Annotated in this window: 56 protein-coding genes and 5 pseudogenes; 39 read left to right on the top strand and 22 right to left on the bottom strand. The window is 65.5% G+C overall.

Annotated elements, in window-relative coordinates; all coding sequences use genetic code 11:
- Positions 1-134: 134 nt before the first annotated feature.
- On the top strand, positions 135-425 hold the full coding sequence (locus DEU38_RS14250; RefSeq protein WP_114722068.1) for a hypothetical protein: 291 nt from the start codon (positions 135-137) through the stop codon (positions 423-425).
- A 31-nt stretch (positions 426-456) separates the two neighbouring features.
- Here DEU38_RS14250 and DEU38_RS14245 read toward each other — a convergent pair whose 3' ends face one another.
- The gene (locus tag DEU38_RS14245; protein WP_114722067.1) at positions 457-702 is read right to left on the bottom strand and encodes a hypothetical protein; all 246 of its coding nucleotides are present in this window, start codon (positions 700-702) and stop codon (positions 457-459) included.
- 156 nt (positions 703-858) lie between these two features.
- On the opposite strand from DEU38_RS14245, the gene DEU38_RS14240 reads away from it, so the two are divergent.
- Positions 859-1,263 carry a VOC family protein gene (locus tag DEU38_RS14240; protein WP_114722066.1) on the top strand — a complete coding sequence of 135 codons (405 nt, stop codon included), beginning with the start codon at positions 859-861 and terminating at the stop codon, positions 1,261-1,263.
- Positions 1,264-1,266: 3 nt separating this feature from the next.
- On the opposite strand, the gene DEU38_RS14235 is transcribed toward DEU38_RS14240, so the two are convergent.
- Entirely contained in the window at positions 1,267-2,256 is a 990-nt protein-coding gene (locus DEU38_RS14235; protein WP_114722065.1) for a sigma-70 family RNA polymerase sigma factor, read from the bottom strand.
- A 156-nt stretch (positions 2,257-2,412) separates the two neighbouring features.
- Between DEU38_RS14235 and shbA the strand changes: the two genes are divergently transcribed.
- Complete coding sequence (gene shbA / locus DEU38_RS14230) at positions 2,413-3,030, top strand: RNA polymerase sigma factor ShbA (protein ID WP_114722064.1); 618 nt, start codon at positions 2,413-2,415, stop codon at positions 3,028-3,030.
- Positions 3,031-3,035: 5 nt separating this feature from the next.
- Here the strand turns inward: shbA and DEU38_RS14225 are convergent, their stop codons facing one another.
- Entirely contained in the window at positions 3,036-3,656 is a 621-nt protein-coding gene (locus DEU38_RS14225) for an FHA domain-containing protein (RefSeq protein ID WP_114722158.1), read from the bottom strand.
- A 92-nt stretch (positions 3,657-3,748) separates the two neighbouring features.
- On the opposite strand from DEU38_RS14225, the gene DEU38_RS14220 reads away from it, so the two are divergent.
- The 4 genes from DEU38_RS14220 (at position 3,749) to DEU38_RS14205 (ending at position 7,327) form a co-directional block, all read left to right on the top strand.
- Complete coding sequence (locus DEU38_RS14220; RefSeq protein ID WP_114722063.1) at positions 3,749-4,591, top strand: alpha/beta hydrolase; 843 nt, start codon at positions 3,749-3,751, stop codon at positions 4,589-4,591.
- 9 nt (positions 4,592-4,600) lie between these two features.
- Positions 4,601-5,578, top strand: coding sequence for an alpha/beta fold hydrolase (locus tag DEU38_RS14215; RefSeq protein ID WP_114722062.1), 978 nt, complete (start codon positions 4,601-4,603; stop codon positions 5,576-5,578).
- 114 nt (positions 5,579-5,692) lie between these two features.
- Complete coding sequence (locus DEU38_RS14210; RefSeq protein WP_114722061.1) at positions 5,693-6,040, top strand: YciI family protein; 348 nt, start codon at positions 5,693-5,695, stop codon at positions 6,038-6,040.
- Between the two features lie 6 nt (positions 6,041-6,046).
- The gene (locus DEU38_RS14205; RefSeq protein WP_114722060.1) at positions 6,047-7,327 is read left to right on the top strand and encodes an RNA polymerase sigma factor; all 1,281 of its coding nucleotides are present in this window, start codon (positions 6,047-6,049) and stop codon (positions 7,325-7,327) included.
- 16 nt (positions 7,328-7,343) lie between these two features.
- On the opposite strand, the pseudogene DEU38_RS14200 reads toward DEU38_RS14205, so the two are convergent.
- Both DEU38_RS14200 and DEU38_RS14195 read right to left on the bottom strand, forming a co-directional pair.
- Positions 7,344-7,925, bottom strand: a pseudogene (locus DEU38_RS14200) (HNH endonuclease); the annotation flags it as partial.
- A 1,280-nt stretch (positions 7,926-9,205) separates the two neighbouring features.
- Positions 9,206-10,360, bottom strand: a pseudogene (locus DEU38_RS14195) (IS3 family transposase).
- A 69-nt stretch (positions 10,361-10,429) separates the two neighbouring features.
- Between DEU38_RS14195 and DEU38_RS14190 the strand changes: the two are divergent.
- From DEU38_RS14190 to DEU38_RS28475, 3 genes and pseudogenes are all read left to right on the top strand, one after another.
- Positions 10,430-10,768: pseudogene (locus DEU38_RS14190) on the top strand (transposase); the annotation flags it as partial.
- Positions 10,769-11,481: 713 nt separating this feature from the next.
- Positions 11,482-11,928, top strand: coding sequence for a hypothetical protein (locus DEU38_RS14185; protein WP_181818780.1), 447 nt, complete (start codon positions 11,482-11,484; stop codon positions 11,926-11,928).
- 509 nt (positions 11,929-12,437) lie between these two features.
- Positions 12,438-12,584, top strand: a complete 147-nt coding sequence (locus DEU38_RS28475; RefSeq protein WP_174913513.1) for a hypothetical protein — start codon at positions 12,438-12,440, stop codon at positions 12,582-12,584.
- 479 nt (positions 12,585-13,063) lie between these two features.
- Here DEU38_RS28475 and DEU38_RS14180 read toward each other — a convergent pair whose 3' ends face one another.
- Complete coding sequence (locus DEU38_RS14180; RefSeq protein WP_114722059.1) at positions 13,064-14,281, bottom strand: erythromycin esterase family protein; 1,218 nt, start codon at positions 14,279-14,281, stop codon at positions 13,064-13,066.
- 112 nt (positions 14,282-14,393) lie between these two features.
- Between DEU38_RS14180 and DEU38_RS14175 the strand changes: the two genes are divergently transcribed.
- Positions 14,394-15,101, top strand: coding sequence for a MerR family transcriptional regulator (locus DEU38_RS14175; RefSeq protein WP_114722058.1), 708 nt, complete (start codon positions 14,394-14,396; stop codon positions 15,099-15,101).
- Between the two features lie 137 nt (positions 15,102-15,238).
- On the top strand, positions 15,239-16,441 hold the full coding sequence (locus tag DEU38_RS14170; RefSeq protein ID WP_114722156.1) for a CdaR family transcriptional regulator: 1,203 nt from the start codon (positions 15,239-15,241) through the stop codon (positions 16,439-16,441).
- Here the strand turns inward: DEU38_RS14170 and DEU38_RS14165 are convergent.
- Together DEU38_RS14165 and DEU38_RS14160 are read right to left on the bottom strand one after the other, a co-directional pair.
- Entirely contained in the window at positions 16,438-16,836 is a 399-nt protein-coding gene (locus tag DEU38_RS14165) for a DUF5313 family protein (RefSeq protein ID WP_114722057.1), read from the bottom strand. The genes DEU38_RS14170 and DEU38_RS14165 overlap by 4 nt on opposite strands.
- Before the next feature lie 35 nt (positions 16,837-16,871).
- Entirely contained in the window at positions 16,872-17,354 is a 483-nt protein-coding gene (locus tag DEU38_RS14160) for a MarR family winged helix-turn-helix transcriptional regulator (RefSeq protein ID WP_114722056.1), read from the bottom strand.
- 164 nt (positions 17,355-17,518) lie between these two features.
- On the opposite strand from DEU38_RS14160, the gene DEU38_RS14155 reads away from it, so the two are divergent.
- From DEU38_RS14155 to DEU38_RS14120, 8 genes are all read left to right on the top strand, one after another.
- Complete coding sequence (locus DEU38_RS14155; protein WP_114722055.1) at positions 17,519-18,763, top strand: acyl-CoA dehydrogenase family protein; 1,245 nt, start codon at positions 17,519-17,521, stop codon at positions 18,761-18,763.
- 718 nt (positions 18,764-19,481) lie between these two features.
- Positions 19,482-20,909: an aromatic ring-hydroxylating dioxygenase subunit alpha gene (locus DEU38_RS14145; protein ID WP_114722053.1), complete on the top strand. Its 1,428-nt coding sequence runs from the start codon at positions 19,482-19,484 to the stop codon at positions 20,907-20,909.
- A 2-nt stretch (positions 20,910-20,911) separates the two neighbouring features.
- A complete protein-coding gene (locus DEU38_RS14140) occupies positions 20,912-21,499 on the top strand; it encodes a 3-phenylpropionate/cinnamic acid dioxygenase subunit beta (protein WP_114722052.1) in 588 nt (195 codons plus the stop codon).
- Positions 21,496-21,807 carry a hypothetical protein gene (locus tag DEU38_RS14135; protein WP_114722051.1) on the top strand — a complete coding sequence of 104 codons (312 nt, stop codon included), beginning with the start codon at positions 21,496-21,498 and terminating at the stop codon, positions 21,805-21,807. Before DEU38_RS14140 ends, DEU38_RS14135 begins: the two co-directional genes overlap by 4 nt.
- Positions 21,804-22,586 carry a 3-(cis-5,6-dihydroxycyclohexa-1,3-dien-1-yl)propanoate dehydrogenase gene (hcaB, locus tag DEU38_RS14130; protein WP_031940480.1) on the top strand — a complete coding sequence of 261 codons (783 nt, stop codon included), beginning with the start codon at positions 21,804-21,806 and terminating at the stop codon, positions 22,584-22,586. The genes DEU38_RS14135 and hcaB overlap by 4 nt, the downstream gene beginning before the upstream one ends.
- Before the next feature lie 41 nt (positions 22,587-22,627).
- Complete coding sequence (locus DEU38_RS28470) at positions 22,628-22,825, top strand: ferredoxin (RefSeq protein WP_031940479.1); 198 nt, start codon at positions 22,628-22,630, stop codon at positions 22,823-22,825.
- Entirely contained in the window at positions 22,822-24,024 is a 1,203-nt protein-coding gene (locus DEU38_RS14125) for an NAD(P)/FAD-dependent oxidoreductase (protein ID WP_181818779.1), read from the top strand. The genes DEU38_RS28470 and DEU38_RS14125 overlap by 4 nt, the downstream gene beginning before the upstream one ends.
- Entirely contained in the window at positions 24,021-24,746 is a 726-nt protein-coding gene (locus tag DEU38_RS14120) for a class II aldolase/adducin family protein (RefSeq protein WP_114722049.1), read from the top strand. Before DEU38_RS14125 ends, DEU38_RS14120 begins: the two co-directional genes overlap by 4 nt.
- A 510-nt stretch (positions 24,747-25,256) precedes the next feature.
- Here the strand turns inward: DEU38_RS14120 and mihF are convergent.
- From mihF to DEU38_RS14100, 4 genes are all read right to left on the bottom strand, one after another.
- Positions 25,257-25,568: an integration host factor, actinobacterial type gene (mihF, locus tag DEU38_RS14110; protein ID WP_114722047.1), complete on the bottom strand. Its 312-nt coding sequence runs from the start codon at positions 25,566-25,568 to the stop codon at positions 25,257-25,259.
- 146 nt (positions 25,569-25,714) lie between these two features.
- Entirely contained in the window at positions 25,715-25,903 is a 189-nt protein-coding gene (locus tag DEU38_RS28065) for a hypothetical protein (RefSeq protein ID WP_147283511.1), read from the bottom strand.
- Complete coding sequence (locus tag DEU38_RS14105; RefSeq protein WP_147283510.1) at positions 25,881-26,228, bottom strand: hypothetical protein; 348 nt, start codon at positions 26,226-26,228, stop codon at positions 25,881-25,883. The genes DEU38_RS28065 and DEU38_RS14105 overlap by 23 nt, the downstream gene beginning before the upstream one ends.
- A 280-nt stretch (positions 26,229-26,508) precedes the next feature.
- Positions 26,509-28,116 carry an ABC transporter substrate-binding protein gene (locus DEU38_RS14100; RefSeq protein WP_114722045.1) on the bottom strand — a complete coding sequence of 536 codons (1,608 nt, stop codon included), beginning with the start codon at positions 28,114-28,116 and terminating at the stop codon, positions 26,509-26,511.
- A gap of 183 nt (positions 28,117-28,299) precedes the next feature.
- On the opposite strand from DEU38_RS14100, the gene DEU38_RS29810 reads away from it, so the two are divergent.
- Positions 28,300-28,692, top strand: coding sequence for a transposase (locus tag DEU38_RS29810; protein ID WP_181818778.1), 393 nt, complete (start codon positions 28,300-28,302; stop codon positions 28,690-28,692).
- On the opposite strand, the gene DEU38_RS14090 is transcribed toward DEU38_RS29810, so the two are convergent.
- Complete coding sequence (locus DEU38_RS14090; protein WP_114722044.1) at positions 28,689-29,141, bottom strand: hypothetical protein; 453 nt, start codon at positions 29,139-29,141, stop codon at positions 28,689-28,691. The two genes, DEU38_RS29810 and DEU38_RS14090, sit on opposite strands and share 4 nt — an antisense overlap.
- Positions 29,142-29,968: 827 nt before the next feature.
- On the opposite strand from DEU38_RS14090, the gene DEU38_RS14085 reads away from it, so the two are divergent.
- The 10 genes from DEU38_RS14085 to DEU38_RS14040 all read left to right on the top strand — a co-directional run bounded on the left by DEU38_RS14085 (position 29,969) and on the right by DEU38_RS14040 (position 40,940).
- The gene (locus DEU38_RS14085) at positions 29,969-31,345 is read left to right on the top strand and encodes an ABC transporter substrate-binding protein (protein ID WP_147283509.1); all 1,377 of its coding nucleotides are present in this window, start codon (positions 29,969-29,971) and stop codon (positions 31,343-31,345) included.
- A gap of 588 nt (positions 31,346-31,933) precedes the next feature.
- Positions 31,934-33,142 carry an ABC transporter substrate-binding protein gene (locus DEU38_RS14080; RefSeq protein WP_181818777.1) on the top strand — a complete coding sequence of 403 codons (1,209 nt, stop codon included), beginning with the start codon at positions 31,934-31,936 and terminating at the stop codon, positions 33,140-33,142.
- Between the two features lie 122 nt (positions 33,143-33,264).
- A complete protein-coding gene (locus DEU38_RS14075) occupies positions 33,265-34,146 on the top strand; it encodes a branched-chain amino acid ABC transporter permease (RefSeq protein ID WP_114722041.1) in 882 nt (293 codons plus the stop codon).
- Between the two features lie 3 nt (positions 34,147-34,149).
- Positions 34,150-35,274 carry a branched-chain amino acid ABC transporter permease gene (locus DEU38_RS14070; RefSeq protein ID WP_114722040.1) on the top strand — a complete coding sequence of 375 codons (1,125 nt, stop codon included), beginning with the start codon at positions 34,150-34,152 and terminating at the stop codon, positions 35,272-35,274.
- Positions 35,271-36,080, top strand: a complete 810-nt coding sequence (locus tag DEU38_RS14065) for an ABC transporter ATP-binding protein (RefSeq protein ID WP_114722039.1) — start codon at positions 35,271-35,273, stop codon at positions 36,078-36,080. The genes DEU38_RS14070 and DEU38_RS14065 overlap by 4 nt, the downstream gene beginning before the upstream one ends.
- On the top strand, positions 36,073-36,849 hold the full coding sequence (locus DEU38_RS14060) for an ABC transporter ATP-binding protein (RefSeq protein ID WP_114722038.1): 777 nt from the start codon (positions 36,073-36,075) through the stop codon (positions 36,847-36,849). Before DEU38_RS14065 ends, DEU38_RS14060 begins: the two co-directional genes overlap by 8 nt.
- Positions 36,846-37,421 (top strand): NADPH-dependent FMN reductase, encoded by a 576-nt coding sequence (locus DEU38_RS14055; RefSeq protein WP_114722037.1) that lies wholly within the window; start codon positions 36,846-36,848, stop codon positions 37,419-37,421. The genes DEU38_RS14060 and DEU38_RS14055 overlap by 4 nt, the downstream gene beginning before the upstream one ends.
- A 2-nt stretch (positions 37,422-37,423) precedes the next feature.
- On the top strand, positions 37,424-38,572 hold the full coding sequence (locus DEU38_RS14050) for an alpha/beta hydrolase (protein ID WP_114722036.1): 1,149 nt from the start codon (positions 37,424-37,426) through the stop codon (positions 38,570-38,572).
- Between the two features lie 2 nt (positions 38,573-38,574).
- A complete protein-coding gene (locus DEU38_RS14045; RefSeq protein WP_258557891.1) occupies positions 38,575-40,161 on the top strand; it encodes a long-chain-fatty-acid--CoA ligase in 1,587 nt (528 codons plus the stop codon).
- Entirely contained in the window at positions 40,158-40,940 is a 783-nt protein-coding gene (locus DEU38_RS14040; protein ID WP_114722035.1) for an IclR family transcriptional regulator, read from the top strand. The genes DEU38_RS14045 and DEU38_RS14040 overlap by 4 nt, the downstream gene beginning before the upstream one ends.
- A gap of 103 nt (positions 40,941-41,043) precedes the next feature.
- Here the strand turns inward: DEU38_RS14040 and DEU38_RS14035 are convergent, their stop codons facing one another.
- From DEU38_RS14035 to DEU38_RS14025, 3 genes are all read right to left on the bottom strand, one after another.
- Positions 41,044-41,403: a nuclear transport factor 2 family protein gene (locus DEU38_RS14035; RefSeq protein WP_397484717.1), complete on the bottom strand. Its 360-nt coding sequence runs from the start codon at positions 41,401-41,403 to the stop codon at positions 41,044-41,046.
- A 5-nt stretch (positions 41,404-41,408) separates the two neighbouring features.
- A complete protein-coding gene (locus tag DEU38_RS14030; protein ID WP_114722033.1) occupies positions 41,409-41,981 on the bottom strand; it encodes a VOC family protein in 573 nt (190 codons plus the stop codon).
- A 152-nt stretch (positions 41,982-42,133) separates the two neighbouring features.
- Positions 42,134-42,502, bottom strand: a complete 369-nt coding sequence (locus DEU38_RS14025) for a nuclear transport factor 2 family protein (RefSeq protein WP_114722032.1) — start codon at positions 42,500-42,502, stop codon at positions 42,134-42,136.
- A 389-nt stretch (positions 42,503-42,891) separates the two neighbouring features.
- On the opposite strand from DEU38_RS14025, the gene DEU38_RS14020 reads away from it, so the two are divergent.
- From DEU38_RS14020 to DEU38_RS14000, 5 genes are all read left to right on the top strand, one after another.
- Positions 42,892-43,656, top strand: a complete 765-nt coding sequence (locus tag DEU38_RS14020) for an SDR family NAD(P)-dependent oxidoreductase (protein ID WP_114722031.1) — start codon at positions 42,892-42,894, stop codon at positions 43,654-43,656.
- A 29-nt stretch (positions 43,657-43,685) separates the two neighbouring features.
- Positions 43,686-44,537 (top strand): TetR family transcriptional regulator, encoded by an 852-nt coding sequence (locus DEU38_RS14015; protein ID WP_147283508.1) that lies wholly within the window; start codon positions 43,686-43,688, stop codon positions 44,535-44,537.
- 311 nt (positions 44,538-44,848) lie between these two features.
- Positions 44,849-46,507: a long-chain-fatty-acid--CoA ligase gene (locus DEU38_RS14010; RefSeq protein WP_114722029.1), complete on the top strand. Its 1,659-nt coding sequence runs from the start codon at positions 44,849-44,851 to the stop codon at positions 46,505-46,507.
- Between the two features lie 189 nt (positions 46,508-46,696).
- Complete coding sequence (locus DEU38_RS14005) at positions 46,697-47,554, top strand: aspartate/glutamate racemase family protein (protein ID WP_114722028.1); 858 nt, start codon at positions 46,697-46,699, stop codon at positions 47,552-47,554.
- Between the two features lie 15 nt (positions 47,555-47,569).
- Complete coding sequence (locus DEU38_RS14000) at positions 47,570-48,670, top strand: nuclear transport factor 2 family protein (RefSeq protein ID WP_114722027.1); 1,101 nt, start codon at positions 47,570-47,572, stop codon at positions 48,668-48,670.
- A gap of 153 nt (positions 48,671-48,823) precedes the next feature.
- On the opposite strand, the pseudogene DEU38_RS13995 reads toward DEU38_RS14000, so the two are convergent.
- A pseudogene (locus DEU38_RS13995) lies at positions 48,824-49,191 on the bottom strand (acyl-CoA dehydrogenase family protein); the annotation flags it as partial.
- A gap of 268 nt (positions 49,192-49,459) precedes the next feature.
- Between DEU38_RS13995 and trxB the strand changes: the two are divergent.
- The gene (gene trxB / locus DEU38_RS13990; protein ID WP_114722026.1) at positions 49,460-50,455 is read left to right on the top strand and encodes a thioredoxin-disulfide reductase; all 996 of its coding nucleotides are present in this window, start codon (positions 49,460-49,462) and stop codon (positions 50,453-50,455) included.
- A gap of 50 nt (positions 50,456-50,505) precedes the next feature.
- A complete protein-coding gene (gene trxA / locus DEU38_RS13985; RefSeq protein WP_114722025.1) occupies positions 50,506-50,829 on the top strand; it encodes a thioredoxin in 324 nt (107 codons plus the stop codon).
- 75 nt (positions 50,830-50,904) lie between these two features.
- On the opposite strand, the gene DEU38_RS13980 is transcribed toward trxA, so the two are convergent.
- Together DEU38_RS13980 and DEU38_RS13975 are read right to left on the bottom strand one after the other, a co-directional pair.
- Complete coding sequence (locus tag DEU38_RS13980; protein WP_181818776.1) at positions 50,905-51,501, bottom strand: TetR/AcrR family transcriptional regulator; 597 nt, start codon at positions 51,499-51,501, stop codon at positions 50,905-50,907.
- Between the two features lie 97 nt (positions 51,502-51,598).
- On the bottom strand, positions 51,599-52,600 hold the full coding sequence (locus DEU38_RS13975; RefSeq protein ID WP_114722023.1) for an LLM class flavin-dependent oxidoreductase: 1,002 nt from the start codon (positions 52,598-52,600) through the stop codon (positions 51,599-51,601).
- Between the two features lie 451 nt (positions 52,601-53,051).
- Between DEU38_RS13975 and DEU38_RS13970 the strand changes: the two genes are divergently transcribed.
- Entirely contained in the window at positions 53,052-53,360 is a 309-nt protein-coding gene (locus DEU38_RS13970) for a hypothetical protein (protein WP_114722022.1), read from the top strand.
- Positions 53,361-53,642: 282 nt separating this feature from the next.
- Here the strand turns inward: DEU38_RS13970 and DEU38_RS13960 are convergent, their stop codons facing one another.
- The 3 genes and pseudogenes from DEU38_RS13960 to DEU38_RS13950 all read right to left on the bottom strand — a co-directional run.
- Positions 53,643-54,800, bottom strand: coding sequence for an acyl-CoA dehydrogenase family protein (locus DEU38_RS13960; RefSeq protein ID WP_114722021.1), 1,158 nt, complete (start codon positions 54,798-54,800; stop codon positions 53,643-53,645).
- 20 nt (positions 54,801-54,820) lie between these two features.
- Positions 54,821-55,822, bottom strand: coding sequence for a nitronate monooxygenase family protein (locus DEU38_RS13955; RefSeq protein ID WP_114722020.1), 1,002 nt, complete (start codon positions 55,820-55,822; stop codon positions 54,821-54,823).
- A 250-nt stretch (positions 55,823-56,072) separates the two neighbouring features.
- Positions 56,073-56,165, bottom strand: a pseudogene (locus tag DEU38_RS13950) (3-hydroxyacyl-CoA dehydrogenase); the annotation flags it as partial.

Here is a 56,165-nt window from a genome sequence, read left to right as displayed (position 1 = left end):
CGAGGTGGCGGAGGCGGACACCTCGGGTGGGTTGTCGAACTGTCGGTAATCGTGCGCAGAGTTCCGGTGCAGGGGGACAATCACCACGAGTGCAGTACGAGAGCGCAAACGGAACATCGGACCGGGAGGCTTTTGTGAACTACTTCGAAGACGACCCGCGGAACTCCTCCGGCCGGGTGCACGAACATCCGGGCGAAGCGATCGAGGACACCCGCAACTGGCCCGGTTACGCGCTGGTCGGGATCGGGATCGTGACGCTCGGTATGGCGTTGGTCGCGGCAGGCTACGGGTTCCAGGGCTGGGCGTGGATCGCCGGGACGATCTGCGCGGTGAGCCTGGTGGTCGGGCCGGTACTGGTCCTGCGTGAGCACCGCCGGATCAAGAGACTCGACGATCTCGGACTGCCGGACGGCCTGGGGTACTGACTTGGGGGTACCGACTGCCGTGTCGCGGCCGTCAGGTCGGTTGTTTCTGCGCCCAGTCCGTCGCGATCTCCGGGTAGCCCGCGGCGATCTGGTCCACCCGCTCGGGGGTCGCGGATTCCAGCTCGGCGCGGTGGCGTTGTGCCTCGGCGAGCGATCCGGTGAAGCCGTTCGCGGTGGGCACCGGCGACGGCTCGTCCTCGGTCGGTGCGTTCAGCTCGAGCGTGTGGATGATGCCGTCGAGTCGGTTTGCTACGAAGTGGCGCTTGTCCTCACTCATGAATCCATGACACCACCGCGACGCCGGTGTGCATACCCCTTTCCCCGGTCCGTCCGGTGCGTGCGATGAGTTTTTCGCGCGGCACAGGTCTGTCCTGGTGTGAGCATCTCGCAGGCTCACCCCACCCGAACATCCCGTCGAGTCAGGAGACCCCCGATGTCCCGATTGATCTTCGTGAACCTGCCGGTCGAGAACGTCGCTGCCACCCGGAAGTTCTTCGGGGACCTCGGCTTCGAGTTCAACGAGCAGTTCTGCGACGAGAGCACCGCGTGCATGGCCGTCAATGACTCGGCGTGGATCATGCTGCTGCAGGAGAGCCGCTTCCGCGACTTCATCGCCGACGACATCTGCGACACCACGAAGAGCCGCGAGGTGCTCACGTGCATCTCCGCCGACAGCCGCGAGGGTGTGGACTCGCTGGTCGACGCCGCCATCGCGGCCGGCGGAACGAAGTGGATGGACCCGCAGGATCACGGGTTCATGTACGGGCGGTCCTTCCGCGACCTCGACAACCACGTCTGGGAGGTCATGTGGATGGATCCGGCCGCGACCGGGCAGTAGCCGTCAGGGGTGGGCGGGCAGGCCGAATCTGTCGAACAGTTCGGTGTCGAAGAAGCACGTGACGTGCGCGACCCCGTGCTCGGTGACGTCCAGGACATGCAGTTGGAACGGTCGGTGGATGCCGTCCTCGTCCCGCATGTACAGGCCGAGCGCGGGTTGCCCGTTCGCCGACGTCGGGAGCAGCCGCATGTCGCCGGCGCCCTGAGCGGGGCACTTCTCCTTGATGAGGCGCGCGATGTCGGCACCACCGACGTACCACCCGACGAATGGCGGCATCTCCCACACGGCGTCGCGGGTGAACATCTCCACCAGCCCGTCGATGTCGTACCGTTCGAATCCGTCGACGTACCGGCGCAGCAGTTCGCGGGTCTCGTCCGACTCGGGTTCGACCAGGGTGTCCGGGGTGGGCGTCGCCTCGGACAGTTGTGCTCGGGCCCGCTGCAACAGACTGTTCACCGCCGCCGTGGACGTGTCCAGGGCGGCGGCCACTTCGGCGGCCTTCCACTGCAGCACGTCCCGCAGCACCAGCACCGCGCGCTGACGGGCCGACAGGTGCTGCAGCGCCGCGACGAACGCCAGCCGCACCGATTCGCGTTCCGCCACGACGGTCGCGGGATCGTCCGCACCCCGGCCCGAATCGCCCCACACCATCGAATCCGGAATCGGCTCGAGCCACGGCACCTCGCCGCGCTCGATCAGGTCGTCGGACGGGTCGGAACTGGGCGCGCCCAGGCCGGTCGGCAGCGGGCGGCGGGCCCGGCCCTCGAGCGCCGTCAGGCACGTGTTGGTCGCGATCCGGTGCAGCCACGTGCGGATCGACGACCGGCCGTCGAAGTTGCCGTACCCCCGCCACGCTCGCACGAGCGTCTCTTGCAGCAGGTCCTCGGCGTCGTGGATCGACCCCATCATCCGGTAGCAGTGCGCCAGTAGTTCGCGTCGGTAAGGATCTGCGGCAGCGAGGAATTGGTCGTCGACGCTCTGCTCAACGGTCATGTCCCGAACCCTAGTGGCGCCCCCCGACAAGCGGAACAGCTCGACGTCGGCGGGGTGTGCGACTCCCACCCGAGGGTGTCTGTCGGGACGGCCGCGACGCGCCGAGGATCGAATGTATGGAGCGGTCGACCGTGCCGCCCGGCGAGGGAGAACGACATGTACGGGATCGTCTGCAACACGAAGCGGATCGGTGAGATCACCGCCGCTCGGGCCCGCGAGGTCCTGGAGGACTGGGTGCCCAGCGCCGTCGAAGGCGACGACGAAGCGCGTTCGGAAGTACTCGCCGTGGTCTACCCCCTGGTGCGCCGCTACTGCTACGCCAGGTTGGGGCGTGGGGCGCTGCGCGAGGTCGCCGAGGACGTCGCCCACGAGGTCTGCGTCGCCGTGTTGACGGCGCTGCCGCGGTACCGGGAGCAGGGCGCGTCGTTCCTGACCTACGTGTACGCGATCGCCGGGCACAAGGTGGTGGACGCACGCCGCGCCGCCGGACGGACCTGCGACCCGCTCGACGAGGCCACCGACCCCGTCTGCCCGGACGCCGGCCCCGCGGAGCGGGCAATCGCCTCCGAACGCGGTGCGCATGCCCGCGCGCTCGTCGACTCGCTGCCGGAGCGGTACCGCGAGGTCGTGGTGATGCGGGTGATGTGGGGGATGTCGGCGGCGGAGACCGCGGCGGCCCTCGGCACGACGGCGGGGGCGGTCCGGATCGCGCAGCACCGAGCACTCGGCCGACTCCGGGCGCAGTCACCCCGGGTCGTGGAACCGGCGGCCTGAGCCCCTCACAGATCGTGCTCGGTGATCACGCCGCTGTGCAGCGCCTTCTCGACCAGCCGGAGTCGCTTCTGGTTCTGCGGCAGCTTCTCGACGCCGAACTTGGCGAACAGGGCCCGCAGGTGTGTCTTGACCGCATCCACGCTGAGGAACACCTCGTCGGCGATCTGCTGATTGGACGCCGGGTTCGCGAACGCCGCGTTGTGCTTGTACGGCCGGCACAGGGCGACCAGGATGGTCCGTTGCGTCTGCGTCAGAGAACGGACGGTCGGAATGTCCACGGCGATGCGCGTCGGGTCCCCACCCTGCCCGGACAGGTCGCGGAACACGAACGCCGAGTTGCCGATCCGGATGCTGTCGCCGTTGCGTAGCCGTCGCCGGCCCGAGATGCGTTCACCGTTGACAAAGGTGCCGTTGCGGGACAGGCCGTCGTCGGCGATCGTCCAGTCGGTGCCGATCCATTCGATCGTCGCGTGCAGCCGCGACACCTCCGGATCCGACACCAGCGCCACGTCCGCTTCGGACGAGCGGCCCACCGTCACCCGCGGGGTATCCACGGACAGCGTCAACTCGCGCGGACACCCCGTCTGATCGGTGTACCGCAGGCAGGGCGCATCGATTGCACTCATCGCCACTCCTCGGGGACATTTTCATCGTGCCCGGCCGAACCGGCGACTGACAAGCGCCCCATGTCGGCGTCGACCGACCTACACTCGCATTCGTGCAGCACACAGAGTCGGAATTCACCGGGGTGCACGGCACCCGCATCGTGTACGACGTCTGGCGGCCGGACGGCCCGCCGACCGGCATCCTCCTGCTCGCGCACGGTCTGGGCGAGCACGCTCGCCGGTACGACCACGTGGTCGCGCGGCTCACCGGGCTGGGTCTGGTGGTGTACGCGCCCGACCATCGCGGCCACGGCCGGTCGGGTGGCAAGCCGATCGAGCTGCGCGAGTGGTCGGAGTTCACCGACGATCTCCACCGGTTGTCCGCGATCGCGATCACCGAGAATCCGGGCCTCGACCGATTCCTGCTGGGCCACAGCATGGGTGGCGCCATTTCGCTGTCGTATGCGCTCGACCACCAGGACGAGCTGGCGGGTCTGATCCTGTCGGCGCCGGCGGTCGACGTCGTCACGGGTAAGTCCAAGGTCGTGATCGAGATCGGGAAGCTCCTCGGACGCTTCGCCCCAGGTGTACCCGTCGAGACCCTCGATGCGAAGGCGGTCTCGCGCGACCCTGCCATGGTCGCGGCGTACGAGTCCGACCCGCTGGTTTATCATGGAAAGGTCAAGGCGGGCATCGCGCGCGGGATGATCATCGCCGCCGAGAGTTTCCCGGCCCGGTTGCCGTCTCTGACCCTGCCGATGCTCGTCATGCACGGCACCGAGGATCATCTCGCCGACATTTCCGGCAGTCGGATGATCGCCTCTCGCGCCGGATCGAAGGACTTGACGTTCAAGGCGTACGACGGTCTGTACCACGAGGTGTTCAACGAGCCCGAACAGGAGAAGGTGCTCGACGACGTCGTCGATTGGCTCCGCCCGCGCCTGCAGGTGACGTAACATCCCGAAATGACCGATCCTGTCAGCGCACTCAGCCACCGGAGCGTTCGCGTCGGCGACATCGACATGCACATCGCCGAGCAGGGGGAGGGCCCACCCGTCGTGCTGTGTCACGGCTTCCCGGGTCTCTGGTACAGCTGGCGGCACCAGTTGCCCGCGCTCGCCGCGGCGGGCTACCGGGTGATCGCCCCCGACATGCGCGGCTACGGCCGCACCGACGCGCCGTCGGATCCGCGTTCGTACGATCGCCGGCACACCGTCGATGACATGGTCGGGCTCCTCGACGCCCTCGGGATCGAGGACGCGGTCTTCGCGGGCCACGACTTCGGTGCGCAGCTGGTGTGGGACCTGCCCACGTGGGCGCCCGGCCGCGTGCGGGCGCTCATGCAGCTCAGCGTGCCGCGCATGCCGCGCCAGCCGATCCAGCCGACGATCGGGTTCCGGTACCTCGCCTCCCAGCACTTCGTGCACCTGCACTACTTCCAGGAGCACGGCCCGGCCGACCGCGAGCTCGGCGACAACCCGAAGGCGTTCCTCGCCAAGATCTTCCACGCGCTCAGCGGTGCCAACCGCTATCTCGACTGCTGGGACTTCCCGTCCGAGGGCAACGGGTACCTCGACGTGCTGCCCGAGCCGCCCGCACTGCCGTGGTCGTGGCTCAGTGAAGACGAGTTCGACTACTACGTACGGGAGTTCACGCGGACCGGTTTCACCGGCGGACTGAACTGGTATCGCGCCGACGACTACGTGTGGGAGCAGAACGAGGAGCTGCACGATCGTCCGATCACCGTCCCCGTCACGTTCGTGGCAGGCGCGAAGGACCCGGTGCTCGAGATGATGGGCCAGGATCCGTTCGAGACGATGAGCCGGATGGTCCCCGGCCTCGTGTCCACCCACGTGATCCCGGACGTCGGACATTTCGTGCAGATGGAGGCGCCGGAACGCGTCAACGCAGCGATGCTCGAATTCCTGGCGGGGCTCGACTGACCGACCGGAGGAGAAACTTCGGAAAATTTCGGAGGACCTGTCGATTCGGCCGCGGTCCGTTCGTCGTCACGGTGTACGGCATTCAACCCGCCTCGAAACGAAGGAGCCACAACCATGAAGTACCTGCTGCTGATCAACGCCGAATCCGCCGACGCCGGTGCCGCCGGCTGCACCCCCGAGGACTGGATGGTCTACGACAAGGAGGTCAAGGACGCCGGCATCTTCGTCTCGGGGGAGTCGTTGGCCGATCTCACCACCGCGACGAGCGTGCAGGTGGGGCGGGGCGGCGACCGCACGATCACCACCGACGGCCCGTTCGCGGAAACACGGGAGGTCCTGGGCGGCTTCTACGTGATCGACGTGCCGGACCTCGACGTCGCGCTCGACTGGGCGGCACGCTGCCCGGGCTCGCGCGGCGGCGGCCGGATCGTGGTGCGTCCGATCGCCGACTTCGGGAACTGACCGTCGATGGACGGGCAGGCAGGTGGCCGCGGGGCCGACCAGGAGGCCTCCGGCGCGGACGCGTCCGTCGAGGCGGTCTTCCGGGAGGAACGCGGCCGCCTGCTCGCCGCGCTGGTGAGCCGATTCGGTGATCTCGACCTGGCGGAGGAGGTCACTTCCGACGCGATCGAGTCGGCGCTGCGGCACTGGCCGGTGGACGGGGTGCCGTCCAAGCCCGGTGCCTGGCTGTTGACGACGGCGCGGCGCAAGGCCGTCGACCGGTTGCGGCGCGACCAGGCGCTCGCCGCCCGTGTCGCGGTCCTCCAGGTCGAGGCGGATCGCGCAGCTTCCACGCCACCGCCGGACGTCGGCAGCGAACTTCCCGACGACCGGCTGCAACTGTTCTTCACGTGCGCGCACCCGGCGCTGCCGGCCGAGGATCGGACGGCCCTGACCCTGCGGTGCCTCGCCGGGCTCACCACCGGTGAGGTTGCGCGGGCGTTCCTCGTCCCCACCGCCACCATGGCGCAGCGGATCGTTCGGGCCAAGAAGAAGATTCGGCAGGCACGGATCCCGTTCCGGGTTCCCGGCGCCGACGAGCTGCCGCAGCGCCTTCCGGGTGTCCTGCAGGTCCTGTACTCGATCTTCACCGAGGGCTACGCCGCCAGCGCCGGGGAGAACCTGCAGCGTGTCGACGTCGCAGACGAGGCGATCCGCCTGACGCGGATCCTGCACCGGCTGATGCCGGACCAGCGTGAGGTGTCCGGTCTCCTCGCGCTGATGCTGCTGACCCACGCCCGTCGCGACGCCCGCACGGGGCCCGGCGGTGCGCAGGTGCTGCTCGAAGATCAGGACCGTGACCGGTGGGATCGCGTGATGATCGAGGAAGGCAGCGCCCTGGTGTTGGTGTCTCTCACCGGGGGACGGCCCGGACCGTACGGCGTGCAGGCCGCGATCGCCGCGCTGCACGACGAGGCCGCTGATGTCGCGAGCACCGACTGGCCGCAGATCGTGGGGCTCTACGACGTGTTGCTCGCGCTCATTCCGTCTCCGGTCGTCGCGCTCAACCGGGCAGTGGCGGTCGCGATGCGGGACGGGCCGGAGGCGGGTCTCGCGCTGCTCGACGATCTGGCCGACGAACCGCGTCTGCGCGACCACCATCCGTACGCCGCGGCGCGCGCGGAACTGCTGGCCCGGGTCGGACGACGCGAGGAGGCCGCCGAGGCGTACCGCCGCGCCCTCGAACTGGCCGGGACCGAACCCGAGCGCGAGCACCTGCGGCGTCGGCTCGCGGACACAGAGGACTAGAACGTCTCTCCCGCTCCTACGCGGCGAGTGGTCCTGCGCGATTGTGCGCTGGTATCGGCTTCTTGTAGGGGTCGACCGAACTCGGTGGGGTGAACCACGGGTGGCGGTCGGTGCCGATCTCGACTTGCCAGTGCGAGTGGTGGAGCAGTCGGTGGTGGTAGCGGCACAGGAGTACGAGGTTGTCGAGGTCGGTGGGTCCGCCGTCGGCCCAGTGTTTGACGTGGTGGCCTTCGCAGTGGGCGGGTGGTTCTCCGCAGCCGGGGAAGGCGCAGCCGTTGTCGCGGGCGGCGAGGGCTCGGCGTTGTTTCTTCGACACGGTGCGGGTGGTGCGGCCGAGGTCGAGTGGTACCCCGTCCTTCATGACGATCGGGGTGAGGGTGCAGTCGCAGGCGATGCGGCGGGCGGTTGCGATGGTGAGCGGCCCCATCCACGGCATCCAGGCGACGTCCTTGTCTCCCAACATGTCCGCGTGATCGGCGGGCGTGCTGCTGCCTGTGTCGGCGTGGTCGTCAGTGTTCGGCTCGGTGCGGGCGAGGTCGCGGGCGTTCACGTGTAGTGACAGGTGCGGGCGTTCGCCGCCTTCGACGGGGGCGACCCCGATCGAAACAGGGGTAGCCCACGACCGATCACACGACAGCAGGCCAGCACTGATTCGAGTGCTGGCCCGCTTGTCATCCTTCGATCTCAGGGGCACCAACCACCCAGCCAGCACGGTGCGTTCTCCAAGACCCAGTTTCGAATCGGATCAGGCACAAAGCCGTAGGGCATGAGCCACCAGATCGGCGGGAAGTCCATTGTCGACCGTCTCCTTCTTGGGGCAGTGTCCGCCGAGGTCGCACGGGTTCACGGCCGCGATCCTGCTCTACCCAGGGAAGCAACTGCGCCGGAAATCGACCAGGCACGGATACGTCGCGGCCAGCCATCGCAGGGTCTCATCTGGAAACGGGAGGAACCAGAAGGTGTCGCCCATCGTCGTTCAACTCCGATCTTTCAGTGCGGTTGGGATGCCGAGCAGCCAGAGCGCGCTGGAACGACTGGCCCGCTGTCGTTCTGGTGTCATTCGACCGGCACGCCGAGTAACGAAAGAACGTAGGCGAGCGGTGCGAGGTTTCCCCAAAAGGCCCAAGCCGTTGCTCCCATCTCGATCACCTCCAATCAGGGGCAGTGTCCGCCGATGGCCCGCTGTTGTTCCGTGTCAGTTGATCTTCACACCGAGTAGGTAGAGCACGTAGACGACCTGGCCAGCAACTGGCCGGACAGTGTCCGCCGAGGTCACACAGGATCACGGCCCAGATCGTGCGCCGCCACTCCCACGGCAATGGGAGTCCCCACATCCAGCCACCAGGGATGTGCCTCCGGGTGTCCGTCGGTCCCGACCCTGTCATGCCAGGCTAGACCCCGGCCGAACGGAAGGTCCAAATAATTGGCCGAGCCGCCCGAATATTCGTCGCCGAATCCGGCCGTTGGGAACGGTTCGGAACCACCCAGTTAGCCCCTGTTTCGACAGGATCTTGACGAGGTTTTGAGCAAAACCGCAGATCAACCCCCTAACCGCGCAGGTCAACGCGATTTTCTGAAGCAGAGAGGGAAAGGGAGGGAGCGGGTCGCCTTGCCGATCGGCCGAATTGCCGAGGAATACCGCCCCGCCCCCATGGGGATATGGGTGTGGAATGCCTTTTCGCCCCGTGCGGGTCCACCAATTATTTGGCATACAGAATTGTGAATGAAATTGCATAAACAATTGCGTTGGGGCTTGTGGGTGTGTTCGGATCCCTGCCGCGAGCACACCTAATCGTGGGTGTCGTCGAGGGGGACTGCCCCCACTTCGGTTGACTCGTTGACCTGCCCCAAGGTTCGTTACCCCCGGCAGTGTGAAGATCAGGCGGGGATGGACGGGTTCTCGAAGCATAGTTCGTACTCGATCGGCGACACATAATCGAGCTGCGAGTGCCGCCGTTGTCGGTTGTAGAAGATCTCGATGGAGTCGAAGATCGCGTTCGCCAGATCGAGCCGAGTGCGCCATTTCTTCCGGTTGAAGGAGTTCGATCTGCATCGACGACCAGAACGATTCCATCATCGCGTTGTCGTATCCATCGCCGATGGTGCCGAACGAGGGCATCAGACCGGCGGAGCGGATCTTGTTTGTGAAAGCCCACGAGGTGAATTGGACCCCGTGGTCGGCGTGCACGATCCCGCCGGGTGGAGGTGTGCGGTTCTTGATGGCCATGCCGAGCGCATTGACGACCAGGGTGGAGTCCTGGCAGTTGTCGATCGACCAGCCGACGATCTTGCGGGAGAAGGTGTCCATCACCGCGCAGCAGTGCGCCTTGCTCTCGCGCGTGGGATGCTCAGTGATGTCGGTGACCCACAACTCATTTGGCGACAAGCGGTGGAACTTCCGATGCACGAGATCGTCAGCTGTCGCGACGCCCTTCAAGCGCTTGATCTTGGCCGGACCGGGTAGGCCGGCGATGCCGGTGAGCCTCATCAGCTCGGCGACCAGGTTTTCGCTGACCACGATGCCCATGCCACGGGTCAGTTCGGCGTGCACGCGCCGGGATCCGTAGGTCTGGCGCGAGGCGTCGTGTACCTCCTTGATCAAGCCGGTGAGCCACTGGCGGCGCATCCGCGTCGGTGACATCGGGCGGGTCTTGTACATGTAGTAACCGGGGCTGCTGACCCCGAGCAGACGGCAACAGACCTTGACCGGGTGTACGGCGTCGATGAGCGAATCGATCACCGGGTGAACCCTTTTGGGGTGGGGCGGTCCTCCCCGAGGAGCTTCGCTGCCTTACGGAGGATCTCGACCTCGGCCTCGAGTTGCCGGATGCGCTTGTTGGCTTTCGCCAGCTCTGCGCTCTCGTGGGTTGCGATCCCGGGGCGCTCGCCGCGGTCGATCTGGTCTTGGCGGACCCAGTTGTGCAACGCGCCGGCGCTGATGCCGAGCTCCGTGGCAGCGGTGGTGATCGGTTTGCCGGCGCGGACGAGTGCGACGGCCCGGAAGCGGAACTCCGGCGGATACGGTCGGGGCATGGATCGCAGCCTCTCAGCAGGGCTCGATCTTCACACCGAAATGGGTAAGAAACCCTGGGGCAGGTCAACGAGTTCGCCGGAAAATGGGGTCCGCGATATCCCGCGATCGTCAAGCTGTGGCGCAGCGCGTGGAGTGAGTTCGTGCCTTTCCTCGACTACGACCCCGAGATCAGGCGAGTCATATGTAGTACCAACGCGATCGAGAGCATCAACGCGAGATACCGGCGGGCGATCCGGGCTCGAGGGCACTTCCCCAACGAGCAAGCCGCGATCAAGTGCCTGTATCTGGCGACCCGGGCCCTGGACCCGACGGGGAAGGGAAGAGCACGATGGGCAGCGAGGTGGAAGCCGGCCCTGAACGCCTTCGCGATCACGTTCGAAGGCCGCATCACCCCGAGTGAGAACTAAACCGATGCGCCAGAACCGGATCCACCGGAAATCTGACACTCCCCGCCGAACGGCCCTACGCGTCCGGATCAATCCGGCGTTGTCGGGTGTGGCGGTCGTGTTGGAGCAGTGCCCATCCGGTCCGGAAGTGATCGACGCGGGATACGCGTCGGACGTGGGGTGCCTCCGAGGTCGGATGAGAGCTGATCCGTCCCGGTCGTCGTTGAGGACGTGTTCGTCGATCGTGCCGCGCACTGAAGCGAGTGCACGGATTTCGGGCTTGGGGGCCTTTTGATGCCCTGACCAGGTAACATGACACGCCCCACCAAGTATCTGCACGGGGCGGTCGTGATTGGTCTACTTCCAGATTTGTACTACTCGAATCCGATGGACTCGGGCTGGCCAGGGTTGTACGAGTGGAATCTCTTCGTTGGTTGGTGGAATCCGCTCTGAGGGGTGATCGCGCGGGCGGGACAACTGCTGCTTGAGACTGGAGGTGCTCGACGATGGACAACTGGTTCCTGTTCTGGCCAGTCCCTCCTGAGTGGCAACAGTGGCTTACACAGCACGCCCCATGCTGGTTGGGCGGGTACTGCCCCTGAGCGGGAGGTGAATTGAATGAACTTCGGAATGGATTTCGCTTTTTATGGCCCATTGATGCCGCTCGTCTTCCTGCTCTACAACCTCGGTCTGATCTGGCATGGGAACGACAGCGACTGTTCTTGGAGGTTGCCATGATCGACTTCGTTCGCCGATCGGTTGCGTGTGCTGCGATTGTGGCGGGTTCGGTCCTGGCGCCGGCGGCCGCCGCCTCCGCCGCGGTCACCGTTCCGTTCCAGATCAACCCGGCGCCGTTCGGGAACCCGAACGGCAGCTTCGACGCTCCCCGGGTCCGCTGTGAGGCCGTGGTCGGGGAGCAGCCTGGGACGGTGACGATCACCGGCCCGACGGAAGGCGGTCGCGAGGTGACCGGCGAGCCTGGGGCTGGTCACTGCCAAATCCTGGGCGACGTGCACTGGCTGAACCTGTCGAGCGGAGCTGCCGGCTCCGCCCGGATGTCGGTCGCCCAGTACGGCTACCCGGCGGCAATCCTGCCGACCGGGACCGGGCAGGTCGTCGTCACCGTGATACCCGCACCCGGCACGACCACACCGGGCTTCGCAACCGTCGACGTTCCGTAGGCGATGGCCCCGCCGGTTCGGGACGCCCTGGCGGGAGATTGCCGCTAGGTATCGAAGGGGATGATCGTGCTCAACCTGCAGTTGTGGTCGTGGACGATGGACTGGCCCCCCGGCGTGGCGGGAAAGGGCTACGCGCGGTCACGCCGTGCCAGCTCTGGGATCTCGCGACTTGTCTGGACGACTGGACCGTCTGATCCGAAACGAAAGGCATTGATCCCCTTGGATACATGGATCTGGTTCATACCTTTCCTGTCCGACGACACGCGCCTGTGGTTGATCAGCGTGCTGCCGTGCTCTCTCGGGGGCCGGTGCAATTGATCCTTCGCTCGACCAAGAGGTGAACCATGCTGGATCCCGGTTTCTGGGTCCGTTCGACCCGCTGCACTGGGCGGCCGTCTCCTGGCTCCTGTCCATCGGAGTGATCCGGTGACCGGCGTCGCCACAATGCCGCCCCGGCTGTATGACGCGCTCCACCAGCTCTGGCTGTGGGGCATCGCCACACTGACGAGGTGATCGACATGGGCGGAGATTGGCCGTGGTTCGTGTGGCTGATGCCAGCCATTCTGTTTTCCCCGGAGGTGCGTCAGTGGGCCGTGGAGAACGCCCTGCTGGCTGAGGGGCTGGCCCTGCACGTGAGGAGCTTCGACGATGGGTGACACCTTCTGGTTCTTGCCGTTGCCGTTCGAGACCCTGCGGTGGCTGGCCTCGACCTATCCGTGCCTAGTGGACTTTCGACTCGTTTGTGCGTGATCACGGTGCTCGACTGAAGCATGGTTCGGACCGACGGAATCGGACCGGGGCTCCGTTCGTGATGGCGAGTCTCGCCGGATTGTCGAGAATGGCTAGCTGGACGGAATCGTCTCCGCGAATCGGGCAGCGGCTTCCATGAGTGCAGGGCGGTGTCCTTGCATGAGCCCAATCTTCCACAGAGTGATGGTCACCGAGAGTTCAGTCGGGTCAAGTCGCCGACGGGATTTGGGAGCGAGCGCGCCGCGCTAACGGAAGCATGCGAGGGAGACTGCCAAATAGTTGACGCAAGACACCCGGCGTGAGGGCACGCGAATGCTCCTCCTTCCCGCCAGTAGTTCCATGCCGGCCGCTGTGCATCCGCTTCGGCATCGGTCATCGGTACTGGCTACCAGTACCGATGCTGTTTTCCGTCGGTGTCGGCGATGAAGATGACCGCATCGGCGCCGTCCGTGTCTGCCGGGCTGAGCGGGATGTGCCCGGGCACGATCGGTTCGCCGGTGTCGATCGCTGCCGGAAGCGTGGCGCGCAGGGCTGGTGCCGGGAAGAGGGCGCGCCGCGTGGTCGCCTCGGCCAGTGCGCCCTGCAGGGTTTCCGGATCGCTGTGGGGACTGCCGTCGGTCGCCAGGAACATGTAGCGTTCGCCGAGGGTGAGTGCTACGAGTGCTCCTGCGCTGCAAGAGTTCACGTTGTCTTCATCGACTGGCATGTCGGACTGCGCACGCTGCAGGAGCGCGTTGTGCGCGAACACCAGGCTCGGCCCGCGGTGCCGCTCCTGGGCGACGAGCGCGAGCAGGTTCTCGGCCATCATCTCCGCACGCAGGCTGAGCAGGATCGCGATGCGGTCGTCCGCGGGGCGAGCCATGGCCGCGTGATACCGCAGCAGGCCCTGGGCGGTGCGCGCGTGCGCGACGGTGTGGTCGTAGCCGGCCGGGTCGGCGCGACGCAGGCCGGGTGCCGCGCGGTGCAGCGCGCTGGCGACGTCGTCGGCGACGATGCGCAGCGCGCGAGCGCGGTCGGAATCGCCGATGGACGCTGCCGCGTCGAACATGGCCGCCGGATTGGTCCAATCCGTGTCCTCGCCGAGCAGGGCGTCGAGGTCACGGACCGATTCGGGCCGCAGTGCGCCCGGTAGGTACTCGACGGCCGAGGACAGTGCACGTCGCGGGCTCGGTGCGCCGGAGAACTCCAACGGCGCATCGAAGCCGTGGAAGCGAACCTGATCCTGCGGTGCGCGGCCGGCGTTGTGCTCGCGGAGCCATTCGACGAGTTCGCGGTTCCCCGGCACCGCGCCGAACCCGTGGCTGAACCCAGTCGCGAGCACCGTGTCCAGCTCTGCCGGGCCTCCGGTCACGTAGTCGTCGACAGCGGCCGCGGCAAAGAAATCGGTCTCCAACACGATCGACCGGTATCCCCGTTCGACGAGATGACGGAGGATTTCGTTGCGCAGCAACGGGAACGACTCGATCCCGTGTGTGGGCTCGCCGAGAGCGAGCAGGGTCGGCGGCTCGGCCCGCGAGGCGAGCAGTTCGTCGACGGCGCGGCCCAGGCTCTCCGCGTCGTCGACTTCGCGGCCGATGGCGAGGAGCGATGTGGCTGTGGACATGAATACTCCTTCCGGAAAGAACTACCCTCGACGCTATCGCTGAAGAATCGGGTGAAACTTTCCCAAGTTTTCCCTGGCACCGAGAGCTCAAAGCCTCAAACGGAGGTACACACTGCGACCCATCGATCTCGCCCGGGAACACGGGTTGTCCGCCCAGGCGATCCGCAACTACGACGACGCGGGCGTCCTCCCGCCGACCGAGCGCAGCGAGGCCGGGTATCGGCGCTACACGCCCCTGCATGCGCAGGCTCTACGCGCCTTCCTCGCGTTGCGCGGCGGCCACGGGCATCAGCAGGCGATGGGCATCATGCGCGCGACCAACCGTGGTGACACGGAGTCCGTCTACCGGCTCATCGACGCCGCGCACGGCGCGCTGCTTGCCGAACGCGATACCCGCACCGAGGTCGAGGCGGCGCTGGGCGGCCTGTCCGTCACGACGCCGGCCCCTGCCCACGGCTCACCGCTGACCGTGGGTGAACTCGCACGCCGGCTCGGCGTGCATCCGGCGACGCTGCGCACCTGGGAGACCCACGGCATCCTGCGCCCCGAACGCGACCGCGCAACGGGCTATCGCCACTACGGGCCGGACTGTGTGCGCGACGCCGAGATCGCACGACAGCTGCGCCGAGGCGGGTATCTGCTGCCTCAGGTCGCTCAGTTCATCGCGTCACTGCGCGAGGCCGGCGGTGCGGCCGCGTTGAGCGCCTTCCTCGACTCCTGGCAGGACCGGCTGACCGCGCGCAGTCGTAACCTTCTCACCGGCGCGGCCCAGCTCGACACCTACCTCGCCATGCTCGACCGGGCGCGGCATTCGCGGTAGCGATCAGGGCACTGAGGCACGTCTTCGAACGAGTTTCGGTGGCTGCGGCTGCCGGAGCGTCGGCCTTCAGGTGTGGCATCCGGACCGGCCCGTCCGATCTGCCGCGGTCGGCGCGGGTGCGGCGTATCGTTCCGGGCATGCCGTCCGAGGGCGAGCTGACGCGATATGCGCCCGACGCCGCGGTGATCGCGATCCTGGACAGATTGGACGTCAGGTTCGTTGCACTCGAACAGGGTGACCGACCCGTTGTTCCCGCTTCGCGACATCCGGAACTGTTGCAGCGCAGCACCCGTCGATTCTTCGCGCTGGCGGCCCGGGCAATCCGGGAGAACCGGATATTCACGGCGGACGAGCTACGGCCGGTCCGGGAGGGCGCGGTGCAGGCCGCGGCCGACGGCGCGTCGTTGTCCGCGGTGCTCCACAGCTGGCACCGCTTCGGCCGCATCCTGCTCGACGAGTGCCGTGTCGCTGCGGCGGGGGAGCGGGCCGCGGCGCTGGTCGACATCGCGGCCGCGGTGCTGCGCCTGCAGGAGGTCGTCACGCGGGCCGTCGTCGAGTCCTACGAGAGTGAGCGGATCGCACTGGAGGGGGACGAGCAGCCGTCGAAGGAATTGCTCGCGCGTCTGCTGCTGGCCGGGCAGGATGCCGACCCCACCGCCCGCTGGTGCGGGATCGAGTTGGCGGACGAGTATTCGGTCCTCGTGATCAGGCGTGGTGGCCCACCGCCGGATCCGCCCGGCCGATGGTCCGATCAGTCGCGGACCCGGCGCGTGATCGATGGCTGGGGGCCGCCGCCGATCCTCGCGATCCTCGAGGTGGACGGCGCGACGCTTCTGGTGCCTCGCAAGGCCGCCGCGGACGCCGACTGGTACCGCGTGGCCGTCGAACTGGCGGCGGCAGTGTCGAACACCGCTGCCGCCCCGGTGACGGCGGCGGTGACCGAGCCCGCCGGGCGCGGGGGCTTGGAAGCATCGGGGGGACTGGCCCGTGAACTCCTCGAGCTGGTGTCGCGTATGGGTCGTGGACCCGGCGTGTACCAGCTGAAGGATCTGGCGTTGCCGTTCCAGCTGTCCCGGCCCACCGCCGGGCAGCAGTACCTGGCGGACCGGCTGCTGCCGCTCGATCCGTACCCCGAGCTGTTGGAGACCCTGGACGCCTACCTTCACCACGATCTCGATCGGGCCCGGACCGCGCACGCCCTCGGGGTGCATCCCAACACCGTCAACAACCGGCTGGGCCGGATCCGGGACCTCGCCGGCATCGACCCCGGCTGCTACGAGGGCATCATGACGCTCGGCTCGGCCCTCGACGCCCGACGTGCGCGGGGAGGGAACGCCTAGAACGTGTGCGGGTGCGCCTTCTCGTACGCGGCCTTCTCGGCGTTGTAACGGGCGACCTTCCTCGGATTCTCCAGGTCGGCCGGCAGTCCGTGCTTCTCGAGGCGCCGACGACGGTTCTGCTCCATGTAGGCAGCCGCGAAGAACAGCGCCAGGAACACTCCGAGCAGCACCATCGAACCGCGCAGCCACAGCGGACCGGGGAACAGGAAGAACGCGGCGAAGATGGGGATGAACGGCACCATGCTGCGCACCATGTGCCGCGGCACCGCCCAGTCGCCGATCAGGTCGTTGCGGACCCAGTCCTGCATCGAGTCGGGGAGCCTGCGGCCGCACGCATACGCGACCCACTGGAACGGGTTGGGCCGCTTGACCTTCGAAGTGGTGTTGCTGGACATGTCCTGTGTACCTGTACCTGTCTGGAAGGGGCGGTTCACTCGTGCAGCGCGCCGGCGCGCAGGGCGGCGGCGTTGACGCGGGTGAGGACGGAGTGGAGTTCCTCGAGTTCGGCGAGGCTGACGCCCAGGCGCTGGACCACCGCGCCGGGAATCAGTTCGGCACGAGCGCGCAGGGCCTTGCCGGCGTCGGTGAGCTCGACGATGAGCTGTCGTTCGTCGGCGCTGCTGCGGGTGCGGGTGATCAGCCCGCTCGACTCGAGTCGCTTCAGTAGCGGCGAGAGCGTCGGTGAGTCGAGTTGCAGGGCCTGCCCGATCTCCTTGACGGACATCGGTGCGTCGCCCCACAGCGCGAGCATCACGAGGTACTGCGGGTGTGTCAGTCCCATGGGCTCGAGGAGGGGGCGGTAGACGGCGAGTACCGCACGGTTGGCCACCGCGAGCGCGAAGCACACCTGGCGGTCCAGGGCCAGCGGGTCCGTGTCGCCCCAGTCGATGTCCTGCTCGATGGTCGTCGTCATGACGATGAATAATACACGATTAAGTCGTGCACTAACTAAATCCCCGCACTGGGAGCGGGCGGCTCACGCAACGAGAACCTGTTCTATATTCGGGTGTGACGGCCGCCACGGGCGGTCCCACCTGCTGCTGCCCGGCTCTTCGATACGCACCGACTGGAGTTCACATGTACGAGTGGTCCGATACCGACCTGATGTTCCGCGACGCCCTGCGTGGCTTCATCGACAAGGAGGTCAAGCCACACGTCGACAAGCTCGAGAGCGGTGAGCTGCCCCCGTTCGACATCATTCGCAAGCTGTACTCCACCTTCGGGATGGACGAGATGGCGACCGAGGCGCTCGAGAAGTCCTTCGCGAAGGAGGAGGCGCGCGAGCGCGGCGAGACGCTGCCCGAGTCCGGTGAGAAGTCGGGCGGCTTCAGCGGCGCCGGCAGCATGGGCGTCATCCTCAACAGCGAGATCGCGGGTGTGAGCCTGGGTCTGGTCACGTCGCTGGGCGTGAGCGTCGGCCTCGCCGCCGGCACCCTCCGTAGCCGCGGCACTCTCGCGCAGAAGAAGCGCTGGCTGCCCGGCCTCGTCACGATGGAGAAGGTAGGCGCGTGGGCCATCACCGAGCCCGACTCGGGCTCGGACGCATTCGGTGGCATGAAGTCGTACGTCCGCCGCGACGGGGACGACTACATCCTCAACGGCCAGAAGACCTTCATTACCAATGGCCCCTACGCCGATGTCACGATCGTCTACGCCAAGCTCGACGAGGGCGACGCCTCCGTCGACCGCCGCGACCGCAAGGTCCTCGGCTTCGTCCTCGACAAGGGGATGGAGGGCTTCACGCAGAGCCCGCCGTTCAAGAAGATGGGCATGAACTCCTCGCCCACCGGCGAGTTGTTCTTCGACAACGTCCGCATCACCAAGGACCGCCTGCTCGGCGAGACCGAGACCCCGGCGAAGGGCGACGGCAAGGAGAGTGCGAAGGAGTCGTTCGCGGCCGAGCGCATCGGTATCGCGTCGATCGCGCTCGGCATCATCAACGAGTGCCAGCGGCTGTCCATCGACTACGCCAAGAACCGCAAGCTGTGGGGCAAGGAGATCGCGCAGTTCCAGCTCATCCAGCTCAAGCTGGCCGAGATGGAGGTCGCCCGCCTCAACGTGCAGAACATGGTGTTCAACGCGATCGAGCGCACCGCGGCCGGCAACAAGGTGACCCTCGCGGAGGCGTCGGCGATGAAGCTGTACTCGTCGCGCGCGGCCACCGAGGTTGCGATGGAGGCTGTGCAGCTGTTCGGTGGCAACGGCTACATGGCCGAGTACAAGGTGGAGCAGCTGGCGCGTGACGCCAAGTCGCTCATGATTTACGCCGGCAGCAACGAGATCCAGGTGACCCACATCGCGAAGGGCCTGCTGGCCAAGTGATCCCGTCCCCGGTCCGCGTGGCGCCCCGCGCGGACCGGGCCGGCGTTGCCCCTGTGAGTCGCCGTGGGCTTCGGCGATGGCAACAACCCGCTGCGGTAGTCGACGGCGGGAGATTGATCAACTAGTCGGGTCGGCAACCTGCAGGCGTCCTGCCCCCACGCGCCGCCATGCCCTGCGGTATGTCGAGTCCGGCCTCGCGGACGGCGTGTCCGTCGCCGCGCGGTGCACCTTGCGCCACGGTGAGGTTCTCCGGCAAGAATTCTGGCCCGCAATCTACGTGGCCATTGCGGTGGAGTCCGTGGTGTACCGGCAACGGCCCTCGATCGCTCCACTACTTCCGATGGCGGGTATGCGGTTCCCGCCGTTCGCGCACGTGCTGATGCTCGGGATCGAACTGTCCTGGGCGCGCGCTGTGGATGACGTTGAGTAAGCGTGGAACGCTGCCGCCATCCCTTCCCATCCCGCCGACCGGCCTGTCATTGACGGCTTCGGCCATGGCGTCCATCGAACACTGTTCTGATGCTGTCCTCCTTCTGAGCGCGGCCCCTCACGTGATCGGCACATCCGGGATCTCGCCGCCGTGCGGGGCTCGCAAGCTGCTCCGCATTGCGTGGATTCCGGGGCTCGCCGCTGGGAAGTGGTTGACTCAGCCGAGACCAGCATGCAGAATCTATTTCTGTAATACAGAAACATTGAACTCCTTTCGAAGTGAGGTCCCATGCGCGACGCGGCCGACGTCCTCGCCAACGTCCGGCGGGGCATGCTCCCCGCACACATCTACAACGACGCCGAGGTCTTCGAGGCGGAGAAGGAGCGCTTGTTCAGCCGGGCGTGGATGTTCGTCGCCCACGAGTCGGAGCTGCCGCAGATCGGCGACTACGTCGTGCGCCGGGTCATGGACAACTCGTTCATCGTCAGCCGTGACCAGTCCGGCGAGATCCACGCGATGTTCAACATGTGCCTGCACCGCGGCATGCAGGTGTGCCGCGCCGAGCAGGGCAACGCCTCGCACTTCCGCTGCCCGTACCACGGCTGGTCCTACAAGAACGACGGCCGCATCGTCGGCATGCCGTTCCACAAGGAGGCCTACGGCGGCGAGGAGGGCTTCGCGCGCAAGGGCCAGCGGCTGCTGCCCGCCCCCAGCCTGGGCATCTACAACGGCCTGATCTTCGTGTCCATGGACGCGGACGCCGAGCCGCTCGAGGACTTCCTCGGCGACTTCAAGTTCTACCTCGACTACTACACCAAGCAGAGCGCCAGTGGCGTCGAGGTCCGCGGGCCGCAGCGCTGGCGGGTCAAGGCCAACTGGAAGATCGGCGCCGAGAACTTCGCCGGCGACATGTACCACACGCCCCAGACCCACACGAGCGTCGTGGAGATCGGCCTGTTCCGTGAGCCGAAGGCCGAGAAGCGCAAGGACGGCAACACGTACTGGGCCGGCAAGGGCGGCGGTACCACGTACAAGCTGCCCCCCGGCACCTTCGAAGAGAAGATGAACTACGTCGGCTACCCCGACGAGATGGTCGAGCGGATGAAGGGGCAGTGGTCCCAGGAGCAGATCGACGTCATCGGACGCGACGGCTTCATGATCTCGGCTGCCTCGGTCTTCCCGAACATCAGCCTGGTCCACAACTGGCCGAAGGTCGCCGAGGGCGACGACGTCCTGCCCTTCATCTCGATCCGCCAGTGGCAGCCGATCAGCGCCGACGAGACCGAGGTCCTGTCCTGGTTCGTCGTCGACAAGGAGGCCCCGGAGGAGTTCAAGAAGCTTTCCTACAAGGCCTACCTGATGTGCTTCGGCAGCAGCGGCATGTTCGAGCAGGACGACGTCGAGAACTGGGTCTCGCTGACCAACACCGCCGGTGGGTCGATGGCCCGCCGACTGCTGCTCAACGGTCGTATGGGCATGCTGCACGACGACAGCCCGGTGGTGCAGCCCCTGACCGAGGACGAGTTCTGTGGTCCGGGCGTCGCGCACGTCGGCTACGGCGAGTACAACCAGCGGCACCTGCTCAACGAGTGGGCCGACTACCTCGAGAAGCCGGCGCCCGTGCCGGCCAACATTCACGTCGGTGCGCCGCAGGTCGACGGCGAGTGCAGCAGCGAGACGGCGGCACAGTGCAGCAGCGAGAAGGCGGAGGCGTAGCCATGAGCACCTACATCCCCATCGATTCCGCCAGCTCCCCGCTGGGCCAGGCTGCGTCGACGACGACGGCCGTGGGTGCCTCGCTGGCGTTCGACGACCAGCGGCACCTGACGGCGCATCGCTGGCTGGTGGAAGAGTCCTACCTCCTGGACCAGCAGGACTATGACGCCTGGCTGGACACCCTCGCCGAGGACATCCACTACTTCATGCCGATCCGCGTCACCACCGCGCTGGGCACCGGCTATGACACGGCCAAGGACATGGCGCACTTCGACGAGGACAAGTACTCGCTGAGCCGCCGCGTCGCGCGCTTCGACACCGGCCACGCCTGGGCAGAGGACCCCCCCTCGCGCCTGCGCCACCACTTGTCCAATGTCCGCACCTTCGCGACCGAGAACGAGAACGAGCTCGTCGTGGAGTCGGCCGTCCTGCTGTTCCGCAGCCGCGGCGACGTGCTGGAGCCCTCGCTGCTCTCGGTCGGCCGTGTCGACCTGCTGCGTCTCGAGGACGGCGTCTGGCGGCTCGCCCGCCGGCACATCGCCGCCGACGAGTCGGTGCTGCGCATGCAGAACCTGGCGGTGTTCCTGTGAAGCTCTCCTGGGAGGGTGAGGCGGAGGACGCCGCGGCGGCGGCCCGGGCCAACTCGCGGCTCGGTGTCCTGCAGAACCAGCGCGACGGCGAGACCATCGTCATCGCGAACGAGTTCTCGGACATGCGGATCTCGAAGGTGCACACCCGCAACGGCGCGCGGCTGCTCATCGAGTCGCCGAAGTCCGGTCAGTGGATCACCCTGGACGCGCTCGAGCTGGAGGCCCTGACCTGGCAGAACGAGACGACGCTCTCGGCCATGGTCGGCAAGCCGTTCCAGTCGCTCATCGCCACCGAGGACGCCTCGTGACCGGCTGGCTCGACGGCAAGCGCGCACTGATCGTCGGGGCCGGATCGGGCATCGGGCGCGGCGTGGTCGACGCCTTCCTCGCGGAGGGGGCCAGCGTCGGTGTGCTCGAACTCGACGCGGCCAAGTGCGAGGCCCTCGCGGCCGAGCACCCCGAGGTCGAGGTCGTGCAGGGCGACGCCACCAAGGCGGCGGCCAACAACGCCGCGGTGTCGGCGGTCGTGGACCGCTTCGGCGGGCTGGACGTCCTGGTCAACTGCGTGGGCATCTTCGACTTCTACCGCAAGCTCGAGAGCATCGACGCCGACATGCTGGACCAGGCGTTCGACGAGATGTTCGCCGTCAACGTCAAGTCGCACCTGCACAGCGTGAAGGCGGCGATACCCGCGCTGCGCGAGTCGGGCGGCTCCATCGTGCTCACCGAGTCGACCTCGGCGTACTACCCGGGCCGCGGCGGCACGCTCTATGTCTCGTCGAAGTTCGCGGTGCGCGGGCTGGTCACCACCCTTGCGTACGAGCTGGCGCCGGACATCCGCGTCAACGGCGTCGCCCCCGGCGGCACCCTGGGCACCGACCTGAGCGGGCTTGCGACGCTGGGCCTGACGGAAAACCGGCTCGACGGCCCGGACCGGGCGAAGGAACTCGCGGGCCGCAATCCGCTGGGCGTCGCGCTCGACGGCCTCGACCACGCCTGGAGCTACGTATTCCTCGCCTCCGAACGGTCGCGCGGCATCTCCGGCCGTGTCGTCCACTCGGACGGCGGTATGGGCATCAAAGTCTGAACGCCGTGGTCCGCGCGACCTACTGAAGGAAGGATCCCAAAATGGCAATTCTCAAGGCGAACCTCGAACTGTGCCAGGGCTACGCGAACTGCGTGGTCGCGGCGGACGACGTCTACGACATGGACGACGACGGCCTCGTGGTGCTGCTCAAGACCCGCGTGGACGAGTCCGACCGCCAGCGGGTCGAGACCGCGGCGAAGAGCTGCCCGGCCAACGCCCTCTGGCTGGAGGACGAGTGAGTGGCGGGGTTCTCATCGTCGGCGGCTCGGTCGGCGGTATCCGCACGGCCCGGGCGCTGCGCAATGAGGGCTACGCCGGCAAGGTGACGGTGGTCGAGGCCGAGTCGCATCTGCCGTACGACAAGCCGCCGCTGTCCAAGGCCCCGCTCGACGGCGACGCACACGTTCCGCTGCTCACCGCGGAGGAGGCGCGCGAGCTCGACATCGAGCTCGTATTGGGCAGGGCCGCAGTCGAGTTGCGTCCGCAGGACAGGCAGGTCGTGCTGGGCGACGGGGTTGTTCTCGACTACGAGGAGCTGGTCATCGCGACCGGCGCGGCCGCCCGGCCGGCGCCGTGGTCGGGCCCCGGCGTGCACGTGCTGCGCACCATCGCGGACGCCCGCGCGCTGCGGGAGAGCCTGCTGGGCGCGAGTCACCTGCTGGTCGTCGGCGCGGGTTTCATCGGCGCGGAGGTCGCCTCCCTCGCCCGCAAACAGGGCATCGAGGTCACGATCGTCGACCCGGCGCCCACCCCCATGGCGCGAGTGATGGGAGATGAACTGGGCCAGCGCTTCTCGCAGCTGCACCGTACGCACGGGGTGGACACGCGCTTCGGTGCCACGGTCGATACCCTCGAGCATGTGGAGGGCGGCATCAGGGCCGAGCTCTCCGACGGGGCGAGCGTCCTCGTGGACGCCGTCGTCGTCGGTATCGGCGCGGTACTGAACACACGCTGGCTGGAGTCCTCGGGCCTGGCGCTGGAGGATGGCGTGGAGTGCGACGAGTTCGGCCGTGTGGCCGGCGCCGAGCACATCTTCGCCGTCGGCGACATCGCCCGGTGGTACCAGCCGCGACAGGAGAAGGCGGCCCGCGTCGAGCACTGGACCAACGCGGTGGAGCAGGCGAACTGCGTGGCGCGCAACATCTTCGCGCCCGATGCCCCCGTCCCGCACGACCCGGTGGCCTACGTCTGGAGCGACCAGTACGACTGGAAGATCCAGCTGTTCGGCACCCGTGACATCACGGGCACCCCGGCCGTCGTGGAGCAGGCGGAGCCCTTCCGGCTTGCCGCGATCTGGCAGGACGCGGACGGGCGGGCCAGCGGCGGGTTGACCGTGAACTGGCCCAAGGCCTCGGTCCAGCTGCGGCGCACCATCGCGGCCGGCGGCCCGGCCGACCAGGTCCACGCGCAGCTCGCCGGCACGGCGGTGCAGGCATGAGGCCCGGGGAACTGGACGAGCTCCGGGAGCTGGTCGCCGAGGGCTGCCGCGTGCTCGCCGCCCGGCAGCTGGCCCCGGGGATCTTGGGGCACATCAGCTTCCGGATCGACGAGTCGCGGATGCTGATCCGCTGTCGGGGGCCGCAGGAGCGTGGGCTGCTGCACACCACCCCCGAGGACATCCGCCTGGTGGGGTTCACCGGTGAGCCGGGTGCTGCCGGCGAACTGGACGGCGGCTACACCGTGCCGTACGAGTTGCCGCTGCACAGCCGGATTCTCATGCGCCGTCCGGATGTCACCTCTGTGGTTCACGCGCACCCGCACAATGTCGTGGCCGCCGATCTCGCAGGGCTGCCCATCCTGCCCATCGTCGGGGCCTACGACATCCCGGGAGCAGTGCTCGCACACGGGGGAGTGCCCGTATTCCCCAGGGCCGCTTTGATTCACAACCCTGCCCTGGGCGACGATGTGGCCGATTCCCTGGGCGATCGGCCGGTGGTGCTCATGCGCGGCCATGGCCTCACGTCCACCGGCGCGTCGGTGCAGGAGGCGGTGCTTCGCGCTATCTCTGTCGACGTGATCGCCTCGCTGTCATTGTCCATCGTCTCGGCGGGCGGCACGCTGGTGCCGATCGGTGCCGCGGATCTGGCGGACCTGCCGAACCTGGGTGCTGGTCTCAATATCGGCGCCGCTTGGCGCCACGAGGTGTCCCGGCTCGACTAGGCGTACTGCCCAGTCAGGTTGGTTGAACGAGTGCGTCGACAGGCTGTAGCCGGTCGTTGAACGAGGAAGGTCTCCTGTCGCGGAAGTGGAGCTGTTTGGGCACCCACTGCACCGACAGGAGACCTTCGTGGTCCACGCTGACGCACCACTGACCCCACGCGGGCGACTGCTGCTCGCCCGCCGCATCGTTTGACGAGGGCTGGCCCATCAGCACGGCCGCGGAACACTTCAACGTGTCCTGGCCGATCGCCAAGCGATGGGCGGTCCTCTATCAGGAGATGGGCGGCCGGCATGGTCGACCGATCCAGCCGGCCGTAGCGGAGTCCGAACCGCACCCTCAATCACCTCCGAAAGCACTCCGCCATCGGCAGGAACGCTCCCTTTGACCAGCGTCCCTGGGCAGTACAACCGGTCGGCACTGATCCTGCGGTGCGGCACTGCCCCAGCCGGTGCGCGCCGATACCCGAAAGGCCTGCGAGACGATCGCTCGCAGGCCTTTCGGCCGTCGGATCAGCCGAGTCGTTCGAGGAGTTCAGCGCGCTGGTTCGATCCCAGGCCACCCATGCGGCGGGTCTCGGAGATACCGAGATTGGTGATGATCTCGAGGGCGGTGGCCTTCCCGATCTTCGGCAGCGACTCGAGGATGTAGAGCACCTTGGCGCGGCTGACGGTCTCGTCGGTGCCGGCGCGGCCGAGGATCTCAGCGAAGGTCGACTTCCCGGTCTTGAGTTCCTCGCGGAGCGCGGCCCGGGCGCGGCGTGAGGCGGCGGCCTTCTCGAGCGCCTGGGCGCGCTGTTCAGGGGTCAGGGTAGGCAGTGCCATGTATCGGTCCCTTCATGGGAATATCTCGGCTGGTCAGCGTCGGGTGCGACCGTAGTACGCACCCCCGACAGGACGGGGTTCCTCGGTTCGATGGACGTTCGCGACATCCTCGCGCCGACCAGCATCACCGAGATCGGAGTCATCACTCACTTGCCGATGTTCGTTTCGCCGAGAATCGCAGCCACCATCTCCTCGTGAGTGATGGCGCCCTGCAGGAGCTGCACGGTCAGCTCCTCGTCGCGCGGGTCGACAGTCGCACCGCCCATCTCGACAATCGGCACGAGGCGCGCGTATACCGCCCGTGCATCGGCTTCACTGAGCTCCCTGCTGGTCATGTTCCCGCCCTCTGATGATTTCCACTTGCGGCGGCCGCGCCGACCGCGAGCAATGTACGCCGACAAGGTTCATCCTTGAACGGACCGTCATGGGGGGATTGTTCTTCGCCATCGCCTCGATCTCGAACACCCGATCGTGGACTCGGCCGATGCGTTTGTCGTACGCATCACCGATGCTGCCGATTGGCGCGGCAATCCCTTCCAAGACAAGGGTTTCCGAGAAGAAGATCGAGGTGTACCGATTTCCGGCGTCGCGGGGGCGCCCCTTGCATGAAGTGCTTGGGGGCGGATTAGTCAATCCGCCGGTGCCAGGGCGACCGCTCACCCGAACTCATCAGGCAGCCTTCAGAGTCTCGTTGGTTTCCTCCGGATATCGAACCTCATGTTCGAGGTTCCTGATCCGCTTCTGTTCGTCGGTCGTGACGCCGAGGGAAGGGTTGGCCGGTGTCGATCTGGGCTTGCCGCACCCACTGGCGCTGTGACTAGGCCCCGACGCCCGGCTGGGGCGTCGGTCCCTCTGGCACTGCCTCATGCCGCCCCCAACGTGGACGCCGCGGGGGAGTGGTCAGGTTGTCGGGGGCGGCGCGAGGTCAGAAGGGCACTGCCTAGTCCGAGATCCAGATCTTGTCGAAGAGAACCAGCCCATCCATACCAGGCTTTGCGTCATGGATGTTTGGTGCCCAGGTGATGAAGTTTGCGCCCGATCCCAAAGGCACGATCGGCACATCCTCGTTGAGGATCGTCTGCATCTCCTCGAATCCAGTCCTGCGCTCCTCCTCGGTGGCGGCAGTCTGAATCTGAAAGATCACGTCATCCATCTTGGGATTGCTGTAGCCACTTACGTTTTGGCTGGATCCTGTCGTGAGCAAGCCTTGAAGCCGCAGGAGCGGGGCGGAGTCGGGCACCGCTGTGCCAGCAACACTCACGTCGAAGTCATGAGTGACATAAAATACTTTGGCAATATCGTTCTTAGTCGCATTAGGCTGGATTTCGACTTCGAAGCCGACATTCTGGAGCAGGGACTGCATCGCCAGCGCCAGATCGATCGACGCCGGATCTGTCAGCGATGCGAACGTCAATTTTCCGTTGTATCCATCTGCTTTGGCCTCATCGACGAGCTTGCGGGCGGCCTCGACGTCCTGAGTGGGACCGGGGATCGACCCGTGCATGTTGGACCACTCTTGGAACAGTTCGAGTCCAGGCGAGTTCAGTCCGTCCCTGGCGCGTTGATTGATGACGGCAGGGTCGATCGCCTTCACAATTGCCTGCCGGACTCGGATATCGTGGGCGGCACGGCCTTCCCGGATATTGATAACGCCGTTGTCTACCATGCTTACCGGCTCGTAGTATCCGGGGAACTCGGCCCGCATCGTCTCGATGGCCTCTCCCCCTCTGAGGTACGCCATCTGCACCTCGCCCGTCTTGAGCGCATCGACCATTGGCTGCTCGCCGCGAAGGTCTACGAACTTGAGTCCGCCAATCTTCGGCTTCCCGCCCCAGTAGTCGTCGCGTGGCGCGAGAACGAGTTCGACTCCGGGATTGACAGATTTGACGGTGAACGGGCCAGCGCCGATCGGTTCGACAAATTTCCCGTCCTTGAACGAGTCCGGATGAGTAATCATGCCGAACCCGGAGGTCAGGAGCGTGGGAAAGTCGTTCCACGGATTGTTCAGGTAGTAGGTCACGGTACGGGGGTCGGGCGTCTCCATAGATCGCACGTTCGTCCGGAACTGGTCGGTGTTCGTTGCATTGCCCTCGGTCATACGATTGGTGCTGGCAACAACGGCCGCCGCGTCCAGGGTGTCGCCATTGCTGAACTTGACCCCGTCACGAAGTTTGACGGTCCACGAGAGTCTGTCGGGAGCCTCTGTGATCGACTCGGCCATCTGAGGAACAATGCCTGCGGATTCTGGGTCCCACCGCACCAGGACGTCGTAAATTGCGGCCATTTCGGTGCCGCCGAGCCAGGCGGAGGTCCTGCCCTTGATCGGGTCGAGAGTATTGGTGAGCGCATGCGATGCATACGTCAGAGTTGCATTTTCCTTTGCGTTTCCCTCGGGCGACTGCTCGCCAATCAACTGAGCCCTAACGAGTTTCGGCGTGTCGCTGCCGTCAGATGAGCCGGCGGAGGACGCACATCCGGCGGCTATGAGCCCACAAGTCGAAATGAGGACCAAGGCGGAAAGTGCCCGCCGATGATTCGTTCGCTTCATTACCGTCCTTCGGGGGTGTGTTTTCGACCTGACCGCGCGTTCAGACTGAGACTGGGAGTTCGGTTGCTGTAGGTCTCCTGATCACCAAGAGAGACCTGCATCACGTAGAGCACGTTAGCAGAGGTAATTTCTTCCTGGAAGAGAAGATTGGTTGCGGAGTGCCATGCGGCGTGCTCCGCCTAGGTGTGTCTTCTAAATGTCGGTGATGGTTCGCGCGATGACTCTCGAGCGAGTCGCGAGTCTGTCTCGACGGATGTCCAGTGGGGCCGGATCCTGCTGCTGCCGTCGTCGGCAGGGTTGCGGGGCCACCCGTTCCGCGATTACCGTCGTGTCGTGGAGGGCATCGTCTGGCGCTATCGAGTGGGCGCTCCCTCGCGGGATGTGCCTCGATCGTTCGGCCCGTGGCAGACGTTGTGGAAGCGGCACAGCCGTTGCTCGGGCGATGGCACGTGGGGCAAGGACCAAACAATGGCGCGTGCTCGCCAGCCGCTGCGACAAACTCGCTCTCACATACCGCGGCGGAGCCGCCTCGGAGCCATCATGCTCTGGCTCACCGCAGTAGGAGATACGCCCTAGAGTCCCCTGAGCCCGAGCAGTCGGCTCGCGATGCGAGGTGGTCGATCCCCTCGCCCCCTCAGTCGATCTACGAGCTCAGGCGTGTGGGGTGGGAATGAGTCGAGGATCTCAGCGGGCCCGAACGCGATGGGTTCGCCTCGTTTCGCACGGTCTCGAGCATCCGTCCAACCCGTGATGAGGAGATACCAGCCCGCTTCCGCGACTACGGGCGAGTCTGCGGTCAATCTCGCTTCGATCTCCACGACGCCGTCGCTGAGCGAGGCGCCATCCTCGACCGTCCGAGATATCACCACGATCTTCGCCGATGGATCGCTGTTCCAGACCGTCGCGTTGGCCCACCGCTTGAAGAGCTCGGCCTCCTTGCGTTCTCGGGCATCTTGACGCCACCAGAATGTGAGGAGCCCTGCCACGATGAGCCCAGTGGAGCCCCAGAGAATGAACTCGAACATGCCCACATCATAGGAATCGATACGCCCGCCTTCCCGAGAAGCGGGCGTATCCGAGAAGAGCGTGCAGAGGCCGCGGCAAGCGCGTCAATGAGCACCCTCGACCACCTCGACAAGTAGCGGTCCTCCATTCCGCCTGCCAGGCCATCGGCCCGAAACTCGGCATCGGCCCCGAGTCGTGAGGAGTGGACCGAGCAACTCCAGATCGGCTCCCGTCAGGGAGATCCTGGATCTCAAGGGAGACAACGAGATCCTGGGTTCTGTCCTGCGGAATTACGCGTTGGATGGGCGATCGCTCCCGTGAAGCATCAAGTCCAGGCATTACGTTCAGGTGTCTCGGTCGCCGCATCATGGTCAGGTACCTTGACGACATCGGTGGATGTGGGTCACGCGTTGGCCGGCCAGCATCCGGCACGTCCGCTGTCGCCCGCAGTCAACCGGATGCCAGGGTCCGTATTCCCCAGGGCCGCTTTGATTCACAACCCTGCCCCGGGCAGCGATGTGGCCGATTCCCTGGGCGATCGGCCGGTGGTGCTCACGCGCGGCCGTGGCCTCACGTCCACCGGCGCGTCGGTGCAGGACGAGGTGGTTCGCGCTGTTCTCAATCTCGGCGCCGCCTGGCGCCACGAGGTGTCCCGGCTTGACCAGGCGCCTCGGGTGGCGTGCCCGTTGGCCCGTGCTCTATCACACCTGCGGTTCTCCCTCTCGGCACTGTCGTCGAGTTCGGTTCAGCCTCGTTGCTGAGGTGGTCTGCCTGCCCGTGCGTCCTGCACCGGTGTCATCGGCAGAAATTTCCTCTGCACACGAAAACTTGCGCGTATCAGTCCAGGTTGAGCGATTGCATTTGGGCTTATCGATCGCTAGTCAAGTCCTTGACTCGGCGGCCTGCATGCCTGTTCAATGCTCAAGACCGCCGGTTCGGTGTGGGTCAGATCACAACCCGAAGGGACGTACTGAAGATGTTGAGGAAGGCTGTTCCGGCCCTCGCAATCGCCTCGATGCTCACCTTGACTGCTTGCGGCGGGTCGGACGGTGAAGGCTCCGCAAGTGCGGACGGGGTCAAGACCGGGAAGGGTGTCAGCGACTCCGAGATCAATCTCGGAATTCTGACCGACTACTCCGGCCCGATCGCTCAGGCGGCAACTTCCGGCTCGATCGGCCTGGAGATCAAGCTGGATCAGGTCAATGCCGCTGGTGGCGTCTGCGGACGCCAGATCGTCCTGCACAAGATGGACACCAAGTTCGACCCCCAGATCACCACCCAGCAGTACCGCGCCATCTCGAACAAGGTTGTGATGATCCCGCAGGTGATGGGCACGGCCCAGCTGATGGCCATCAAGGACAGCATCGCCAAGGACGGCATCCTGACCTACTCAGCTTCGCTGAACTCGTCCGCGCTCAAGCTCGAGGATGTCTCCATCTACACCCCGCCCTTCGAGGTGGAACTGATCAACGGCCTCGTCTGGGCTGCGCAGAAGGCCGGCGCCAGCGCCGCCAACCCGCTCAAGGTCGGTGTCTTCGCGGCCGCGGACGAATACGGCACCGCGTACGCGGATGCGGTCAAGTTCGCCGCGAAGGAGATCCCCGGCGTGGAAGTCGTCTCCAGCCCGACGTACAGCCCCACCGACAACGACTTCACCGCCCAGGCCACCGAGCTGAAGAACTCCGGTGCCCAGGTCGTGTTGCTGGCGAACACTATGGCCCAGACCCCCGGCCTGATCGGCCAGTCTGCCCAGCTCGGTTTCAAGCCGATGTGGGTCGGTTACTCGGGCTCCTGGAACGCTGCGCTGGCCAAGCCGCTTGCGGGCTTGACCGACAACTACTTCATCTCCGCCAGCTACGGCGCACTGAACGATGACGTCCAGGGCATCAAGGATATGAATGCCGCTCTGGCGCAGTACGCGCCGAACGAGAAGCCGAGCAACTTCCAGGTCGCCGGCTGGTTGAGCGGCGTCGCCACCGTGGCGGTGCTGGAGAAGGCTTGCGAGAACAAGGATCTCACGCGCGAGGGCGTGCTGGCCGCAGTCAAGGATCTCGACATCGACTTCGGTGGCATCCTGCCTGCAGTCAACCTCGGCACCGGCGACTCGGTCGTCAGCTACCAGAGCCGGATGAACAGCATCAACGCCGAGGGCCTGCTGATCCCTACCACTGACTGGGCCGAGACCGATCAGGCTCGCGCCTGGGGCGAGACAAACGGTTTCTGACGGTCGGGGATCCCACGCCATCCGGTCGATCCGATTTGAGTTAATTCTTGGCAAACACCTTCGGAAGTGCGCGGCGGGGCGGTCGACGGCCGCCCTTCGCCGAGGGGCGGGACGTTGGCGCCCCGGTTCTCGGGTGCCTCCGGAGGTGTTTGGCATATCCGACCCAAGTGTGCTGACCATGTCGCCCGTCGTCCGTCGACGTACCCGCGCGGATCTCTGGGCGACTGCTCGGCCTCCGCGCCGGGGCCGGGCCCTGTCGGCGCAGTACCGGAGGTTGCCCTGAGTGGATCCCGGGCGTCGGGACTGAATCGGACGACCATGCTGCTCGATTTCCGGAACTCTCCCCGCGTGGCGACAACCTGCATGTTTGGCAGAAAACCTTTCTGCACAGAGGATTGTAGACAGATATGTGCAGGTAGCAACAGTAGCGTTTGGAGATTATCGAGCGCTAGTCAGGTGTTGACTGAAGGGCCGTGGAGCTGTTGAATGCACTGGAGCGCTGATTCGATGTGCGTCAAGTCACAGATTCCAAAAAGGGGTATTCAGATGGTCTCAAGGAAGGCGGTTCCGGTTGTCGCGGTCGCCGCAATGCTCGCGCTCACCGCTTGCGGTGGGTCCGACAGCGGCGCCGCCACGGGTGCCGGTGGCGTCAAGATGGGCGTCGGTGTGACCGACACCGAGATCAACCTGGCGCTGCTGTCCGACTACTCCGGTCCTCTTGCTCAGGCGGCCACCTCGGCCACGGTAGGCATGCAGGTGCAGGTGGACGCAGTTAACGCCGCCGGTGGCGTCTGCGACCGCAAGCTCGTCCTGCACAAGATGGACACCAAGTACGACCCTCAGGTCGCCACCCAGCAGTACCGCGCCATCAATAACAAGGTTGTGATGATGCCGCAGCTGGTTGGAACGCCGGCGATGATGGCCATCAAGGACAACATCGCGAAGGACAACATGCCCACCTTCGCCTCCTCGCTCAACACCGCCGCGATCAAGCTCGACAAGGTCTCCATCTACACGCCGCCCTTCGAGGTGGAGCTGATCAACGGCCTCGTCTGGGCCGCGCAGGAGGCCGGTGCCAGCGCCGCCAACCCGCTGAAGGTCGCTGTGATCACCCCCGCGGATGAGTACGGCGCGATCTACGCCGACGCCGTCAAGTTCGCCGCGGACAAGATCGATGGAGTGGAGGTGGTCGCCAGCCCTGCGTACACCCCTACGGACAACGACTTCACCGCTCAGGTCGCCGACCTGAAGAAGTCCGGCGCTCAGGTAGTGATCCTCGGCAACACGATGGCTCAGACCTCGAGCATCGTCGGCCAGTCGGCGCAGCTTGATTTCAAGCCCAAGTGGGTCGGCTACTCGGCTGCCTGGAACGCGGCGCTGGCCAAGCCGCTCGCGGGCCTGCTGGACAACTTCTACGTGTCCGCCAGTTACGGCGTGCTCGCTGACGAAGTCCCGGGTATCGCGGACATGAAGGCGGCCTTGGCCGAGTACGCGCCGAACGAGGCGCCGAGCAACTTCCAGGTCGTCGGCTGGCTCAGCGGCGTGGCAACCCAGGCAGTGCTCGAAAAGGCCTGTGAGAACAAGGACCTCACCCGCGACGGCGTGCTGGCGGCGATGGAAGGCCTCGAGATCGATTTCGGTGGCATCCTGCCTGCCGTCAACCTCCAGGATGGCGACTCGATTGTCAGCTACGAGACGCGGATGAACCGGGTCGATGCCGCCGGGATGATGATCCCGGTCGCAGATTTCAAGGCCACCGACGAGGCGAAGGCCTGGGGAGCCGCGAACGGCTTCTAGCCGAGCGTCGAGGTGCCCGCTTCCTCAGGACGGCGGGCGCCTCGACGTCACGCTAGTACTACACGCCACTCGTCTAGATCCCCAGTGCCGCACAATGTTCGACCAAAGGAGTAGAAGGGGAAATGTCGCTCTTCTTACAGCTCGGCTTCCAGGGCATTGCCCTGGGAATGGTCTACGGACTGATCGCCCTCGGGTTCGTGATCATGTTCAAGGGCTCGCACACATTCAACTTTGCCCACGGCGAGATCGTGGCGCTGGGCGCCTACTCCGTGTTGGCCTTGATGGCCTTCATGCCCTGGGGGCTGGCGTTCGTCATCGCGGCCGTCATCGTCGTGGTCCTGGGGGTCCTGATCGAGGCGGTCTTCCTCCGACGCATGGTCGGCAAATCCGTGACCACCGTCGTGCTCGCGACACTGGGCATCTCGATCATGCTTCACCAGGCGATCCTGATGATCTGGGGCGTCGGCACACACGGCTCGGCGGGCCCCGTCGGCTCGGGCACAGTGAATGTCGGCTCCGTGGTGCTGCCTTGGAGTGGCATCGTGACGATCGGCACCTCCGTTGTGGTCCTCGCTGGACTGGCCTACTTCTTCCAGAAGACCCCGTACGGACTGGCGCTCCGCGCGACCGCCAGTCATCAGGAGGCGGCGCTCGCACAGGGAATCGACGTACGGCGGATGTTCGCCCTCTCATGGGGACTCGCGGCCTTCCTCGCCGTGGTGGCCGGCGTCTTCCTGGCGTCCTTCCCCCGGGTGGTCTCGCCGTCCTTGGGCATCGTGGCGCTGCTGGCCATCCCCGCGATCGTGATCGGTGGCATGGACTCGCTGGTCGGCGCGATCGTCGGAGGTCTGATCGTCGGCCTGATTCAGGTGATGGGGTCCTACTACCTGTCGGACATCGGGGGCGGCCGACTGCACGAGGTCCTGCCGTACATCGTCATGTTCGCCGTGCTGGTGGTCCGACCGTACGGACTCTTCGGCAGTAAAAGCGTTGAAAGGGTCTGACCGATGACAACAACTCTCGAACCCGCACCCATCGACGATGACACCGCAGGTGGTCCGGCCGACGTCGTGCGGACCAAGAAGCGAAGCACGCGTGTGTGGGTTGCGGTGTGGGTCGTGGCGATGCTGCTGGTGCCGTGGGTCGTGCAGTCCGACCTCTGGATGGGCGTCGGAATCTTCGCGCTGATTGCGGCAGTCGGCGCCCTCGGCATGCAGGTCATCACCGGATTTGCCGGTCAGATCTCGATGGGCCACGCGGTATTCATGGCGATCGGTGCTTACACCGCAGCCTGGCTGGGAGTCGATGAGGGACTGCCGGTCTGGCTGTGGTTGCCCGCAGCCGCTGTGGTTGCCGGACTCGCCGGTGGGGTGGTCGCTCCTGCAGCAGTGCGCATCCGCGGGCTCTACCTGGCGGTTGCGACGTTGGCCCTGATTTTCATCGGCACGTACGTCTGGGAGACCTGGACCAGTATGAGCGGTGGTGTCAATGGTCGGACGGCCCCTGCGGTCGAGATCAATGGGCAGGACTTGCTGGACGGTTACTGGTCGTCGGGAGGCGAGGAGATCCTGACCTCGTTCCAGGCTTGGTGGTACTTCGCGCTGGCAGTGCTGCTCGTCGTCACCGTGCTGACCTGGAACCTCAAGCGCTCGCGGCTCGGTCGCGCCTTCATGGCGGTCCGAGATCGGGACATCGCCGCAGGCGTGGCCGGGATTCCTGTGACCAGGACCAAGGTCGTCGCCTTCGTCATCTCCTCGGCCCTCGCCGGTGTTTCCGGCGCGCTGCTGGTCTCCTACATGGGCTACTTCACGCCGAGCCAGTGGACGATGATGGTCTCTGTCGACTTCATCGCCATGGTCGTCATCGGCGGTATGGGCTCGGTCGCGGGCGCGATCCTCGGCGCATTCTTCATCAAGGCGATGCCTGAGATGGTCAACGTGGTCTCGCCGTACCTTCCGTTCGTCTCGAAGGACGCGAGCGCCGACGGCGGCATCACGGCGCCCCTGCTCTCACAGTTCCTGTACGGCCTCGTGATCGTGCTGGTCCTCATCTTCGAGCCCAAGGGTTTGGTCGCACTCTCCAAACGACCTGTCGACTGGATCCGAGCCCGAATCTCCGGAGGTAGCAAATGAACTCGCTGGTCATCGACAGCCTCAGCGTCCGGTACGGTGCAGCCTCGCTGGCGCTCGAGGACGTGAGCCTCACGGTTCCCCAGGGCGAGATCGTCAGCCTCCTCGGGCCCAACGGTGCCGGCAAGTCGACGCTGATGCGCGCGGTCTCGGGTCTGCTCGGCGTGCACGGCGGCGTCGTCGCCGCGGGCAAGGTCGAACTGCTGGGTAAAGACGTCACCAACGAGCGCTCGTCGAAGCGCGTCAAGGCGGGGCTCGCGCAGGCGCTCGAGGGCCGGCAGGTGTTCCCCGGCCTGACCGTGGCCGAGAACCTCGCGAGCGGCGGCTACGTCCGGCGCTATCGCAAGGCCCAGGAACTCGAGGCGCGGGAGCGGGTGCTGCACCACTTCCCGCGTCTGGGCGACCTGATGGCGCGCAAGGCCGGTTACCTCTCGGGCGGCGAGCAGCAGATGCTCGCGATCGGGCGGGCGATGATGTCCCAGCCGAAGGTGCTCCTGCTCGACGAGCCGAGCCTCGGTTTGGCGCCGAAGATCGTCGAGGATGTCCGCGACGTGATCGTCGACATCAACAAGGAAGGCACATCCATCCTGCTCGTCGAGCAGAACGCGGCAATGGCTATGGCGATTGCCCAATACGGATATGTCCTCGAAGGCGGCCGCGTGGTCAAGGAGGGCAAGGCGGAGGACCTGCGCGGCGACGCGGAAATCGCAGAGCTCTACCTGGGCGCGGCGGCCGTGGGCGCAGCCGAGTCTGCGCCCACAGCGCCGGCCACGGGAATCGAAACCGAAGGAGCGATCCAGCATGTCTGAGACGCGTGCCGACCTGTTGGAGGTCGAGGACCTTTCCCTGAGTTTTTCCGGTGTGAAAGCCATTGATGGCGTGAGCTTCTCGATCGCCGAGGGCGAGCTGTTCTCCGTAATCGGTCCGAACGGCGCGGGCAAGTCCTCGTTGTTCAACTGCATCACCGGCGTGTACGCACCGCAGTCCGGTTCGGTGCGCTTCGCGGGCGCGGAGATCCTCGGGTTGCCGGCACACAAGATCGCGAAGAAGGGCATCGCCCGGACCTTCCAGAACGTGGAGGTCTTCCCGGCCATGACGGTGCTGGACAACCTGTTGCTCTCGCGGCACAACGCGATGCGCGCGGGGGCCCTGGAGAACATGCTGTGGCTGGGCCGCTCTGCGCGCGAGGAGAAGGCCGCGAAGGAGAAGGTTCGCGAGGTCGCGGCCCTGATGCAGATCGAGCATCTGGCCGACACCCCCGTCGGATCGCTGCCGCACGGCACGCAGAAGCGCATCGAGTTGGCGCGAGCGCTGGCGATGGAACCGCGGCTGATCATGCTCGATGAGCCCGTCGCGGGTATGAACCACGACGAGACCGCCGAGATGACCGAGACCATCGTGCAGGTGAACCGAGACCTGGGCGTGGCCATCCTGCTCGTTGAGCACGACATGAAGATGGTCATGGGCATCTCGAACCGCGTCTGCGTCCTCAACTTCGGTCAACGAATCGCCCTCGGCAAGCCCGCCGAGGTTATCCGCGACGAAGCTGTCGTCGCGGCCTATCTAGGAGCTGCATGATGAAAGACGGAAAGTTTGTAATCTGCGCGATTGCAGGCAGCCTCCGCGCGGACTCGTGGAACCGCAAACTCATCGAGGCGGCCGCGGCAATGGCGCCCGCCGACGTCGACGTGCGGATCACGAAGCTGCTGGGCGAGATCCCGATGCTCAACGAAGATGATTTCGGTAACGAGGCAGAGAGCGTCCACGCGCTGCGCGCCGAGGTCGAAGCTGCTGATGCCCTGCTGATTGCGACGCCGGAATACAACGGCGGCATCCCCGGCGTCCTGAAGAACGCGCTCGACTGGCTTTCGCTGCCACTGGGCCAATCGGTGCTCGAGCGCAAGCCGGTGGCGCTCATGGGCGCCACCCCCGGCCGCCTCGGCACAGCGCGCAGCCAGTTCGAACTGCGTCACACCTTCGTCTTCTCTCGGTCCCCGGTGTTGCCGGGACCCGAGATTCTTCTCAGTTTCGCGCCCAATCACTTTGACGAGCAGGGCCGGCTGACGGATCCCATCGTCCTCGAACGGGTCGATTTGATGTTTACGCACCTGAAGAAATACGCAAGTCTCAATGAATACGAGGTTGTCTAACCATGACCGGCGCTACCACCAGCCCGAACGTCCACAAGGAATTCGTCAGCAGCGAGTCACCGGGTGCGAAGCGCGCGGGGGCCGGCGGCTATCCGTGCCAGGGGATCTACTACACGCCGGCCGGCAAGAAGCCGCGCATCGCGATGATCGCTACGCATTACCAGATTGATTTCTCGGAGCATTACGTCGCCGAGTTCATGGCTGAGCGCGGTGTTGGATTCCTGGGCTGGAACACCCGCTACCGCGGCTACGAGGAGCTCTTCAATCTCGACCAGGCCCTGGTCGACATCGGCGTGGGCGTCCGCTGGTTGAAGGAACATGCAGGTGTGGATCAGGTTATCCTGCTCGGCAATTCCGGCGGCGGGTCGCTGATGGCGGCTTACCAGGCGCAAGCCGTCGAGCCGTGTATCCGCCCCGCCCGTGACATGGAACCGGCAGTGGGCATCAATGAGCTCATCCCCGGTGACGCCTACATCTCCCTCGCCGCGCACGGCGGCCGGCCTGATGTGCTGACCTCGTGGCTGGACGCAGCCGTCGTCGACGAGAACGACCCGACGCTGACCGACCCCGAACTCGACCTGTTCAACCCCGAGAACGGCCCGCCGTACTCCGAGGAGTTCATCGAGCGATACCGTGCTGCGCAGGTTGCTCGCAACCACCGGATCACCGCCTGGGCCAGGGAAGAGCTCGCCCGGGTCACCGCCGCCGGCTACTTCGACCGGCACTTCGGTGTTCCGCGTACCTGGGCGGACCCCCGCATGGTCGACGCGACGATGGAGCCGACCAATCGGCCTGCGGGCGAGTGCTACCGCGGCTCGACCGCTGTGGCAAACCGCGGCGACCGCGGCATCGGCGCCGGGAGCACGCTGCGGAACTGGCTGCACATGTGGAGTCTCGAAGAGTCCCAGTGCCGCGCGGAAATGCACATGGAGAAGATCACCGTGCCGGCGTTCGTCATCAACCCCGACGGTGACACGGGTGTGTTCCCCAGCGATGCGGACGCGCTGTACAACGCCATCGCCAGCACCGACAAGCAGCGCAAGGACCTGCCGGGCGATCACTACTTCGTCGAGCCGGCCGGCGCCCGCGAGAAGGTCGCCGAGGTCATGTGCGACTGGATCGCCGAGCGTTTCCCCAAGGAACAGTGGTGACGATGAGTGGCGAGATGGAAGAGCTGGAATTCGCTCGAAAGCAGCACTGGGTCAACCAGGTTGACCGGCATGCGTTCGAACGCGGTGATTTGACGGCGATTGTCTTCGGCGACCGCCGGATCACCTGGGCGCAGCTCCAACAGCGCGTGGTGGCCGTGTCCTCCGCACTCGCCGAGCGTGGTGTTGGTCGTGGGGACCGGATCGCGTTGCTGATGGGCAACCAGGCCGAGTACTTCGAGATCATGATTGCCGCGAACCGCATCGGCGCGATTGCCGTGCCGATCAACTTCCGGCTGAGCGTCGGCGAGGTGGCGTTCACGCTCGACGACAGCGGTTCCGCCATCCTCTTCGTGGACGAGCAGACGAGCGCCACCGGAATCGCCGCGTCCGCGGAGGCCGCGGGCCAGGTCCTGGTCTTCCAGCTCGGTGAGGGCATCGACGAGAGTGCTGACGGCGTTACGCCGTACGACGTCCTCGTCGCCCACCCCGGTTCGCGCGCCGCGATCGCCGTGACCGAGGAGTCGGAGCCCGCACTGCTCATGTACACCTCGGGCACCACCGGACGACCCAAGGGCGCCGTGCTGACGCATCGCAACCTGGCCGCGCAGGCGGCCACGAACGTGATGGCGTTCCGCTTCGAAATGCACGACGAGGTCAGCCTCTGCGCCGCGCCGCTGTTCCACATCGGCACCCTCGGCCTGGTGGCGCCGGCGATCCTGATGGGCGCCACGATGGTCGTCATGCCCAGCGCCTCCTTCGACGCGGGCGCCCTCCTCGACGTCGCGGAGCGCGAGCGGGTCACGTCGACGTTCCTCGTACCCACTCAGTGGCAGGCGGTCTGCGACGAGCAGGAGCGGGTGCCGCGCGACCTGTCCAGGCTCCGTGTCAGCTCCTGGGGTGCGGCGCCGGCCAGCGACACCCTGCTCCGCAAGATGGGCGAGGTTCTGCCGGGCGCGGCGAGCCTCGCGCTCTTCGGGCAGACCGAGATGTCCCCGGTGACGTGCGTGCTGGAGGCCAAGGACTCACGCCGCAAGCTCGGCTCCGTCGGGCGCCCGGTGCCCGGGGTCTGGGCCCGAATCGTCGACCCCGACATGGTGGATGTGCAGCCCGGTGAGGTCGGGGAGATCGTCTACCGCGGCCAGGGGCTCATGTCCGGGTACTGGAACAATCCGGAGGCGACGGCACAGGCGTTCGCCGGTGGCTGGTTCCACTCCGGTGACCTGGTGCGGATGGACGACGAAGGCTTCATCTATGTCGTGGACCGCGCGAAGGACATGATCATCTCCGGCGGCGAGAACATCTACTGCGCCGAGGTCGAGAATGCGCTGGCCGGGCACCCCGACATCGCCGAGGTTGCCGTGATCGGCAGGGCCCACGCGACTTGGGGCGAGACCCCCGTCGCGGTGGTCGCGCTGAAGCAGGGCGCGGCGGATCTGACCATCGAGGAGTTGCGAACCTGGGCGGGGGAGAGGTTGGCCCGTTACAAGCTGCCGACCGACCTCGTGATCGTTGATGCGCTGCCGCGAAACGCCTCGGGCAAGGTCACAAAGAACGAGTTGCGCACCCCGGCCGTTACCCTACCTGCGTGACTGCAAAGGAAGATGCACCTCCGAATCGTCCGCAGTACCCGATCGAGTCTGTCGACAATGCGCTTCGGATCCTGCTGCTGCTCGGCGATCGTCGCAGCATCCGGCTGACCGAGGTGAGCGAGTATCTCTCGGTGGCTTCGTCGACTGCGCACCGGCTGCTGGCGATGCTCCAGTACCGCGGTTTCGTTCGTCAGGTCGAGGGCTCGCGGGCTTACGAGCCGGGTCCGGCGCTGACCACGATAGCGTTCGCGGTCCTGCGCCAGACCGACGTTCGGGCGCGCGTGCACCCGGTCCTCGAGCGGCTCTCGGCCAGCCTCGGCGAGACGGTCCACCTGGCCCGTCTCGACGGGAACACGGTGACCTTCGTGGACTCGGTCGAGAGTGCTCGGGCGGTGCGCGTGGGATCCCGCATGGGCATGACGATGCCTGCGCACTGCACATCGTCGGGCAAGGCCCTGCTCGCCACGCTGGACGACAGTGTGGTGCGCGAGCTCTACCCCAAGGAGAAGTTGACGGGGGGCCTGACCTCGCACTCGATCACCAAGCGGTCGGTTCTACTGCGCCGGCTCGCGGAGGTCCGCCAGGTCGGGTTCGCCACGAGCGACGAGGAGTCCGAGGACGAAGTCGCGTCGGTGGCGGTCTCGCTCGGCGAGTACGGTGGGGCGCGCTACACGTTGAACGTCTCCACGCCCAAGAGTCGGATGTCCGACGTGACCCGCGAGGAGATCGCCGCCGCACTGACCCAGGCGGTGGACGAGGTCGCTGCGTTCTTCCTGTGATCTCGGGATAGAACGAATCTTCCTGCGCGGCAAGATAAGGCACGGAAACAGCCCCGCCGATCGAATCGATCGGCGGGGCTGTTTCTCTTGATCACGTCTCTATTCAGGCAAAGACCTTGCGAAGTTGGCCGGCGTCCAGGTATTCCTCGATGCGGCGGACCTTGCCGCCGTCGACGAACACCCGGAAGATCGTGGGGACGTTGACGGTCTTGTCCCCGATAGTCGCCCGGATGACGTGCTGACGCACAAAGCCGTCCTCGAGGGCGGTACAGCGGGCTTCGTCGTAGCCGAAGTCGTCGTAGCGGGTGGGGATGCCCGAGAGGATGCGGAGGTTGTCCTCACGGGACTGCTCGGCGTTGTCCCAGTTGTGCCAGATCTTCACGTCCGCGTGATAGATCTCGTCGAGGACGGCGACATCGCCTCGGCTGAGGGCGGTGAACATCTTGTCTGCGAGCGCGAGCATCTCACTCACTTGGCAGCAGCCCCAACCGGAGCGCCGAGGCCGCCGTCCGCGGTCCGGGGCGCGTGCGCGACGTCGTCCTCGCGCAGCTCACGTGTCCACGCCGCGAACTCGAGCAGAATGCCGTCCGGGTCGAAGAAGTAGATCGACTTCACGAACGTGGAGTCGCTGTCCTGGAGGCTGATCCCGCGCTCGGACTTGTCGTGGTTGAGCATCGGTCCGGTCTGCACACCCTTGGCCTCGAGCTTGGCCTTGTACTCGTCGAACTTGTCGAGCGGGATCTTGAACGAGACGTGGTTCATCGAGCCGTGCGCCGACGCGATCTCCTTGCCGATACCGGGGATGGCCGCGGGCGCCGCGATACCGGGGGCGTGCGGGGCAGCGTCGGCGAACCAGAAGAACGCGATGAACTGGCCGCCGCCCATGTCGAAGAAGAAGTGCTGGCCGCCGCCGGGCAGGGAGAGCGTCATGGACAGCTTCATGCCCAGGACGTTGGTGTAGAAGTCGACGGTGCGCTCCATGTCCTGGCACACCAGCGCCAGGTGGCACACGCCACCTAGTTCGAATTCCGTGTTTGTCATGTCACATTCTCCTCGCTGCGTGGCGGCCGTCTCGCCGTCTTCTCGGCTCGACGGTAGGTCTGAGTGTTCGGATAGTCAAGATCGATCGATCGCTAAGTAGCGAACGGTGGTTTGATCGTCGTGGCGACCGGCGCCCGGTGTCGCGGGTCGGGTCAGCTGAACACGGCGCTGAGCTGGCCGCGGTCGAAGTACTCCTCGATGCGGTGGATCTTGCCGCTCTCGACGTACACGCGCAGGACCGCGGGGACGTTCACGGTCTTCTTCCCGACCGTGGCCTTGATGACGTGCTGACGGAGGAAACCGTCCTCGAGGGCGGTGTGGCGGATGTCCTCGTAGCCGAAGTCGTCATAGCGGCCGGAGATTCCCGCGAGGGTCGCGAGGTTGTCCTCACGGGACTGGTCGAGGTTGTCGAAGTTGTGCCAGACGGTCACGTCGTCGCGGTAGAAGCCGGCCACCGCGTCGATGTCGCCGTCCGAGACGGCGTTGAAGAACTGGTCTGCGAACTCGAGGATATCGCTCATTGGAGTACTCCTGACTAGGCGCCGTAGGTGGCACTGAGCTTGCTTACGGGTGCATGAGAGATGTTGGCGTTGCGCAACTTGCGGGTCCGGGCTACGTACTCGAGCACGATGGCGCCTTGGTTGAGGAAGTTGATCGACGGCGCGCAGGTGGTCCCACTCCTGGGTCCTGCGGCCGCCGGCTCGCACTCGCCTTGTCCTGTGACACGCATCGCTCGGATGTCTCACGAAGACCGTATTGCCGTCCGTTTGGTTCGTCAAGACCTATCGATCGCTAAGTTTCGAACGGATGGGTGACCATGCTATTGACGACGATCCATTCGGCATGCGACGCTGCCGTGGCAGAGATTGCTTCTGCTTGACAGAATTGGCGCGTCGGAGAGGGTGTCGGAGTGACTGGTCGTAACCGTTTCGAGGCCAAATCTGTAATCGTCACGGGCGCCGGATCCGGCATCGGCCGCGAGACGGCACTGGCCTTCGCCAGAGAAGGTGCCCTGGTGACGGTGGCCGACATCAACAAGGTGGGTGCGCAGGAGACTGTGTCGGCAATCGAGGCGGAGGGCTGCACCGCGCGGGTGTCGGTCGTCGATGTCGCCAACGCCGCTTCGGTCGAGTCGATGGTCGAGGAAGCGGTCGACGCATATGGCCGCATCGATGTTCTCCACAACAATGCCTACTGGGCGCCGCTGAACCGCAGCGTCGTCGACACCACCGAGGAGGAGTGGGACCAGGCTCTGGCGGTCACCCTCAAGAGTGTGTGGCTGGGTTGCAAGTATGCGATCCCGCATATGGTGAAGGGCGGCGGCGGCGCCATCGTGAACACCGCCTCCACTGCGGCGTTCATCGCGGGCCCCTCGTTCGCCGCCTACATCGCGGCGAAGGGCGGTGTGCTCGCACTGACCCGTTCGGTCGCCTACGACTTCGGCAAGCAGGGCATCCGGTGCAATGGCGTGGCACCCGGGCTTATCGAGACGCCGGCCACTGAGGACGTCTTCAGTGACCCGGCCCGGGTTGGACCCATCCGCGCGCATCAGCTCCTGGGCCGCCATGGTCAACCGGGGGAGATCGCCCAGGCAGTGCTCTTCGTCGCGAGCGACGATGCGGCATACATGACCGGACAGACCATCGTTGTGGATGGTGGTCGTCTAGCCGGGTGATCGCGTGTCGGCGGGATACCGTGGTGCTCATGGAGCGGTCGGGACGAATCGGTGGGGAAGGGCTGGGCGCCAGGATTCGCGCGGCGCGTATCGAGCGCGAGGTCGGGCTCCGGCAGCTTGCTCAGCTGGTCGGCATGAGCCCGTCATCTCTGAGTGAGTTCGAGAACGGGAAGAGCCTGCCGGGTCACGAGCGCTTGCAGGCTCTCTCGGCCGCGCTCGAGGTGCCGCTGGATCTGCGTCCGCCCGAGCCCGCCGGCCCACGGTTCGACGACTGGCGAGACTTCGAGCCGCTGGACCTCCCTCCGGTCTTTCGAACGGCGCTGGATGTCTTTGTGGAGGTCGGCTACCACGCTGCCACCGTCAGGATGATCGCCGACCGGTGCGGCTTGTCGATGGCCGGCGTCTACTACCACGTGGAGAGCAAGGACGTTCTGCTCACTGAATTGCTGCAAGGCGCGATGGCCGAGCTGATAAGCCGATGCGTGGCTGCAGACGCCGAAGCGGATTCACCCGCTGAACGGTTGGCGAACCTGGTCGAGTGCGTGATCCTTTTCCACACGTACCGCCAGGCCTCGGCGGTGCTTGCGTCCACTGAGTTACGGTCGCTCGACGAGTCCGGCCGATCGCTGCACCTCCAGGCACGGCTGCAGGTCCGGGACATTGTGCAGGCAGCAGTGGAGGCCTGCCGTGATGCGGGGCGGGTCGGAACCGTGCCGGCGTCATCGACCGCCACTGCGATCGTCACGATGTGCGTTGCCGTGGCCGATTGGTACAAGCCTGGCGTAAGTCCGCCGCCGCACGAGATCGCACGGGAGTACACGGACCTTGCGCTGGCCATGGCCGGCGCCGGCCCGTCGGGTCTTTCGCGTTCGCGGGACTGACGAAGCAATGCGAGGCGATTCGTCGGCTCCACGCTGCAGTGCTCCACGCAGTGTCGGATGGTTGAGAGTTTCCGGGCGGCTTCAGCTTTCGACCTTCGTGTCTTGACTTGCGTTGTTGGCCTGTGCAACTCTGGATAAGAGAGATGCTCTGCCATGCAGAATAATGCGGTGTCTGGGTGGTCAGTCCCACGGAGTATCAAAGCCCAGGGTGCCCGTGCAGGTGCGTGAATCCCGCATCGTGGGCAGGGCCCTAGGCGTCGTCGGTGGGCGCGAGCAGCACCAGTAGGACAACCGGATCTGAGGAGCGCGCAATGACCGCGATTGTCAAGGGGCACCCGTCGACGAACGACGACTCGTATCAGCTCAACACGACCACGCTGATCCGTCATTCGGCCCGCAACTACCCGGAGCGCGAGATCGTCTATCGCACCGGCGACGGGGGATGGGACCGCTACACCTACGCCGACGCCTACGCGCGCATCAAGCGGATTGCCAACGCGCTGACCGGCCTGGGCGTGAAACCCGGTGATGTGGTGGGGATCCTGGACTGGAACAGTAAGCGGCATTTCGAGCTCTACTGGGCCATCCCGGGCACCGGAGCGGTGATGCTGCAGATGAACCTGCGCCTGGCGCCCGAGGACGTGGGGTATGTCGCGACCCACGGTGGCGCGTCTGTCGTCCTGGTGGACGAGAGCCTGCTGAGCGTCGCGGAGTCGGTTGCGCCGTTTGCGCCGGAGGTCACCTGGGTGGTGATGTCCGACAAGCCCCTCTCGGAGATCGCCACCACGTTGCCGAACGTCCGTCATTTCGAGGACCTGGTGGCGAAGGCGTCCCCGGAGATCGACTGGCCGATGATCGACGAGAGCTCCGCCTACAGCGCCTGCTACACCACTGGCACCACCGGCCGGCCGAAGGGCGTGTACTACTCGCATCGAGCGATCTACCTGCACACCCTGACGCAGGCCTCGTCTTACGGGATGAGCGCCTCCGACGCGGTCATGCTGATCACGCCGATGTTCCACAGTCAGTCCTGGGGTCTTCCGCAGTCTGCCGTCTACGTCGCGGCCAAGATTGTTCTGCCCGGTCGCTATTCGGCACAGGACACGGACATGCTGGCAGACGTGATGATCGCCGAGAACGTGACGGTCGCGAACGGCGCCCCGGCGATCTTCCAGCCGATGCTCGACTACATCGAGACGCTCGACGTCAAACCGGACTTCAGTCGCACCCGACTGCTGTCCGGCGCCACCGAGCCCGCGCTCTCGCTCATGCGTGGGTTCTACGACTTGACCGGTGCCGATTTCATCCATGCGTACGGGGCTACCGAGACTGCGCCGATGGCTTTCGTCAACTACGGCCGCAAGGTGACCTTGCAGGGCAAGGTGACGGAAGACGAATGGTGGAGCATCAAGCGCTATCAGGGTCTTCCCGCGGGCGGTGTCGATGTGCGGATCGTAGATCCGGAGGGCAACGACTTGCCGCACGACGGCAACAGTAAGGGCGAGGTCCTGCTGCGGGGACCGTGGATCACCGCGCGGTACCACAAGCTTGATGACGACGCCGACAGGTTCCTCGACGGTTACTGGCGCAGCGGCGATATCGGGACCATCGATCAGAATGGCTACCTCAAGCTCGCGGACCGGCTCAAGGATGTCATCAAGAGTGGCGGCGAATGGATTTCGTCGATCGACATGGAGAACGCGATCATTGCCCATCCTCGGGTGGCTGAGGCGGCGGTGATCGGTGTCGAGCACCCGAAATGGCAGGAACGTCCGGTCGTGATCATGGTGACCACGGACGGCGAGGAAGTTCCGCTCGCCGAGATCCACGAGTTGCTTCAGGGTGCGTTCGCCAAATGGCAACTCCCTGACACGATTCTGTACGTCGACGAGCTTCCGCGTACAAGTGTCGGAAAGCTTGACAAGAAGGTCATGCGCGTTCAGCACGGGGACCTCTACCGAGGCGCGTAGTTCTGTCTCCAGGCCCGAGCAGTGCGATTGTCGCACTGCTCGGGATTTGCTGTATCTGTGTGTTGTACAAGTCTTTCCGGCCTTTCGAGATAGGGATACTTCTTCTTCGTCGTAGAAACACTTTCTGATAGCCTCCTCACAGGAGTCGCTGGAAGTGGCTCGAATCACCTCGCAGTCAGGGAGACTCAGTTGACCAAGCGGATCGCATATCTCGAAATGAATACCGGCCAGCAGAAGAGCCCGGTTCCCGATCGCCTGATCGCGCCCGGGTACTCCGTCGAGTCGGTGTACACGGAGATCCGAGTGACCCCGATCGACGCGGTCGACCTCCTGCTCTCCGATGTCGTCTACGCGGAGGCTGCAATGCGGGCCGCTCGCGACGGGTGCGCCGGAGTTCTGATCGGCGGGGTTCCGGACTACGGTCTGGCAGCCGCGCGCGCCGCCTCCGACATCCCGGTGGTCGGTAGCGGTGAGGCAAGCCTGCTGGCAGCAGCGGCTCTCGGCGAGAAGTTCAGCATCGTCACGATCTGGCCGGAGACGATGGACTTCGTCTACGAGCGTCTCCTGCGCGATAATCCTGTTGGACGGCAGTGCATCTCGGTACGCTACGTCTCAACCCACGCTGAGCAGAGCACTCTGGCTGATGAAGACAACTTCCTCACCCAGATGAAGGCCGGACGCGAGGACATTATCGAGCGCATCCTGGCCGAGATCGAACTCGCAGTGCAGGACGGCGCCAAGTCGGTCATCCTTGGGTGCAACTGCATGAGCCCGGTCGCCGAGATCCTCGCTGCCCGCTCGAGCGTCCCCATCGTGGACCCGACGACGGCCGGCTACCGCCAGCTCGAGACGCTGATCGAGCTCGGCTTGCGCCCGGCGCGGGATCCGCGGGTGCCGCGATCGGAGCGTCAGGAGCTCTTCGCCGAGATGGTTCAGGCGGCGGACGGCGCGCTCGGCGCCGATCAGGAAGACTGCCCGGTGTGTGTCCTCAATGACGACGGCACTGCTTCGTGCGATCTGCCGGCAAACGTGCCCGCCGAAGCGTAGGAGGGGCAGAGATACATGAGTACTGCGTACACGCTCGAATCAGTAGCTGCCCGAGCCGAAATCGAAGATGTCATCCATCGGTACTGCCATGCGACGGATCGTCGGCGTTGGTGGTTGATGGACTCGGTTTTCCACGAGGACGCAACCTGCCGATTGTCATCGATCGGCGGAAGCTGGCGCGAATTCGTCGCACAAGGCTCCGCACTTCTCGAGCCGGTCGAGGCGACGCACCACCAGGTCGGCAACATCATGATTGCTTTCGAGGGGAGCGTCGCACACGTCGAAACGTATGTGACCGCATTCCATGCCATTCCGCATGATGCGCCTGTCGGTGGTGGTTTCGGTGGCACAGGTGAGGCGTACGAAGTCATGCTCGGCGCTCGCTATATCGACCGATTCGAACTCCGCGACGGTCGCTGGCGGATTGCGGACCGACGCCTGCTCACGGAGTGGCGCAATCACCGTCCATCGCGGGAAGGCGGACTTGCCGCTGTCTCGGGGCAGGCGAGGGGACAGCGAGAGGACGGCATCTCGGGATCGGTCGTCGAGGCCTGGCGCACAAACGATCTCGGTCGAGTAGAAGCCAGTCGGCTTGTCGACCGTGCGGAAATCGCCGATGTTGTCAACCGCTTCTGCCACGCAGTGGATCGGAACCGATGGGAACTGATGGCGAGCGTATTCCATGAGGACGGGAAAACTGTCTTCATCGGAAACGAGCTGCCTTGGCAGAAGATGGTGGAGAACGCGCGGGTGTCGATGGGCTCCCTCGAGCGGACCCATCATCAGACGGGCAACATGCTGTTTTCCTTCGACGGTGACGTCGCCGAAGTGGAAACCTACGTCACCGCCTATCACCGAGTTCCGCCGACTGCTCCCTCAACTACGTTCTGGGACGGACGAAGTGAGGATTACGAGGGCGTTGCAGGTGGTCGATATATCGATCGATTCGAGCGCCGTGACGGTCGCTGGCGCATGGTCGAGCACCGAACCTTTGTCGAGTGGCGTCATGACCACGGCGTCGCGGAAGGCTCGTTGGCTCAAACGCCGTCGAGCATGCGAGGCCAGCGTGGAGATGCCGACGCATCACTTCCGGTGATAGCCGCGCTGCTGAACTGATTGTCGTACTGCTTTGACGTGCAACGAATGAGCGCCGGTGAATCACCGGCGCTCATTCGTTTCAGGGCCTTCGTCAGTTCTTCGCGATATCGCGACCGATGATCTCTTTCATGATCTCGGCTCGAGTCGTTGGCCCGCTATTTCGCCTGTGCTGTCGAAGGCATAGGCCTTGGTCCACTCGTAAGCGGCCCGTGCGGTTACATTGCACTGACAGCGTTCGAAAGCCGTTCACGGGGAGGCTTTTCCATCAGATGGATGAGGCCACTGCCCTCGGTGCCGAGGAGGTTGGCTGCCGGAACTCGAACGTTGTCGAACGACTACTCCGCCGTGTTCTGGCCGGCGAGACCCACTTTGTGGAGTTTTCGGCCGCGGGCGAATCCAGCCATCCCGCGTTCGACGACAAGAAGGCTGAAACCGTGTGATCCTGCGTTGGGATCGGTTCGGGCGGCGACGATCGCGATGTCGGCATGGATGCCGCTGGTGATGAATGTCTTCTGACCGTTCAAGATCTCTTGTTGCCCTGCTGGGCGGTCGCGGTGGCGTCCCTCTTGTCGTGGAGTTTTTACTTAGCGCTCGCTATAGAGGTATTGTGGGTCGCTATAGACAGCCGAAGATTCCGGGAAGCCGGGCACCGTTCATCCGAGAGCGTGTCAGCTGTTCGGAAGGTCGAATGATCTTGCTGGGCAACTCGTTCGGATGAGTCAAATCTGATGCGACGAGCTCGCGACTCCGTCAGTATCGTGCGGCCCGCTCGAACTTCCCCCATGTCGCCCCCTGAAAGAGGCCCGCATGACCACTCCGTCCACGGTCCATGACGTCATCATTGTCGGTTCCGGCCCCGCCGGATACACCGCCGGCGTCTACACCGCGCGCGCTGAGCTCGCGCCCCTTCTGTTCGAGGGAACCCAGTTCGGTGGCGCCCTCATGACCACCACCGAGGTCGAGAACTTCCCCGGATTCCGCGAAGGAATCATGGGCCCCGACCTCATGGACCAGATGCGGGAGCAGGCCCTGCGCTTCGAGACCGACATCCGCACCGAAGACGTCGACGCGATCGACCTGAGCGCACCGATCAAAACCGTCACCGCGAACGGCGAAACCTACGCCACGCACGCAATCATCCTCGCGATGGGCGCAGCCGCCCGTTACCTCGGCATCCCCGGTGAAGAACGCCTCCTCGGCCGCGGCGTCAGCGCCTGCGCCACCTGCGACGGCTTCTTCTTCCGCGACCAGGACATCGTCGTGGTCGGCGGCGGCGACTCCGCGATGGAGGAGGCCACCTTCCTCACCCGCTTCGCCCGCTCCGTGACCCTCGTGCACCGCCGCGAGGAGTTCCGCGCCTCACGCATCATGCTCGAACGTGCCAAGGCCAACGAGAAGATCCGCTTCATGACCAACACCGAACCCGTCGAGGTGCTCGGCGAGAACAGTGTCACCGGACTCGAGGTCCGCGACACCGTCACCGGTGACACCTCCACCCTCGACATCACGGGCATGTTCGTCGCCATCGGTCACGATCCGCGCAGTGAACTCGTCAAGGGCCAGGTCGAGCTCGACGACGCCGGCTACGTCCGCGTCGCTCCGGGCTCCACCGCGACCTCCGTCGGCGGCGTGTTCGCTGCCGGTGACCTGGTCGATCACACGTACCGTCAGGCCATCACCGCTGCCGGCACCGGATGCTCCGCGGCGATCGATGCAGAACGCTGGCTTGCCGATCGTGGGGACATGACCGCCGACACGCTCGACGCTGCCGGTCACAGTGTCGATGTCGTCGGCGCTCCCTGACCTCTGATCGCTTTACCTTTACGCTCGTTCCCAACCCTCGAGGAGTAACCGTGTCGAATACCGTCACCATCACCGACGATTCCTTCAAGCAGGACGTCCTGGCAAGTGACAAGCCTGTTCTGGTCGATTTCTGGGCTACGTGGTGCGGTCCGTGCAAGATGGTTGCTCCGGTTCTCGAGGAAATTGCAGGTGAGAACAGCGAGAAGTTGACCATCGCGAAGCTCGACATCGATGCCAACCCGGCCTCCGGCCGCGACTTCCAGGTCAAGTCGATCCCGACGCTGATCCTGTTCAAGGGTGGTAAGCCGGTCAAGACGATCGTCGGTGCGAAGGGCAAGGCTGCGCTGCTCAAAGAACTCGCGGACGTTCTCTGACCTACCCCGTACACGCTACGGATCGCAATCAACGAATGATCGCCGGTGAATCACCGGCGCTCATTCGTGCTCAGGTCATTCGATTCCCAGCGCACGCGACCACAGGTAGGTGAGGGTGTCGATCGCCTCGTCATCCGACCCAGGTCGCCCAATCCCTCCTGCATCCATGCCCAGCCACAGATAACAACTGTGTTCGAGCATGGAGGAGAGCGCTGATGCGGCGACATACGGATCCAGCTCCGGATCCACTAGCCCTTCTCGCTGAAGCACTTTGACTCGTCCGGCAATCTGCTTGACGCCTACCTCGCGAATCTGCATCCATGCTTGCAGGAACTCGTCCTCGACCGACGCCGCGTGCGTGATTCCGACCAATTCAGGAAGGAACTCGGTGTAGGTGCGCCAGAACACGGCGATGGCCGATCTCAGTGATTCCGAGGTGTACACGCCCTGCTGATCAGGGTTCCCCTGATCGAGGACGCGGCTCAAGAAGTCCTCCAACATCGCGTGGAGGATCTCCCGCTTGTTGTCGAAGTAGTTGTAGAGCGTGGCCGGAGACTTGCCGGCCTCGTCAGCGATATCGGTCATCCTGGTATTGAGATAGCCGTCGCGCTTGAAAACGGTGCGTGCAGCGGTCTTGATGAGCTGTGCGGTCTGCTGCCCCTTCGTGCCCACGTGCTGGTGCCCGGTACTCGTTGTGTGCACCTTGATGGCCCCTTCGATCTTGTCGCTGCAGTCCTGGTTTGTATCGATATCGCTGACGGGGATGCATTTACAGCTTGGGCATGACCTCGGCGGCGAACAGCGCCATCGTGTCCATGAGCATCTCGTGCGGGAGCCCACCCACGTCGAAGACCGCCAGGTGGACGTCGGGATCGATGATCTCCTTGAACGTGTTCATGCGCTCGACAACCTCTTCGGGGCTGCCGCACATAGCCGTTCCCTCGATCAGTTCCTCGTAGTTCACGGGGGACTTGCTGCCGAGCAGTTGGCGTGCCCACGTGACATACCCGGTCAGGTAGGGGCGCCACTGCTCGCGTGCGGTCTGGCTGTCAGGTGCGACGTGAACGTAGCTGCAGGAGCCGACCACCGCCTGCTTGCCCTGCTCCTCCATGAGCTCGCGGTAGATCTTCACGAGCGGGCCCCAGGTGTCGATGCGGGCAAAGATGCTCGGCAGCATCAGGGGCAGCCCTTGTGCGGCCGTGCGTCGGACGGACTCCTCGGTGGTGCCGGTGCCCATCCACAAGCGGGGCGCGCTCGCGAGCGGTGAGGGCTTGAGCTGTACGTTCTCGAGCGGTCCGCGGAACTCGCCGGACCAGTCGAAGGGCTCCTTCGAGTTCCAGAGCTGATCCAGCAGCTGGACCTTCTCGCTCATGATGGCGTGGCCCTGCTTGGGGTCCAGACCACCGAATGCCGCGTAAGTTTCGGGGTTGATGCCGCGTCCGACGACGATCTCGGCCCGACCTCCGGACAGCTGGTCGAGCGTTGCGAAATCCTCTGCCACGCGGACCGGGTCCGAGGTGGCCAGCAGGGTCACGGCAGTGGCCAGCCGGATCCGCTCGGTGCGCTCGGCAATTGCAGCGAGCATGAGCTGCGGTGAAGAGATGATGTAGTCGTTGAAGTGGTGCTCTCCCAGCGCGATCATGGAGAATCCCAAGCTCTCCGCTTCCACCGAACTGTCGACGATGGAGCGCAGACGCTCGCCCTGTGAAGTGCGAATCCCCGTGTGCGGGTTGGGTAGGTGGTCGCCGAGGCTCATGACGCCCAGTTCCATGTGATGTTCCTTCCAGTGGTGCCAGTCACAATAGATAAAAGTGACGTTAGTTTTAGTTTTACGTCACGTCAAGACCTTCGGCGAAGATCTTGGGGGCAAGGTCGCGCGTGTCGATGACGCCGAAAGGCGCTAGGACGCTGGGACTCTCGAGTTGGGGTATGTTCGGCGACCGGACTCGCAGTCCCGGGAGGCGCGGATAGCAGGGCGAAGGGCAACGGATTGGAGGGTTTGGGGTGCGTCGTGGCGCGGGACGACGCACCGGCCGCTGAAGTTGGCTCCGCCACTTGAGTTTCGAAACAAGGTCGGCTTAGAGTCGCGCACGCATCGTCCCCATGGGGCCCCTCCGGGAGTCGCGCCTCGCGGCCGGAGGCGGTCGTGAGACCCCGGGCGCGAGCGAACCTCGGCAGGAAAATCCCGGCCGTCCCAGCACACTCAGGATTGAGGAGCAGTCATGCAATTGGTGGTAAACGAGTTCGGTGCGGTCCTGTTGGAGGATCGGGACACCTTCACCGACTTTGCGGTGCGTGCGCCGGCCGACTACGAGATCGTTCGGGTTGGAAAGGCTCTCGAGGCTGCATGGGTGGGGGAGGCAGTCGATGGGCATGCCTGGATATCCGCCGCGGCGGTCGCACGACTGGCCGATGCGGATGGTGCCGGTGACGATTGGCGGACCGGCTTCCAGGCAATGCGGGAGTACGCGCGAGGGAAGGGCTGGGTGCGAGCCGACGGAGCGATCCGGGCCCACATCGAGCATTACTGACGAGCTCTGGGCGCCGGACGGGCCGACAGACAGCACTGGGCGTGCACATGGCAGGTCGCCGTGTGCACGCCCAACGGAACCGCTGCTCGCCGGATGTACGGCCTCAGAGGCTCGATCAGACCAGGGCCGTTTTGTTGTTGAGAACCAGACCGTCGCGGGGCCAGTCGAATCGGAGTAGCTTTCCGGTGCTCGACGCAGTGGCGTACGCCGTCCGTATGTAGCCGAAGTCCGGCGATCTCCCTCCGCGCCGGATGCCCGCCGGTGTGGTTCGGAGAGTTCGTGTCACCGGAACTCGGCGGCGATATCCCGGCCGATGATCTCCTTCATGATCTCGGTGGTACCGCCGTAGATGGTCTGGATCCTGGAATCGACGTAGGCGCGGCCGATCGGGTATTCCATCATGTAGCCGTAGCCGCCATGCAGTTGCACGCAGCGGTCGATGACACGCTTCTGGAGTTCGGTCGCCCACCACTTGCTCATCGACGAGTCCACTGCAGTGAGCTCACCGGCGTTCAGCGCGAGAATGCTGCGGTCGATGTGTGATTCGGTGACCTCGATCTCCGTCCGCATTTCAGCGAGCGCGAAGCGGGTGTTCTGCAGATCGCCGATCGGCTTTCCGAATACCTTTCGCTCGAACACGTAGTTCTTGGTCCACTCGTAGGCGGCGCGGGCGGACGTGATGGCACTCACGGCGATCGAGATTCGCTCGAGCGGCAGATTCTCCATCAGGTGGATGAATCCTGCGCCCTCGGTTCCGAGCAGGTTCTCGGCCGGCACCCGGACGTCCTCGAAGACCAGCTCTGCGGTGTCCTGGCCGGCCAGTCCGACCTTGTGCAGCTTTCGCCCGCGCGTGAACCCGGGGGTGTCACGCTCGACGACGATCAGTGAGAAGCCCTTCGAGCCCGCCTCGGGATCGGTCCGGCACACCACGATTACGACGTCGGCATGGATTCCGTTGGTGATGAATGTCTTCTGGCCGTTGATCACCCATTCGTCGCCGTCACGTACCGCAGTGGTCCGAATGCCCTGGAGGTCCGAACCGGCACCGGGCTCGGTCATCGCGATCGCGCCGATCACCTCACCGGCGGCCATCCCGGGCAGCCAACGGGCCTTCTGCTCGACGGTGCCGAGGTTCGCGATGTACGGGACGACAATGTCGTCCTGAGTGTTGATCCCCGTTCCGAACGAGGTGGTGCCTGCCCGCGCGACTTCCTCGAAGACGACCTGGCGGAAACGGAAGTCAGTGACGCCGGCCCCACCGAACTCCTCCGAGATGCCGAGTCCGAGGATGCCGAACTTGCCGGCAGCGAGCCACGCCGAGCGGCTGATCAGCCGCTCTTGCTCCCACCGTTCGTAGTTCGGCTCGATCTCGCGTGCCAGGAACTCGCGAACCGTCTCGCGGTACGCCTCGTGGTCGGCTTCGAACTGGGTGCGCTGCATTCTCTTTGCTCCTCGCTGGATCAGGCGCTGACGGTGTGGGTTCCCCGGTCGCTGCCGATCAGCCCGGCGAGGCGCTCGGAGATCAGGGCCTCCGCGTCGGCGACGATGCGTTCGACGAGTGCGCCTGCGGTGGGGATGTCGTGGATGATGCCCTGGACGGTGCCGACGGTCCAGATCCCGGCCTCCGGGTCGCCGTTCTCGTAGACGAGCCGGCCGCGGGCCCCGGCGACCAACTCGCGCACGTCCTCGAACTGTCCACCGCGGTCGAGAATCTCGACGACCTCACGGCTGACGGTGTTGCTGGCCACCCGTGCGGTGTTGCGCAGCGGCCGGAAGATCAACTCGGTGTCCGTCTCCGTCGCGGCGACGATCGCTTCCTTGATGGTGCGGTGGATCGGGGATTCCTCGGTGCACATGAAGCGGGTGCCCATGTTGATGCCGTCGGCCCCGAGCGCGAGGGCGGCGACGAGGCCGCGACCGTCGCCGAAGCCGCCGGACGCGATCATCGGGATGGTGATCTGTTCGGCGGCGGCGGCGATCAACACCAGACCCGGGACATCGTCCTCGCCGGGATGTCCCGCGCACTCGAAGCCGTCGATGCTGATGCCGTCGACGCCGGCGTCCTGGGCCTTGATGGCGTGCCGGACGCTGGTGCACTTGTGCAGCACCTTGACCCCGGCGGCGTGGAAGTGGGGCAGGTGCGGTGCGGGATTGGAGCCGGCGGTCTCGACGATCTTGACGCCGGATTCGATGATCACCTGCCGGTATTCGTCGTAGGGCGGCGGAGTGATCGCGGGCAGGATCGTCAGGTTCACGCCGAACGGCTGGTCGGTCAGCTCGCGGGTGCGGGCGATTTCCTTGGCGAGGTCGTCCGGGGTGGGCTGGGTGAGCGCGGTGATCATGCCCAGGGCGCCGGCATTGGCCACGGCGGCAACGAGTTCGGCGCGGCCGACCCATTGCATGCCGCCCTGCACGATGGGGTGGCGGACGCCGAAGGTTTCGGTGAAGGCGGTAGACAGCACAACTTCTCCTCGCTGTACAGGTTCTCGATGATCGGTCAGGTAGCCGATCCTGTCGGGCCCGATAGAACGGACTCGATGCCGTCGGTGGCCGGTTCGGTTTCGGGGAGCGGACCGCTGCTGCGTGGAAACCGCGCTCGCTCAACGTTTCCGGTGCGCTGTCGAGAATGGGGCCGAACCGCAGGGAACCGAACAACCGCAGAACTCACGGTCGTCGGATCCTGCCGTCGGCCCCATCCTCACCTCGAAGTGATCAGCGCGGGGCCATGCGGATGGCGCCGTCGAGGCGGATGACCTCGCCGTTGAGCATCGGGTTGGAGACGATGTGTGCGGCGAGTGAGCCGTA

Origin of the sequence: Rhodococcus sp. AG1013 (genome assembly GCF_003350365.1) — a bacterium.
Classification (GTDB): domain Bacteria; phylum Actinomycetota; class Actinomycetes; order Mycobacteriales; family Mycobacteriaceae; genus Prescottella.
Note: the sequence above shows the minus strand (reverse complement) of the source record. Positions and strands in the feature narration are given on the sequence as shown.

Bases quoted from the DNA above. Each gene is read 5' to 3' on its own strand.
- DEU38_RS14075 (WP_114722041.1), top strand. From the start codon at position 33,265: ATGTCGCTCTTCTTACAGCTCGGCTTCCAGGGCATTGCCCTGGGAATG.
- DEU38_RS14015 (WP_147283508.1), top strand. From the start codon at position 43,686: ATGGAGCGGTCGGGACGAATCGGTGGGGAAGGGCTGGGCGCCAGGATT.
- DEU38_RS13975 (WP_114722023.1), bottom strand. From the start codon at position 52,600: ATGGAACTGGGCGTCATGAGCCTCGGCGACCACCTACCCAACCCGCAC.
- DEU38_RS14025 (WP_114722032.1), bottom strand. From the start codon at position 42,502: ATGAGCGATATCCTCGAGTTCGCAGACCAGTTCTTCAACGCCGTCTCG.
- DEU38_RS14050 (WP_114722036.1), top strand. From the start codon at position 37,424: ATGACCGGCGCTACCACCAGCCCGAACGTCCACAAGGAATTCGTCAGC.
- DEU38_RS14065 (WP_114722039.1), top strand. From the start codon at position 35,271: ATGAACTCGCTGGTCATCGACAGCCTCAGCGTCCGGTACGGTGCAGCC.
- DEU38_RS14035 (WP_397484717.1), bottom strand. From the start codon at position 41,403: ATGCTCGCGCTCGCAGACAAGATGTTCACCGCCCTCAGCCGAGGCGAT.
- DEU38_RS28470 (WP_031940479.1), top strand. From the start codon at position 22,628: ATGGCAATTCTCAAGGCGAACCTCGAACTGTGCCAGGGCTACGCGAAC.
- DEU38_RS14055 (WP_114722037.1), top strand. From the start codon at position 36,846: ATGATGAAAGACGGAAAGTTTGTAATCTGCGCGATTGCAGGCAGCCTC.
- DEU38_RS14030 (WP_114722033.1), bottom strand. From the start codon at position 41,981: ATGACAAACACGGAATTCGAACTAGGTGGCGTGTGCCACCTGGCGCTG.
- DEU38_RS14090 (WP_114722044.1), bottom strand. From the start codon at position 29,141: ATGTTCGAGTTCATTCTCTGGGGCTCCACTGGGCTCATCGTGGCAGGG.
- DEU38_RS14170 (WP_114722156.1), top strand. From the start codon at position 15,239: ATGCCGTCCGAGGGCGAGCTGACGCGATATGCGCCCGACGCCGCGGTG.
- DEU38_RS14010 (WP_114722029.1), top strand. From the start codon at position 44,849: ATGACCGCGATTGTCAAGGGGCACCCGTCGACGAACGACGACTCGTAT.
- DEU38_RS14060 (WP_114722038.1), top strand. From the start codon at position 36,073: ATGTCTGAGACGCGTGCCGACCTGTTGGAGGTCGAGGACCTTTCCCTG.
- DEU38_RS14235 (WP_114722065.1), bottom strand. From the start codon at position 2,256: ATGACCGTTGAGCAGAGCGTCGACGACCAATTCCTCGCTGCCGCAGAT.
- DEU38_RS14225 (WP_114722158.1), bottom strand. From the start codon at position 3,656: ATGAGTGCAATCGATGCGCCCTGCCTGCGGTACACCGATCAGACGGGG.
- DEU38_RS14165 (WP_114722057.1), bottom strand. From the start codon at position 16,836: ATGTCCAGCAACACCACTTCGAAGGTCAAGCGGCCCAACCCGTTCCAG.
- DEU38_RS14145 (WP_114722053.1), top strand. From the start codon at position 19,482: ATGCGCGACGCGGCCGACGTCCTCGCCAACGTCCGGCGGGGCATGCTC.
- mihF (WP_114722047.1), bottom strand. From the start codon at position 25,568: ATGGCACTGCCTACCCTGACCCCTGAACAGCGCGCCCAGGCGCTCGAG.
- DEU38_RS14185 (WP_181818780.1), top strand. From the start codon at position 11,482: ATGATCGACTTCGTTCGCCGATCGGTTGCGTGTGCTGCGATTGTGGCG.
- DEU38_RS14240 (WP_114722066.1), top strand. From the start codon at position 859: ATGTCCCGATTGATCTTCGTGAACCTGCCGGTCGAGAACGTCGCTGCC.
- DEU38_RS14100 (WP_114722045.1), bottom strand. From the start codon at position 28,116: ATGAAGCGAACGAATCATCGGCGGGCACTTTCCGCCTTGGTCCTCATT.
- DEU38_RS14210 (WP_114722061.1), top strand. From the start codon at position 5,693: ATGAAGTACCTGCTGCTGATCAACGCCGAATCCGCCGACGCCGGTGCC.
- DEU38_RS14045 (WP_258557891.1), top strand. From the start codon at position 38,575: ATGAGTGGCGAGATGGAAGAGCTGGAATTCGCTCGAAAGCAGCACTGG.
- DEU38_RS14120 (WP_114722049.1), top strand. From the start codon at position 24,021: ATGAGGCCCGGGGAACTGGACGAGCTCCGGGAGCTGGTCGCCGAGGGC.
- DEU38_RS14245 (WP_114722067.1), bottom strand. From the start codon at position 702: ATGAGTGAGGACAAGCGCCACTTCGTAGCAAACCGACTCGACGGCATC.
- DEU38_RS14070 (WP_114722040.1), top strand. From the start codon at position 34,150: ATGACAACAACTCTCGAACCCGCACCCATCGACGATGACACCGCAGGT.
- DEU38_RS14160 (WP_114722056.1), bottom strand. From the start codon at position 17,354: ATGACGACGACCATCGAGCAGGACATCGACTGGGGCGACACGGACCCG.
- trxB (WP_114722026.1), top strand. From the start codon at position 49,460: ATGACCACTCCGTCCACGGTCCATGACGTCATCATTGTCGGTTCCGGC.
- DEU38_RS13970 (WP_114722022.1), top strand. From the start codon at position 53,052: ATGCAATTGGTGGTAAACGAGTTCGGTGCGGTCCTGTTGGAGGATCGG.
- DEU38_RS14180 (WP_114722059.1), bottom strand. From the start codon at position 14,281: ATGTCCACAGCCACATCGCTCCTCGCCATCGGCCGCGAAGTCGACGAC.
- DEU38_RS14000 (WP_114722027.1), top strand. From the start codon at position 47,570: ATGAGTACTGCGTACACGCTCGAATCAGTAGCTGCCCGAGCCGAAATC.
- DEU38_RS28065 (WP_147283511.1), bottom strand. From the start codon at position 25,903: ATGACCAGCAGGGAGCTCAGTGAAGCCGATGCACGGGCGGTATACGCG.
- DEU38_RS14140 (WP_114722052.1), top strand. From the start codon at position 20,912: ATGAGCACCTACATCCCCATCGATTCCGCCAGCTCCCCGCTGGGCCAG.
- DEU38_RS14215 (WP_114722062.1), top strand. From the start codon at position 4,601: ATGACCGATCCTGTCAGCGCACTCAGCCACCGGAGCGTTCGCGTCGGC.
- DEU38_RS14155 (WP_114722055.1), top strand. From the start codon at position 17,519: ATGTACGAGTGGTCCGATACCGACCTGATGTTCCGCGACGCCCTGCGT.
- shbA (WP_114722064.1), top strand. From the start codon at position 2,413: ATGTACGGGATCGTCTGCAACACGAAGCGGATCGGTGAGATCACCGCC.
- DEU38_RS14080 (WP_181818777.1), top strand. From the start codon at position 31,934: ATGCTCGCGCTCACCGCTTGCGGTGGGTCCGACAGCGGCGCCGCCACG.
- DEU38_RS13960 (WP_114722021.1), bottom strand. From the start codon at position 54,800: ATGCAGCGCACCCAGTTCGAAGCCGACCACGAGGCGTACCGCGAGACG.
- DEU38_RS14205 (WP_114722060.1), top strand. From the start codon at position 6,047: ATGGACGGGCAGGCAGGTGGCCGCGGGGCCGACCAGGAGGCCTCCGGC.